Consider the following 54,755-nt stretch of genomic DNA (forward strand, 5'->3'; position numbering starts at 1 on the left):
GCGCGGCGGCGCTGAGTGCGCGCCTCCTACACTCGGGAGGGTCGGGAGAACGGGGGGCCGCCGGTGCTGAGCGAGAACGCGATCGCGCTGTACCTGCACGCGTCCGTGCGCGGAGACTGGTCGCTCGAGAGCGCGTCGGACGAGCTCGGCGTCACCGTCGACGGCCTCCGCGAGGCGCGTGACGAGCTGCTCGGGCTCCGGCTGCTCGCTCCGCTGCACGCGGGCGCGGAGTCGCTCGCCACGGCCGCGCCGGACATCGCCCTGGCCGAGCTGATCGCCGACGACGAGCGGCGCCTCCTCGAGCTGCAGACCGGGATCACCCGCCGCCGCAGCGAGCTGATGGCCCTCGTCCCCGCCTACCGGAGCGCCCGCAGCGCCCTCGCCGCCGCGGAGCAGGTGGAGGTGATCGAGGACCCGGCGACCGTCCTCCGGCTGCTCCTCGACCTGCAGCGCGGAGCCTCGGAGGAGGTGCTGATCGCCGCTCCCGGCACCAGCAGCGTGGAGCGGCACGAGGCGAGCGACGCCGTCGACCGCGAGCTGCTCGGGCGCGGTATCGCGAGACGGACGCTGTACCACGACCGCCGCCGCGACAACGCGGCCCTCCGGCGCTCGGTCGCGGAGCTCGAGCCGCTGGGCGCGCGGTTCCGGACCCTCCCGGCGCTGCCCTTCCGGCTGGTGGTCTTCGACCGCTCCCTCGCGATCGTCGCCCGCTCCCGCGACGAGGACGACCGCGCCGCCCTGGTCGTCCGCTCCCCCGAGCTCGCGGCGACCCTGGCGCGCGTGTTCGACGCGGCGTGGGAGTTCGCAGCGCCCCTGCACGCGGCAGGTGCCGAGGAGGAGCCCTCCCTCTCCGCGGTGCAGCGGTCGATCCTGCAGGGCCTCGCCGCCGGGCTCACCGACGAGGCGCTCGCGGCACGGCTGGACCTCAGCGTGCGCACCTGCCGTCGGCACATCGCCGGTCTCTTCGAGCTGCTCGGCGCCGAGAGCCGCTTCCAGGCGGGCGTGCTCGCGGCCCGGCGGGGCTGGCTGCCGGTCCGACCGCGCTGAAGCCGGCCGTCGGCGAGCTCAGCGCCGCGGAGCTGCGGTGTCGGAACGGGGTGTCCGCTAGCGGACACGTCCTCTTCCGGCTCTTGTCCCGGCACTCTCCCAGGTCGAACATGGGGACCGTCGCCGACATCCCCGATGACGGGCGGCCTCCGCACCGCGACCCCGTACCCGACGGGACCGCGGCCCCGACGCCCGCGCCGTACCCGACGGACCGCGGCGCATCAGCGACCTGAGCCGAACGCGCGCACAGGCGCTCCTCCGGCGCGCCGTCCGGCACCCCCGACCGACGACGCTCCGGGCCCCCGCTTCCACCTACCCGAAGAGCTCACCCGTGAACCCCAGCACCCCCGCCCGCCCTGGTCCTCCCGCTCCACCCGAGATCCGCCCGCTCCTGACGCGCCAGCAACGCGTCGCCAGCCCCCGTGCCGTCACCAGCCGCGCCAAGCAGCAGTCGCCCTCGCTCATCATGATCGTGCTCCTCTCCGGCGCCGGCGCTCTGCTCTACGGCGCCTTCCTGCTCAACCCGCGCAACATCGGCGACCCCCTCCCGTTCGCCATCGTCATCATCTGCGAGCTGTACCTGATCGGCCAGGCCGCGCTCACGATGTGGACCGCCCTGTCGAGCACCTACGACCCGCGCGACTCCGCCTTCCACTCCGCTCGAGCGACGCTCTACGGGAGCCCGGTCGACGGCATCCCGATCGGCGAGGACCTCTACCTCGGCCGCCGCCGCATCACCGTCGACGTCTTCATCACGACCTACAGGGAGGACCCCGCGATCATCGAGGAGACGGCCCGTGCGGCCCGCGACATGCGCGGCACCCACGTGACGTGGCTCCTCGACGACGGGGACGACCCGCAGGTCGCCGCGATCGCCGAGCGCCTGGGCGTCCGCTACGTGGTGCGCGAGGACCGCGCGGGTGCCAAGGCCGGCAACGTGAACCACGCGCTCCGTCTGACCGACTCGGACTTCGCCGTGATGATCGACGCCGACTTCGTGACCGTGCCGGAGTTCCTGGAGGAGACTCTCCCCTTCTTCGCCCACGACGACGTCGCCTTCGTGCAGGCCCCGCAGGTCTACGGGAACGCGCACAACTTCATCTCGCGCGGCTCCGCCTACATGCAGATCGTCTTCTACGCCCTCACCCAGCCGGGCAAGAACAAGTACAACTCCGCCTTCTGCGTGGGCACCAACGCCGTCTTCCGCCGCAAGGCCCTCGACGACATCGGCGGGATGTACGAGGGCTCGCAGTCCGAGGACATCTGGACGTCGATCTTCGTGCACGAGCGCGGCTGGCGCTCGATCTTCGTGCCGATGACCCTCGCGGTCGGGCGCACGCCCGAGACGATCGAGGCCTTCGTCCGCCAGCAGGTCCGCTGGGCCGTCGGCGGGTTCGAGATCCTGCTCAAGCACAACCCGTTCTCGCCGAAGCGCCGGCTCACGACCGACCAGCGCGTGCAGTACTTCATGACCGTCACGTTCTACTTCACCGGGATCGTGCCGCTGGGCCTGATCGTGCTGCCCCCGCTGCAGATCTACCTGAACATCACGCCGGTCAGCCTGGAGGTGCCGCTCGTCGAGTGGATCCTCTTCTACTGCGGGTTCTACGTGCTGCAGATCGGGCTCGCGCTGTTCATCATCGGCTCGTTCCGGTGGGAGACGCTGCTGCTGTCGACCGTCACCTTCCCGATGTACACGAAGGCGTTCTTCCTCGCTCTCGCGGGCCGGAAGCCGGCCTGGACCTCGACGGGCGCGACCGGGCAGGCCGCCTCGCCCTTCAACTTCATCAAGGTGCAGATGGTCTTCCTGGTGTTCCTGGCCGCGACCTCCGTCGTCGGCTTCCTCAAGGCGGAGTGGACCGCGGAGTACTCGGTGGCGCTCGCCTGGAACGTCCTGAACACCCTCACGCTCGGAGCGTTCGCGGTGATCGCGGCGCGCGAGCACGTCCTCCTGAAGCGCGCCGCCCGGGCCGAGGTGGTCGCTCCGAGCGGCCCCGCCGCCGCGGGACGCCACGGACTCGCCGTGGGTGCGGCATGACCGCGCTGCGCTGGCTCGGCTTCCTCGCCTCGTGCGCCCTCGCGCTCGGCGTCGCCGCCGCCGGCCTGGTCTACGCGAACAACTCCTCGCTCACCGTGCGGGCGGCGAGCGCTCAGCTCGTCACCGACGAGTACTCGCTGGGGACGCCCTACGCGGGCACGATCCAGGACCTCACGATCTCCCGCGGCGACGCGGTGGAGAAGGGCGACGTGCTCTTCAGCCTGCAGAGCACCGTCCTCGAGTCCGACATGCAGACGAAGACGTTCACCAGCGCCGATGTCGGCTACCGGATCGAGGAGGGCGGCCTGATGGTCTTCACGGCGGCGCTGGACGGCGTGGTCACATCGGTCGACGCCGAGATCGGCTCCTTCGTCGAGGAGGACCAGATGATCGCGGTCGTCGCGATCTCGGACTCGATCCACCTCGAGAGCGAGTTCGTGCTCGGCGCCCGGGACTACTCGCGGGTCCCGATCGGCGGCACCGTCGCCGTGGCGATGCCGGACGGGACGACCGTCGACGCCGAGATCTACGACGTCGAGGTGGAGCGGTTCCACGAGGGGCGGGCGACGACCGTCATCCGCGCGCGCACCGACGAGATCACGACGCAGGACTACACCGTGGTCGGAGCTCCCGTCGCGGCGGAGGTGCGGCTCCGCGACGACGGCGACGGCTTCGGCGGCTGGCTGGTCGCCCAGCTCGGCAGGCTCTTCACGCCGGGCGGATTCGCGCGGTGAGGCGCGGGGCGGGGGCGGCCCTCGCTCTCGCTCTCGCCCTCGCGATCGCAGGCCTCACCGGATGCACGTCCGACGGCTCCGCGTCCGACTGGGCCGTGGCAGCGTCCGTGCACGCGCGGGAGCTGCCGCAGGTCCCCGGCCCCTACGCGGGGACGGCGCGGCTTGCCGAAGGGGTGCGGCCGCCGACGAACTCGTGGGTGTCCGGACCGGTGTTCGGGGAGGATCTCCCGCTCTACTCAGGGATCCTCACCGTCACGCCGCGCGCCGACGGCTTCACCGTGGGCCTCCCGATCGTGGAGGCGGCTCCGCGGACCGTCTACGCCCTCGCCCGGGACGATCTCACCGTGACGGTCCCCTCGAGCGCGGTGGCGCTCTCCGCGTTCGACGACCTCGTCGCGCACTGGAGCCTCGCGGGTGCCGGTGAGCTCCTCGCAGCCGAGGGCTGGCCCTACGCCTCCTACCGGACCGAGAGCGCCCAGACGGTGCTGATCGGAGGCGCCACCGCTCCCGAGCGCGCGGCCGGCGGCCTGCTCCTGGTCACCGCGGGCGGACAGCGGTACGGGCTGGTGGCGCCCGCCGCCGCCCTCGATACGTTCCCCCGGATGACGCTGGACGGCACGCTGCTCCTCTTCGCGGTGCCTCCGGGAGCGAGCAGGGCGCGGATCGACGAGCTTCGGCGTCGTGCAGTGCCCCTCGAGGGCGCGAGCGTCTCCCACGACGTCACGGCGAGCACCACCACCACGACCTACGCGCTGCGGACCGAGGGCGGCGCCGAGACGTTCTTCGGCCTCGGGGCCGAGGGGGCGATCGGCTACGACACGCTCTACGGCCGGGTGGGGCTCCGTGCGGGAACGTCGTTCTCCCGCGCCGCCCCCACTATCGTCGAGTCGGGGGCGCTCGATCTCGGCTCCCTCACGGCCGAGGAGAAGACGACGCTCCGGACGCAGGTGCCACTCGACGCCGCGGCCACCCGCTTCGCCGCGCCCGACACCTACGGAGCCGGCAAGGAGCTCTACCGCGCCGCTGCTCTGCACCGTCTCGCCGTCGACCTCGGCCTGGAGGAGGTGGCGGCCGACCTGCACGACCGGATCGCCGCCGAGCTCGACCAGTGGCTCGACCCGCGCGGCTGCGCACCGGGTGCCGTGAAGTGCGTCGTCTACGACCCCGTGCTCGGAGGCGTCGTCGGCTCCGCGCCGTCGTTCGGGTCCGACGCGTTCAACGACCACCACTTCCACTACGGCTACCTGCTCTCCGCCGTCGGGATGCTGGCCGCCGAGGACCCGTCCCTCCTCGAGCGGTACCGGACCGTCGCGGACCTGCTCGCCCTGGATCTCGCCTCTCCCGTCGACACCGCCGAGTTCCCGCGGCTGCGCGTGTTCGACGCGTACCGCGGCCACTCCTGGGCCTCGGGGCTCGCGCCGGCCCGGGACGGCAACGACCAGGAGTCGGTGTCCGAGGCGGTCAACGCCTGGAACGGCCTCGCCCTCTGGGCCGCCGCCTCCGGGAACGCGCCGCTGCTCGAGGAGGCGCGCTGGCTGCTCTCCCTCGAGACGCAGGCGGCCGCAGACCTCTGGCTGAGCCCGGAGACGCCGGTCGGCTTCGAAGCGCCGTTCCTCGCGATCAACTGGGGCGGCAAGCGCGACTACGCCACCTTCTTCGACGCGACACCCTCGGCGCTGCTGGGGATCGAGCTGATCCCGATGCCGCCGTCGACCGCGTTCCTCCCCGACCCCTCGCGGGTCGACGAGCTCGTGGCCGGAGCCCCAGGCGCGCCGCTCGCCGACTACGTGCTGATGCTGCAGGCGACCAGCGACCCGGCCGCGGCTCTCGCGCGGGCGGAGCGCCTGCCGGACTCCTCGATCGACAGCGCCGACTCGCGCAGCTACCTGGTGGCGTGGATCCTCACCCGCTGATCCCGCACAGCCCGCTCAGCCCGCGTGCGCTCCGAGGAACGCGAGCGCCCGCGGCCAGGCGTCGGTCGCCGCCTCGGCCTGGTAGGTCTGCTCGTTCGCGTCGTTGAAGAAGGCGTGGCCCGCTCCCGGGTAGACGACGACCTCGACGTCCTTGCCCTCGGTCGCCTCGCGGATGCGCGGCACCTGCTCGACGAGGGGAGCGTCCTGATCGCCCAGGAACGCCAGCACCGGCACCTGCAGCGCGCCGAGCTCCTCGGCGGACGCGGTGACGTGCCCGTAGAACGGCACGGCCGCCGCCAGCCGCGGCTCGGCCAGCGCGAGCGCCCACGAGAAGGTGCCGCCGTAGCAGAACCCGGTGACGGAGACGCTGGTCGCGCCCTCCTGGCGCAGGAGCCGCTCGACGAGGGCGCGGAGGATCGCGACGGTGCGCGTCGCGTGCTCCGGAGTGAAGACGGGGGCGAAGAAGGTGCGCAGCTCGACCTGGCGCGGCAGGCGCCGCACCGGGTGGTCGTAGTCGGCGCGCTGCTCCTCGTCGAGCTGCTCGAGCAGGCCGCTGTCGGCCAGGAGCTCGGGGGCGACGACGCTGTAGCCCTCGGCCGCGTAGCGGTCGGCGACCGAGCGGATGTGCCCGTCGACCCCCCAGACCTCGTGGATCAGGATCAGCGCGCGGCCGCCCTCACCGCTGCGGTACACCGGTACGTCGTGCTCGGCCAGGGTCCAGGTCTCATCGCTCGTGGGCATGCTCGCACCCTAGCCCCGGACCCCGGGAGCACGCGTCGTCAGAAGTCGTACTCGCAGTTGCGGAGGTTCGCCACGTCCTCGGTGAGCGTCGGCTCCCCGCCGAGCAGGAACGCGTAGTTCTTCGAGTTGGAGGCCAGGAAGCGCAGCGTCGAGTCGTGCACGCAGTCGCGCTCGGTCAGCAGCACGGACGAGCCCAGGGCCGCCGCCGTCGTCGCTCCCGAGAGGGCGTCGGCGAAGGAGGACCCCGCGGCGAGGAAGACGCTGTCCTGCAGCAGCGACTGGGGGTAGGCGCTGTTCAGCTCGACGCTGGTCTCGTAGCGGTCGCGGCCGGCGATCCTCGAGACCGAGGGGGCGAGGCCGCGACGCGCGAAGTCCGCCACGTACGCGTCCCGGATCGAGGGGTCGCCGCCGAGGAACTCCACGTGCTCCGGCGCCAGGGCGCGCACCGCGGTCGCGGTCGCGGAGTCGGCGCCCGAGGTCGCACCGTCGACCAGCAGCACGGGCTGCGCACGCCAGCCTGCGATCGGCGCGGCCGACAGTGCGTCAGGGAAGTTCGTGCCGGTCGCGACGAACATGTTCGAGTAGGGGCCGGTGCCGAAGGCGTCCGCGACGATCCGGCGGGAGGTGTCGTAGCGGTCCGTCCCGCCGATCCGCTCGGTGCCGCCGACGATCGAGCGGATCGCGGAGAGTACCCCGGGGCTCACGCTCAGCTCGCTGCCGACGACCACGACCCGCTCCGGGCGGAGGCGGCGGATCTCGTCGGAGACGACCCGAGGCAGGCGGTCGGGATCGGTGAGCAGGAGCGCGCCTCCGAGTGCGGCGGCGGCCGGGCCCGCGCTCAGCGCGTCCGGCCAGTTCGCCCCGCTCGCCACGTAGAGCACCGGGATGCCCGGGGAGAAGTAGCCCGTCGCCTCCACCGAGGTCGCGTAGCGGTCCGATCCGGCGAGGCGGCCGGTGTACTGCTGGTAGTCGCTGCTCAGCGAGAGGTCGATCCCGGTGGCCGATCCGCCGACCGGGACGCGCACGTCGCCCGCGTCGCCCGAGCGGAGGACGTGGTCCCAGTAGCTGTCGTCGATCACGTCGTCGCGGCTCGACGCCCGGACGAGGTAGTCGCCGGGGACGACCTGCTGGAACGAGTACGGGTTGTCGCCGCCCGTGATCAGGTCGAGCTCGCCGGTGCGGAAGTAGCCGTCGGTTCCCGGGTCGCGGTACCAGATGTCGACGCGCTGGTCGCCCGCGACGCCGCTCAGGCGTCCCTCGAGCGAGCCCAGCCGTGCGGTGCGCAGCTGCACGCCGGCCGCAGGGGCCTGGAGCGGCTCGGCGCTGCGGGCGACGGCGCTGCCGCCGGACCAGAGGTCGGCGTACAGGTCGGCGTCGTCCTTGATCAGCAGGTAGTAGGTCTGCCCGGCGGTGAGCCCGTCGATGCTGAAGGTGAGGTCGCCGGCGACGGAGTGGTTCCCGAGGAGCCCCGCCTCGCTCGACCAGACCTCGACGTTCAGGAGGGCGCCACGGGGGGTGGTGGTCGCGATCGAGCCGTCGGCCTCCTCGACCACGACACGGCCGCTGATCGACGCGGCAGCGCTCGCACGGGCGGCGCTCGGCGCCGCGTCCGGCACGGCGGGCAGGGGGGACTCGGCGCTGGGCTGCCAGAGCGGCTGCCCCTCGGGGAGCACGATCGAGCGGGGCGCGTCGGAGGCGGCGCCGAATGCGGCGACGGGGGCGGCCGACGGCGTGGCCGCCGATGCGGCGGAGGCGAGCGGGCTGGAGGTGATCGCCAGGGCGGCGACGAGGACCGCGGAGGCGGCGGACCTCAGAACGAGCGGGGACACGGCGGAGTGCCTGCTTCCAGGAGGAGGTCGCCCTGCGGCCGACCCGGCGGAGGGGATCGCGCTCATGCTAGCGGCGGCCCGCGCCCCGTCGTCCTCCCCGATCAGGGGTCAGGAGACAGGCGGCGCGACCAGGATGTCGTCCCACTCCAGAGCGCGCTCGAACCGGAAGCCGTGCCGCTCGTAGAGGCGGCGGGCGTCGCTGCGCTTCAGCACGTCGAGCCGGAAGGGCAGACCCGGCCGCGCCTCCTCCGCCATCACCCGGCGCAGGACGGCGCCGCCGACTCCGCGTCCCTGTGCGTGCGGCGCCAGGTAGAAGTGCTCGATCCAGACCGCGTCCGGCTCGACCCGCGCGGCGATGCTCCCGGCGAAGGCGCCGTCGAGCTCGATCACCCGGGTGAGCTCGGGCCGGTAGCCGTCGAGGAAGCGGTGCCGCACGCGGTGCTCGTCGTAGCGGTCGAGCGTCTCGAGCGACGGGCGCATGACGACCGCGCGCAGCTCGGCGATCGCCGCGGCGTCCTCCGCGGTGGCGGGGCGGAGCGACCAGTCAGCGTCGTCGGCCACGGTCAGCGGCCGCGGGGCTTGCGGGTGCGCCGCACCGTCGGCGCGGACGCCTTGGCGCGGGCCGGCTTCTTCTTGCCGCCGCCGGCCCTCTCCGCCTTCTCGCGCGCCTCCCGCGCCTTCGCCTTGGCGGCCTTCGCCCGCGACTCGACCTTCGGCGTCGCGGCGGTGCCGCGCGTGGTGTTCGCGCTGCGGCCGCGGACGACTCCGATGAAGTCCTCGACGTCGTCGCCCTTGTCGTCCGTCACCCAGGCGAGGCGGACGGAGGAGGGAGCGACGCCGGTCACCGGCACCGCGGTGACGTCCTTGCGGCTGTGCACGCGCGCCACCGACTGCGGCACGATCAGCACGCCCACGCCGGCCGCGACCTGCTCGACCGCGTCGTCGAGGCCGGCCATGCGCGGCAGCGGGCGCCGCGAGCCGTCCGCGAGCTCCTCGGCGACCGCGGCCCACTCCGGCACGTCCTCCGGGTCCTGGAGGAGGTGCTCGCCGGCCAGCTCGGCGACGTCGAGCTCCTCCGCGGCGGCCAGGACGTGCTCGCGGCCGACGACGGCGACGGGCTGCTCGTCGTAGAGGTGGATGGAGCTGAGGGCGGAGGAGGAGACGTCGCCGCGGACGAACGACAGCTGCGCGCGGCCGTCGAGCAGCGCCTGCTCCTGATCGCGCTCGGCGACGACGGTGATGCGCAGCGGGAGATCGGAGCGGCGCTGGCCCCAGACGCGGGTCCACTTGGTGGGGGTGACGCCGGGCACGAGGGCGACGGCGAGCACGGGGCCGGCGGGGACGGCGTCCTCGGCGTCGGAGTCGGCGGCGTCGGAGTCGGCGGCGTTGGAGTCGCTGTCCTCGGCGTCGAGATCGTCGGAGTCGAGGTCGTCGGAGTCGCCGTCCTCGGAGGCGCCGTCCGTGTCGTCCGACTCGGTTCCGGCTCCGGCGCCGTCCGCACCCGATCCGGCCGACGCGTCGTCCGCCGTCGCGTCCGCCCCGCCCTCCGGACGCCCCTCCGCCTCGGGAGCGGCCTGCGGGTCGACGGTCTCGGGCTGCTCGCTCATCCCCTCAGGGTAGGTGGTCCGCGCCGCGCCGGTAGGGTTGCCGCATGGCCAAGGCGACACAGACGATGAAGGCTGCGACCGCGGCGAAGAAGCTGCAGGTCTACCTGCCCGCGACCCCGGAGGAGTTCCAGGAGTCGGCGATCACGCGCGAGCAGTACGACGAGCTCGCCGCGAACCCGCCCGCCTGGCTCGTGCAGCTGCGCGAGGAGGGGCCGCACCCCCGCTCCGTCATCGCCTCCCGGCTGAACGTCTCCATCTCGGGGCTCGCCCGCGGCGGCGTCACCGAGGCGCTGACCACTCCCGAGATCCAGGCCCTGCTCGACGAGGTCCCCGAGTGGCTGCGCGTCGAGCAGAACCGCTACGCGGAGGTCCGCCGCGAGCAGGCCCGCATCAAGTCCGAGCGCGCCGCCAAGGCCGCCGACTGACCCCACCCCAGCCTGCAGGACCCCGATCCGGCGCGGGCGACGTGGCCTGCGGACCGGAACGGGATCCCGCCGAGGGGAGCCGCGCGGCTACTGGTTCGAGAACGCGGCGTCGAACGACGCGGTCGGGGTCCTCCAGAGCAGCGAGCGGATGAAGCCGACGGCCTCCTTCGCGCCGTGGAGGCGGTCCATCCCGGCGTCCTCCCACTCGATGGAGATCGGGCCGGAGTAGCCGATCGACTCCAGCGCCCGGAACGCGTCCTCCCACGGGACGTCGCCGTGCCCCGTCGAGACGAAGTCCCAGCCGCGGCGCGGGTCGCCCCAGGGCAGGTGCGAGCCGAGCACGCCGGCGCGGCCGTTCTTCGGGCGCAGGCGGGTGTCCTTGCAGTCGACGTGGTAGATCCGGTCCTTGAAGTCGACGATGAAGCCGACCGGGTCGATGTCCTGCCACATCATGTGCGACGGATCCCAGTTGAAGCCGAAGGCCGGGCGGTGCCCGATCGCCTCGAGGGTGCGCACGCTCGACCAGTAGTCGTAGGCGATCTCGGACGGGTGCACCTCGTGCGCGTAGACCACGCCGTTCGCGTCGAACTCGTCGAGGATCGGGTTCCAGCGCGTCGCGAAGTCCTCGTACCCCTCGTCGATGACGGAGGCCGGCACCGGCGGGAACTGCGCCACGTAGGGCCAGATCTTCGAGCCGGTGAAGCCGACGACCACGTTCACACCGAGCTTGCGGGCGACCCGCGCCGAGCGCTTCATGTCCTCGGCGGCGCGCTGCCGCACCCCCTCCGCGTCGCCGTCGCCCCAGGTGTAGTCGCGCACGAGTGCCTTGTGGCGGAAGTCGATCGGGTCGTCGCAGACGGCCTGGCCGGTGAGGTGGTTCGAGATGGCGAAGACCTCGAGGCCGTAGCGGTCGAGGATCTCCAGACGCGAGGCGGCGTAGGCGTCGTCCTCGTCCGCGCGCTTGAGGTCGAGATGGTCGCCCGAGGCCGCGATCTCGAGTCCGTCGTAGCCCCACTCGGCGGCGAGTCGGGCGACCTCCTCGAAGGGCAGATCGGCCCACTGGCCGGTGAACAGCGTCACGGGGTGGGTGGCGGGGTAGGTCTTCTCGTCGCTCATGCGGCGATCTCCGTCCGGTCGTCGGCGGCGGGCACGGTCACCCAGGCGCCTGTCTCGGCCGCGTCGAGCACGGCCTCGGTGATGCGCGCCGCGCGGAGGCCGTCGGCGAAGGTCGGCAGACCCTCCACGTCGGCGCCCGCCACGGCGGCGTAGGTGTCGCGGGCGAACGCCGTGAAGGCGTCCTGGTAGCCCATCGGATGGCCGCTCGGCACGATCGAGAGCCGGGCCGCATCGGGCGCGAGGATCGAGGCGTCGCGCGGCACCAGCAGGGCGCTGTCGCGCCGGCCGACCCACAGCGTCTCGGGGAGCTCCTGCTCGAAGCGCAGCGACTCCTCCAGCCCGGACACCTCGAGCACCAGCTCGTTGCGGTGGCCCGCGGTGACCTGCGAGACGAGGAGCGTGCCGACGGCGCCGCCCTCGAGCCGGACGATCAGGCCGGCCACGTCCTCGGTGCTCACCGGGCGGCCGCCGCGCTCGGCGTGGACGGTGCTCGTGATCGCGGCGAGCGAGTTGATCCGGTCGCCGGTGACGAACTCCAGCAGGTCGACCAGGTGCGAGCCGATGTCGCCGAAGGCGCGCGAGCGGCCGCCGGCGGCCGGGTCGACGCGCCAGTTGTCGTCGGAGGCGCCCAGCAGCCAGTCCTGGAGGTAGCTCCCGCGGACCGTGACCAGACGGCCGGTCTCGCCGGAGGCGACGCGGGCACGGGCCTCGCGCACCATCGGGTGGAAGCGGTAGGCGAACGGGACGGTCGCCACCACGCCGGCGGAGGACGCGGCCGCAGCGAGCGACTCCGCCTCCCGAAGCGTCGCGGCGAGCGGCTTCTCGCAGACCACGTGCTTGCCCGCCTCGATCGCCGCGAGCGCGAGTGCGGCGTGCGTGGCGTTCGGGGTGCAGACGTGCACGAGGTCGATGCTCTCGTCCTCGATCAGGGCCCGGGCGTCCGGGTAGGCGCGCTCGACGCCGAGCTCGGCCGCCGCCCGCTCGCCCTTCTCCGGGGTGGAGGAGGCGACTCCGGCGAGCACCGCTCCGGCGCTGCGGGCCGCGCGGCTGTGCACGGCCGCCATGAAGCCGCCGCCGAGCACGCCGACGCGCAGGGGCGCGGGCATCAGGAGAGGGTCGCTTCGGTCGGGTCCCAGCTCTCGGGCAGTGCGGGGCGGGGCGTCACGGAGCTGGTGACGAGGACCTTCTCGCCGGTCTCGGCGGCCTCGAGGAGCGAGAGCATCACGTCGGTGACGTGGTACGCGAGGTCTCCGGAGGCGGCCTCGGGGCGGTCGGCCCGGATCGCACGGGCGAGCTCGAGCACGCCGGTGCCGCGGGAGGCGGTCGAGCCGGTCGCCGCGATGACCTCCGGCTCGGCGGACCCGCGGCGGTGCAGGGTGATCTCTCCGTCGTGCTGGTTCGGGTCGGGGAGGACGAGGGTGCCCTCGGAGCCGTTGATCTCGACGAAGCCGGTGCGCGGCAGGCTCGACTCGAAGCTCCACACGCCCTGGGCCGAGGCCCCGGACTCGAAGCGGAGCAGCCCGCCGATGTGCGTCGGGATGGTCACCGGGAACTCGGTGCCCTCCTTCGGGCCGGAGCCCACGACGCGGGTGGCGCGGGCCTGGGACGAGACGGCGGTGACGCTCTCGACGGGGCCGAGGTTCTGCACGAGCGTGGTGATGTAGTACGGGCCCATGTCCAGCAGCGGTCCGCCGCCCTCGGCGAAGAAGAACTCCGGGTTCGGGTGCCACGACTCGGGGCCGGGGCCCTGGAAGAGGGTGAGGGCGGAGAGCGGCGTGCCGATGGCTCCGCTCTCGATCACGCGCTGCGCCGTCTGGAGGCCCGCGCCCAGGAAGGTGTCGGGAGCGGTCGCGACGCGCAGCCCCTTCTCCTTGGCCAGCGCGAGCAGCTCGATCCCGCTGTCGCGGTCGAGCGAGAAGGGCTTCTCGGTCCACACGTGCTTGCCCGCCTCGACCGCGCGGCGCGCGACCTCGACGTGCGCGGCCGGGATCGTGAGGTTCACGACGATCTCGATGCCCTCGTGCGCGAGGAGCTCCTCGACGGTGCCGGAGGCGGGGACGCCGAAGGCCTCGGCCTGGGTCCTCGCCCGCTCGAGGTCGATGTCGGCGACGAAGAGCACCTCGAGGTCGGGGAAGACGGTGAGGTTGGTCAGGTACTGGGTGCTGATGTTGCCGGCGCCGATGACGCCGACGCCCACGCGGCCGGTGCCGCTCATGCGCCGAGCCCCGAGACGTAGCGGTGGGCCGACTCCAGGCCCTCGAAGATGTCGCCGGCGTAGGCGTCGAACTCCAGCACGGGCAGGGCTTGCGGAGCGGCGGCGAGGATCGCCGGGACGTCCATCGCGCCCTCGCCCGCGGGCAGCTGCTCCTGGGTGTCGGCCGAGATCGGGCCGTCCTTCACGTGCAGGAAGCGCACCTGGTCGCCGAGGCGTCCGAGCACCTCGACCGGGTCGTCGCCGCCGACGGCCGCCCAGTAGGTGTCGAGCTCGAGGACCATGCGCGGGTCGAGGAGGCCCGCGAGGTGCTCGAAGGCGCTGCGGCCGTCGACGCGGTTCTCGAACTCGAAGGCGTGGTTGTGGTAGCCGAGCACCAGGCCGCGGGCGGCGGCGGAGTCGACCAGCGCGTTCAGCTCGTCGGCGATGCGGGCGACGTCGTCCGCGGTGGTCCAGCGGGTCGGGTCGACGAAGGGGTCGATCACGGTCTCGACGCCGAGCGAGGCGGCCGTGTCGAGGATCTCGTCGACGGTGGCGTCGCCCTGCGGGCCGAGGAGGCGCGCGTGGGCGCTGGGAGCGCGCAGTCCGCTGGCCGGGAGCGCCGCGCGGTAGGCGTCGGCCAGGTCGACGAACCCGAAGAGCTCGACCGTGGTGAAGCCGATCGCCGCGAGGCGGTCGAGGGTGGCGGGCAGATCGGCCGCGAGCGGCTCGCGCACCGAGTACAGCTGGACAGAGAGGTCTGGGGGTGTGGCCACCGGTGGGGCTCCTGATCGCATCGGAAGGTGTGCCTCGAACCCTACGCGGACTTTTGCTCACGGACAAGCAAAACTAGCCCTGCGCGCCCGCCAAGTCGGGCACCCGCCGCACAGAAGCACGGGCGCTGTGGTTGACTCTGGCCATGTCCCCGCGCCGCCGCATCACCGTCAGCGCGGTCGGCGAGCTCCTGCTCCTGCTGGCCGACGGGGCGCCCCGGACGCGGGCCGACGTGGTCGCCGAGACGGGCCTGCCGCGCGCGGCCGTCTCCGCCCAGCTCGACGTCCTCACCGCCTCCGGCCTGGTCGCCCGACAGGACGACGCCCCCTCCTCCGGCGGCCGTCCCGCCGCCCGCGTGGCCTTCGACCCCCGGGCGCGCAGCCTCCTCGCCGTCGACCTGGGCGCCGCGCACGCCGTCGTCGCCCTGACCGACCTCGACGGCACGGTCCTCGCCCGCCGCCGCGAGAGCATCGCCATCGCCGACGGCCCCCTCGCCGTCCTCGGCCACGCCCTCGACGTCGCCGCGACCCTGCTCGGCCGGACTCCGGCGGCCGGCCCGCTCGCGGGAGTCGGCGTCGGCGTCCCCGGACCCGTCGAGCACGCGACGGGCCGCCCGGTGAAGCCGCCGATCATGCCCGGCTGGGACCGCTTCGACATCCCGGAGTTCGTCGGCCGCCGCCTCCCCGTGCCCGTCCTCGTCGACAACGACGTGAACCTGCTGGCGCTCGGCGAGCACGCCGACCACTACGCCGACGTCGACGACCTCCTCTACGTGAAGGTCTCCACCGGCATCGGAGCCGGGATCGTCAGCGGCGGCGCCCTGCAGCGCGGAGCCCTCGGAGCCGCGGGCGACCTGGGCCACGTGCAGGTCCCCGGCGACCGCGGCGAGGCCGACCTCGAGGCGATCGCGAGCGGCTCGGCGATCGCCCGCCGGCTGACCGAGTCCGGGATCGACGCCGCCAGCACCTCCGACGTCGTCACCCTGCTGACCGGCGGGGACCCCACCACCGTCGAGCTCACGCGCGCCGCCGGCCGCGACATCGGCGAGGTGCTCGCCACCTGCGTGAACCTCTTGAACCCGTCCGTCATCGTCGTCGGCGGCAGCATCGCCCAGGCCAGCCACGAGGTCCTCGCCGGGGTCCGCGAGGTCGTCTACCGCCGCTCCCTCCCCCTGGCGACCCGCGCGCTCGACATCGTGCAGGCCGCGGCCCAGGGCGGAGGCGTCCGCGGTGCCGCCCTGATGGTCCGGCGCCACCTCCTCTCCCCCGCGCACGTCGACGCCTTCCTCGACGCCTGAGCCGCCGCCTCGGGCCGTCCCGCCCCGGTGAGAGGCCGCGGGTCGGCGTGCCGATTCGACCGGGCGCCGCAGGGGGCAGAGAATGAATCGGTGCCCGACCTGCAGCTCTCCTTCCCCTGGGAGACGCAGCCCGTCTTCACGGACGCCGAGCCCCCGCACCTCCGGAGGGTCGTCGCCGACTCCTCGGACCGCGTCGCCTGGCTCCGCGCCCGCTCGCGCGGCATCACGGCGACCGATGTCGCCCGCCTCTCCTCCCCCGCCGCGATCGGCAGGGCCGCACTCGACAAGCTCTACGGCACCGGCTTCGGCGGCAACGCCTTCACCGACCACGGCCGCGCCCGCGAGCCCGAGATCGCCGCCTGGGTGCGGAGCGAGCACGCGATCGAGCCCAGCAGCACCCTCTTCCACGCGAGCCAGGAGCGGCGCCACCTCGCCACGCCCGACGGCATCGGCCTCCGCGAGGACGGCCGGCTCGAGCTCTGCGAGATCAAGACCACGACCAAGCCGTGGCGGAGCATCCCGCGCCACTACCTGCGGCAGGTCTTCTGGCAGCAGTACGTCCTCGGCGCCGAGCGCACGCTCGTCGTCTGGGAGCAGCACCGCGACTTCGTGCCGATCGAGGGCGAGCCGAACTCCCGCTGGGTCGACCGCGACGAGGACGAGATCCACATCCTCGTCCGCCTGGCGGGGATGCTGATGGCCGAGCTGCACGAGCGGACGCGCGCCCGGTGACGGTCCTCCTCCTGCACGGCCTGGGCGGCGACCGCTCCCAGCCGCTGGGGCTGCTGCGCTCCGCCCTCCCCGCCGGCAGCGAGGTCATCGCTCCGGACGTCCGCGCCCACGGCGCCTCCGAGCTGCTCGGCGCGCCCGGCGACTTCGCCCTCGAGGCGCTCGCCGACGAGGTGACGGAGGAGGTCGTGCGCGCCGGAGCCGCGCACAAGCCGCTCACGGTGCTCGGCATCTCGATGGGCGCGGCGATCGCCCTGCGCCTCGCCGTCCGACGCGTGCTGCCGATCGACCGCGCCGTCTTCGTGCGCCCCGCCTTCACCGCCGAGCCGCTGCCCGAGAACCTCACCGTGTTCCCCGTCATCGCGCAGCTGCTGCACGACCACGGAGCGAAGCGCGGCGAGCGGATGTTCCGCGCCTCGAGCCTGTTCGCGCGCGCCGCCGAGGTGTCCCCCGCGTCGGCGGAGGCGCTGACGCTGCAGTTCCGCTCCCCGCGCGCGGCCGAGCGCGCCGTCCGGCTCGCCCAGATCCCGCGGAACGCCGCCTACCGCGACTCCGGAGAGCTGGGCGAGGTCATCGCGCGCACCCTGGTGATCGCGGCCGAGCGCGACCCCGTGCACCCGGTCGAGGTCGCGGAGGCGTGGGCTAGGGCTCTTCCGGATGCGGACTGCGAGCGGGTGCCGTCGCGGGACGAGGGCTTCGCCGCTCAGCAGGACCGGATCCGCGGGCACGTCCGCGGCTGGCTCGCTCAGCGCTGAGGTCCTCGAGCGCGAGCACCAGGCCGACGAACGCGAGCCAGAGCACTGCGATCGCCGTCGCCACGAACTCGAGCGTCCCGCCGAGCCGCAGCCACACGCGCAGGAGCGACAGGATCCCGCCCGTCCCGGCGACGACCGCCACCGAGATCCCGGCGGCGAGCGAGAGCCGCGCGACCGCCGGGCGCCCCCGCACGGTCGCCAGCTGGAGCATCGCGGCGCAGGCGGCCCCGAAGCCGAGCACGGCGGCCGAGGTGTGGATGAGGTCCTGCCAGCGGAAGGCCGGCCCGACCGGCAGCGGGCAGCCCGCCGTGCAGGTCACCTGCGAGGCGAGCGCGAAGCAGGCGGCCGCCAGGAGGATCGCGCCCGCCGGGCGGAGGGCGGGCAGCAGGCGGGCGCGCACCGGCCAGGCGCCCGCGGCGATCAGCGCGCCGCCGGCCGCCACGAGCAGAAGGGCGGCCTCGAAGGCGCCCGCCGTCGGCAGGTCCGGCGCGCCCATCTCGCTGACGTAGACCCAGCGGCTGGTGCCGATGCTGATCCGGGCGGCCAGGAGGACCACGAGCCCGGCCAGGACAAGGAGGGCACCGCCGACCAGCAGGGTACGTCGGCGTCGCATCCCCTCATCGTGCCAGACCGGGCGCCCGCGGCTCCGCGCGCCAATCTTCTCCCGAGGGTGACACCCCCGTAACAGCGCCGACTCATTGCCTCGATTGACTGGTCGCGGCGTCGGATGCGGGGATCGGGGGCGACGTCCTCGGCACGCTCCACCCGCACGCCTCAGCGACAGGAAAGGCGACGATGCACACCAGCGCGCTCGGGCACGGCCTCGCGATCGGCGAGATCCCGGAGGAGGTCGTCCTCCCCGACACGATGACGGCGGCGGTGATCGACGCGCCGGGCGACGCCTCCGCCCTGCACCTGGCGACCGTGCCGACCCCCTCCGCCATCAACGCCGAGTTCACCGTGAAGGTGGTCGCGGCCGGCGTGAACCCGCTCGACGCGAAGACGCGCGCGGGCCAGGGGGTCGCCTCGCAGATCGCCTCCTACCCGGCGGTCCTCGGCCACGACTTCTCGGGCGTCGTCGTCTCGAGCCCCTACCCGGCGCATCCGCTGCGGCCGGGCGACGAGGTCTACGGCTTCGTCATGGTGCCGCGCTACTCGGGCTCCTACGCGGAGTACGTCAGCGTGCCGAGCGTCTCCATCGCGCGGAAGCCGTCGACGCTCTCGCACGTGGAGGCGGCCGGCGTCCCGCTCGCGGCGCTCACCGCCTGGGGCATGGTCGTCGAGCTCGCCAAGGCGCACGAGGGCCAGCGGATCCTCATCCACGCCGGGTCGGGCGGAGTCGGCCACTTCGCGGTGCAGTTCGCCGCCTACTTCGGCGCCTCGGTTATCGCGACCGGCTCGACCCGCAACCTGCAGTGGCTGCACGAGCTCGGCGCCGCGCAGGTGATCGACCACACGGCCGAGCGCTTCGACGAGCTGCTGTCCGGCGTCGACGTGGTCATCGATCTGGTCGGCAACGTCCACGACGACACGGGCTCGCGCTCGCTGAGGGTCCTCCGCCCCGGGGGCCTGATCGTGAACGCGCCCACCGGGAGCTGGCCCGGGTTCTTCGAGGAGGCGGCCGCTGCGGGCGTGCGCGCCTCCACCTACCGCGTCGCTCCCGACGGGGCGACCCTCGGCGTGGTCTCGCGCCTTCTCGAGTCGGGCGACGTCCGCGTCTTCATCGACGGCATCTTCCCCCTCGCCCGCGCCTGCGAGGCGCACGAGCAGCTCGAGACGGGCCACACCCGCGGCAAGATCGTCCTCACCGTCTCCGAGGGCTGACCTCGGCGAGATGCCGCTCCGGTACGCCACGCGGAGCGTGTCGCGTACCCGGGCGGCGTCTCGCGGGGAGGGTCAGGAGAGAGAGCGCTCGAGGACGAAGTCGTCCTCCCAGCGGTCGCCGACGAGGAAGCGCTTGCGGCCGACGACCGCGAAGCCGTGCTTGGAGTAGAAGCGCTGAGCGCGCGCGTTCTCCTCGTTGACGCCGAGCCAGACGCCCGCGGCACCGTGAGCCCGCGCCTCCTCGAGGGTCGCGGCCATCAGCGCGGCCGCCGCTCCGGAGCCGTGCCGGCCGGGCAGGAGGTAGAACTTGCTGAGCTCGACGGTCGGACGCAGCCGGATCGCCGCGACGACGTCGGCGTCGGCGGGCTCCCCGCGCACGAGCATCGCGTAGCCGGTCAGCGCGCCGGAGTCGTCGTCGACCAGGAGCGAGCGGAGCGGATCGGCGAGGTGGTCGCGGAAGCGCTCGACCGAGAGCACGGTGCGCACGAACTCGGCCTTCGCCTCCGCGGTGGTGTGCGGCGGGCAGGCCAGCGGGAAGGTCGCGGCGGCCAGCTCGGCCAGGGCCTCGGCATCGGCGGCCGACGCGCGGCGGACGGTCACGGGAGGCGCGGCGGAGTGGAGCGGCGGATCACCGGTCCAGTATGCCGGGACGACGAAGGAGGGGGCCCGCCGAAGCGGACCCCCTCCTCACGTCAGTGCGTGCTCGGCTCAGGCCAGGACGTTGACGTCCAGCGGGATGCCGGGGCCGAAGGTCGTCGAGACGGCGGCCTTCTGGATGTAGCGGCCCTTCGAGGAGGACGGCTTGAGGCGGAGGATCTCGTCGAGCGCGGTCTTGAAGTTCTCCTGGAGCTGCTCCTCGGTGAACGCGGCCTTGCCCACGACGAGGTGCACGTTGGCGTGCTTGTCGACGCGGAACTCGATCTTTCCGCCCTTGATCTCGGTCACGGCCTTCGCCACGTCCGGGGTCACGGTGCCGGTCTTCGGGTTGGGCATGAGGCCGCGGGGGCCGAGCACCTTTCCGAGACGGCCGACCTGGCCCATGAGCTCCGGGGTCGAGACGGCGGAGTCGAACGAGGTGTACCCGCCCGCGACCTTCTCGATGAGCTCGGCGCCTCCGACCTCGTCGGCACCGGCGGCCAGCGCGGCCTCGGCGGCCGGACCGGTCGCGAACACGATGACGCGGGCGGTCTTGCCCGTGCCGTGGGGCAGGATGACCGTGCCGCGGACCATCTGGTCGGCCTTGCGGGGGTCGACACCGAGCTTGAGGGCGACCTCGACGGTGCTGTTGAACTTGGCGGAACCGGTCTCGCGGGCGAGCGCGACGGCCTCGTCGGCCGTGTAGAACTTGCCCTCTTCGAGCTTGGCCGCGGCGGCCCGGTAGGCCTTCGACTTCTGTGCCATGTTGTTTCTCCTTGAAACGAGAATGTGGTTCTAGAGCCTGGCGGGCTCTCCCACGGGGGTGATGGAGTTCTAGTGGTGCCGCGATCGCGGCCGTGACTGCTGCTCGCGGGAGGCGGAGAGGTCGTGCGGAGGCGTTTCCGGACCGGGCGTGCGACCCCGCTGAGGGGCCGCCGTCGGGTTCTCGAGGCTTCCGCGGTGGGTCCGCACCGGTGGGCGCGTCGCTCCCGCCGTCGAGCAGTGCGTCGCGCTACTCGACCGTGATGCCCATCGAGCGGGCGGTGCCGGCGATGATCTTCGCGGCGGCGTCGATGTCGTTGGCGTTCAGGTCGACCTGCTTCGCCTCGGCGATCTCGCGGACCTGCGCCTGGGTGAGCTTCGCGACCTTCACGGTGTGCGGGGTCGAAGAGCCCTTGGCGACGCCGGCGGCCTTCTTGATGAGCTCCGCCGCGGGCGGGGTCTTCAGCACGAAGGTGAACGAGCGGTCCTCGTAGACGGTGATCTCGACGGGGATGACGTTGCCGCGCTGCGACTCGGTCTGCGCGTTGTACGCCTTGCAGAACTCCATGATGTTGACGCCGTGCTGACCGAGCGCCGGACCGATCGGAGGCGCGGGGTTGGCCGCGCCGGCCTTGATCTGGAGCTTGATCAGGCCGGTGACCTTCTTCTTGGGGGCCATTCTGATTCCTTTTCTCAGGGTTCGAGCGGTCGGGGGCTCCCGGCCGCTCTCCCGCGCATCCGACGGTGCCGGATCGCGGTGGAGGAGGGTCGTCCGACGCGCACAGAGGCGGGCGCCGACACGAAAACCCGTACGAGCTTACACGAGCGGGGCCACCCCCGACAGGGCGGAGGAGGGGCCGACGCCCGGGTGCGCGTGGGGCGGCGTTGGAGGGGGCGCCGCCCGGAACGGCGAACGCCCCCTCCGACCTGCGGAGGAGGCGTTCATGCGGCGCGGAGGCGACGCGTCAGAGCTTGGTGACCTGGTCGAACGACAGCTCGACCGGGGTCTCGCGCTCGAAGAGCGAGACGAGCACGGTGAGCTTGCCGCTCTCGGGCTTGATCTCGCTGATCGAGCCGGGAAGACCCGCGAACGAGCCCTCCTTGATGGTGATGGTCTCGCCGATCTCGAAGTCGACCTCGGCGGGCAGCACGCGCTGGGCCTGCTTCTGGCCCTTGGCACCGGAGGTCTTCGAGGGGGCGACGTCCTTGATCTCGACGAGGCTCTTCAGCATCGTGAAGGCCTCCTCGAAGCGCAGCGGGGTCGGGTTGTGGGCGTTGCCCACGAAGCCGGTGACGCCCGGCGTGTGGCGGACGACCGACCACGAGTCCTCGTTGAGGTCCATGCGCACCAGCACGTAGCCGGGGATGCGCACGCGGGTGACCATCTTGCGCTGGCCGTTCTTGATCTCGACCACGTCCTCCATCGGGACCTGGACCTCGAAGATGTAGTCCTCGGCCTCGAGCGAGACCTTGCGGTTCTCGATGTTCGACTTCACGCGCTTCTCGAAGCCGGCGTAGGAGTGGATGACGTACCACTTGCCCGGCTTGCCGCGCAGCTCGGTGCGGAAGGCCTCGTACGGGTCGATGTCGGCGAGGTCCTCACCGGCGGCCTCGGCGTCCTCGGCGGCGACCTCGGCCTCGTCCTCGACGGCCTCGAGGGCCGCTTCGGCCTCCTCGACGGTGTCGATGTGCGCGGCCTCGTCGACCGCGGAGTCGGCCTCGGGGTCGTCGACGGAGCCGATGGCGTCCAGCGCTGCCTCGAGGTCGGAGGCGAGGTCGTCCTCGGACTCGTTCTCGTCGATGATGCTCAGCGCACCCTGCTCGGCGGGCTCGACGGCGTCCTCAGCCTGCGACTGGACGTCGCCCTCCTGCTCCTCCTCGACCTCCGACGACTGCTCGGCAGCCGTCGCCCAGTCGACGTCGTCGCGGTTTCTGTCAGACACTCGTCACAACTCTCTCTCGATCGATCGGTCGCGCCCCTCGGGGCGCGTCCCGCTGTCGCCGGCACCCTCCGCTCGCGCGGCCCGGATGCTCTCGGGTCAGGCGGCGGGTGTGCCGAACACGTACGTCACGGCCAGGGCGAACACCCAGTCGAGGAAGGACACCAGCGCCATCATGATGACGACGAAGATCAGCACGACCACGACGTAGTTGCCCAGCTCCTTGCGGGTGGGCGTCACGACCTTCTTCAGCTCGGCGATGACCTGCCGGATGAAGAGGGCGATGCGCGCGAACGGGTTGCGCCGCGCGGCTCGCTGCTGATTGGCGATCGCGACGACGTCCTCGCTCGGCTCGTCGACTGCTTTCCCGGCCACCTGCACGCACCTTTCCCGCACCGGAACCTCCGGTGTGGCCGACCGCCCGTCATGGGCGGCCCTGGACCGATGACCGCAGCGTCGCGGGGACCGCGTGCGACGGGCATCGATGTGCAGGGCGGACAGGGCTCGAACCTGCAACCTGCGGTTTTGGAGACCGCTGCTCTACCAATTGAGCCACCGCCCTATGGATGCCGTTGCGAGCATCCGAGGAGGAGACCGACCCGCCGCCCCACCGCCACGACCCTCGCGGGCGCTGTGGATGAGGGCAGAGATCGACTACCTCGGACGAGTGTACGTGGACCCGCTGGGCGTGTCCAGCCGAGCGGCGGGGGGCCTCGGAGCCCCGTGCGCGCGCAGGATACGCTGGCCGTCGTGTCCTCCACCACGCGCATCTCCGCCCGCATCGCCGCCATCGCCGAGTCCGCCACTCTGAAGGTCGACGCCAAGGCGAAGGCCCTCCAGGCCCAGGGCCGCCCGGTCGTGTCCTACGCCGCCGGCGAGCCCGACTTCCTCACTCCCGAGCACATCGTCGAGGCCGCCTCGGCCGCCGTGCTCGACCCGGGGAACTACCGCTACACCCCCGCGGCGGGCCTCCCCGACCTCCGCGCGGCCATCGCGGAGAAGACGGCGCGCGACTCCGGATGGGCCGTCGACCCCTCGCAGGTCGTGGTCACCAACGGCGGCAAGCAGGCCGTCTACCAGGCCTTCCAGACCCTCCTCGACGACGGCGACGAGGTGCTGGTGCCGACCCCGTACTGGACCACCTACCCCGAGGCGATCAAGCTCGCCGGCGGCGTGCAGGTGGACGTGTTCGCGGGCGCCGACCAGGGCTACCTGGTCACGGTCGAGCAGCTGGAGGCCGCGCGCACCGAGCGCACCAAGGTGCTCCTGTTCGTCTCCCCCTCCAACCCCACCGGCGCCGTCTACTCGGCCGAGCAGACCCGCGAGATCGGCGAGTGGGCCGAGGAGCACGGCCTCTGGATCATCGCCGACGAGATCTACCAGAACCTCGTCTACTCCACCGGCGACCAGGACGACGCGAGCCCGCTCGAGCACGCGACCTCGATCGTCGAGGCGGTGCCGGCCCTGCGCGACCGGACGATCCTCGTCAACGGCGTCGCGAAGACCTACGCGATGACCGGCTGGCGCGTCGGATGGATGGTCGGCCCGGCCGACGCGATCAAGGGCGCCTCGAACCTCCAGTCGCACCTCTCGAGCAACGTCTCGAACATCTCGCAGCGCGCCGCGATCGCCGCCCTCACCGGCCCGCAGGAGCCGGCCGAGGAGATGCGCCTGGCCTTCGACCGCCGCCGCCGCACCATCGTCGCCGAGCTGAACGCGATCGACGGGATCGAGTGCCCCACCCCCGGCGGCGCGTTCTACGTCTACCCCGACGTGAACGGGCTGCTGAACCGCGAGTGGAACGGCACCACCCCGACGACCTCCCTCGAGCTCGCCGACCTCATCCTCGAGCAGGCCGAGGTCGCCACCGTCCCCGGCGAGGCCTTCGGTCCGAGCGGCTACCTCCGCCTGTCCTACGCCCTCGGCGACGACGCGCTCCTCGAGGGCGTGCGCCGCTTGCAGCGGCTCTTCGGCACCGTTTAGCCCTCCTCCGCCTGCGCCGTCGATCGGCAGCGGCGGCTCGACGACAGGGGTGCGTCGCAGAGAGCGGGGTGCGCAGCGCGGACGACGATCCGTGACACGCGGATCGCCGATCGCCGCTCGACCGTGCCGCACGGTGACGGCGGGTACTGCGACGGGCCTGTCCGACAGGTGAGGGGTGCGTGGCATCTCGGGGCGGGGAGGGCAAGAGGGAGGCGGAAATCGGGAATCACTGTCGCCGGAGGGGTGCGACAGGGCACGCTGTGACGATGAGCGAAGACCACGCCGTCCGAGTCCGCGACCTGCGGAAGGACTACGGGGGCGCTCCGGCGGTCGCGGGAGTCTCCTTCGACATCCACCGGGGCGAGACCTTCGCGCTCCTCGGCCCGAACGGCGCCGGGAAGTCGACGACCATCGAGATCCTCGAGGGCTACCGCGACCGCTCCGGCGGCGAGGTGTCGGTGCTCGGGGTCGACCCGCGCCACGGCGACCTGGCGTGGAAGGCGCGTCTGGGGATCGTCCTGCAGTCCAGCGGCGAGTCCGGCAACGCGACGGTGCGCGAGCAGATCGCGCACTTCGCCAGCCTCTATCCGCGACCGCGCGACGTCGACGAGACCATCGAGGCCGTCGGGCTGACGTCCAAGGCCCGCTCGCGCATCGGGCGCCTCTCCGGCGGCCAGCGCCGCCGCGTCGACGTCGCCCTCGGCATCATCGGCCGTCCCGAGCTGGTGTTCCTCGACGAGCCCACCACGGGATTCGACCCCGAGGCCCGCCACTCCTTCTGGGACCTGATCGCTCTGCTCAAGAGCGAGGGCACGACCATCCTGCTCACCACCCACTACCTCGACGAGGCCGCCCGCCTCGGCGACCGCGCCGCCGTGATCTCCGGCGGGCGGCTCCTGGCCATCGGCCCGATGAGCGCGATCGGAGGGGACGAGGCGCGCGTCCCGATCGTGCAGTGGCGCGAGGACGGCGTGCTGCACCGGCTGCGCACCACCGAGCCCGCCCGGACCGTCGCCGAGCTGCACGCCCGGATCGGGGAGCCGACGGCGCTCGAGGTCGTCCGCCCCAGCCTCGAGGACATCTACCTCGACCTCATCCGCGAGGACCGCGACGCGGTCGACCTGATCGGAGAGCCCGCGTGACCGCCGTCGCCACCCGCCCCCGCACCCTCTCCACCGGCCCGGGACGCACCGTCCGCCTCGGACTCGCCCGCGCCCGCTACGAGATCCGCTCGTACTTCCGCGCTCCGGACCAGGTGTTCTTCACCTTCCTCTTCCCGGTGCTGCTCCTGACGATCTTCTCGGTCGCGTTCGGCGACACCGCGGTGATGCAGGCGAACCCGCAGGACCCGGGCATCCCGATGGCCGAGTACTACGTGCCGGGCCTCGCCGCGGCCGGGATCCTGCTCTCGGGCGTCCAGAACCTGGGCGTCGACATCGCGGTCGAGCGCGGCGACGGCACGCTCAAGCGCCTCGCGGGGGCACCGCTGCCGGTCTTCAGCTACTTCATCGGCAAGTTCGGCCAGGTGCTCGTGACGAGCCTCGCGCAGACGGCCCTGCTGCTCCTCGTCGCGGCGACGGTGTTCTCGGTCGAGCTGCCCACCGACAGCGGGCGCTGGGCGACCTTCGCCTGGGTCTACCTGGCAGGAGTCGCGACGTCGGCCATCCTCGGCATCGCCGTCTCCGCGCTGCCCCGCTCGGGCAAGAGCGCGACCGCCGTGATCGTGCCGCCGCTGCTCGTGCTGCAGTTCATCTCGGGGTCGTACCTGTCGTTCACGACGCTGCCGGACTGGCTGCAGAACACGGCGAGCGTCTTCCCGCTCAAGTGGATCGCGCAGGGCATGCGCGCCGTGTTCCTGCCGAGCGGGTTCGAGGAGGCGGAGGTGAACGGGTCGTGGGACCTCGGCGGCGTCGCGCTGGTGCTCGGTATCTGGCTCGTCGTGGGGCTCGTCGCCTGCCGCTTCGGCTTCCGCTGGATCCGCCGCGACAGCTGAGCCGGAGGAGGCCGCGGCCGGAGGGCGCGCGTCCCCGCGAGCGCGGGGCCTGCGCGCGCAGACCGCGCGGACTCAGACCGCGGTGCCGACCACGACGGGCTCGGGGTGCAGCAGCACGCCGAACTCCGCCAGGACGCGGCCCTGGACGTACCGGGCGAGCTCAGCGACCTGTTCGGCCGTCGCTCCTCCGCGGTTGGTCAGGGCGAGGGTGTGCTTGCTCGACACGGCGGCCCGCGAGCCGGGCAGGGCGAAACCGCGCGAGACGCCGGCGTGCTCGATCAGCCACGCGGCGCTGAGCTTCACCAGGCCGTCGGCGCGGGGAGGCACGGGCAGCCCGACGGGCGCTCCTGCCTCGACCGCGGCGAGCGGAGTGATGACGGGCGCTTCCGCCGTCGGCTCGACCGGCCAGCGCGGCGCCTCGGGCGGCAGGGAGTCGGCGAATGCGCTCGTGACGAGGGGGTTGGTGAAGAAGGAGCCGGCGCTCGCGGTGTCCGGGTCCTCCGGATCGAGGACCATGCCCTTGCCCGCGCGCAGCGCCAGCACGGTCTCGCGCACCCGCGCGAGCGGCACGCGGTCGCCGAGCGCGACTCCGAGCGCCGACGCCAGCTGACCGTAGGCGACGGGAGTGCCGTCGCCCTCGGCGCCGACCTCCTCGAGCGCGAACTCGACGGCCAGCACCGCGCCCCGGCGGCCCTGCTTGATCACGGAGGTGCGGTAGGCGAACTGCAGCTCCTCCGCCGTCAGCCGGACGGGCTCGCGGGCGCCCTCGTCGAGGAAGTCGACCGCGACCAGCGTGTCCGAGAGCTCCTGGCCGTAGGCGCCGATGTTCTGCACCGGCGACGCACCGACCGTGCCGGGGATGCCGCTGAGGGCCTCGAGGCCCGCCCAGCCGCGCTCCACGGTCGTCGCGACGAGGCCGTCCCACGACTCGCCCGCCTGGACCCGCAGGAGCACGCGCCCCGGCTCGTCGGAGGGGAGCCGCTCGACGCCGGTGGTGCGCACGCGCACGACCGTGCCCTCGACCCCGTCGTCGCCCACGAGGAGGTTGGAGCCGCCGCCGAGCAGCAGCCACGGCTCGTCGTCCGACCACAGGCCGACGAGCGTCTCGACCAGCTCCGCCTCGGTGGCGGGCTCGACGAGGCGCTCGGCGGGTCCGCCGACGCGGAGGGTGGTCAGGGCGGAGAGCAGCGGCGCGGAGGTCACGCGAGTCGGACCCGTGCCTGGGCCTTGCCGAGGACGGACTGGCCCTCGACCGAGACGGCGAGGTCGACGCGGACCCAGCCCTCCTCGGCGTTCACAGCACCGATCCTGGCGACCACGTCGATCGCGGCGCCGTCGCGCGGGTCCACCACGACGGGGCGGGTGAAGCGCACCTGGTAGTCGACCACGCGTCCGGGGTCGCCGACCCAGTCGACGACGACATGCACCGCGGTGCCCATCGTGAGCATGCCGTGCGCGAGCACGCCGGGCAGGCCGACCTCGGCGGCGACGTCGTCGCGGTAGTGGATGGGGTTGAAGTCGCCCGAGGCGCCCGCGTAGCGCACCAGGGTGCCGCGGTCGATCGGGAAGCGGCTCTCGGCGACGACCTGGCCGACGCTCAGCTCGGCGAGGGCGGGCAGTGCGGTGCTCATTCGTCTCCCCTGACCACGAGGGTCGAGATCGCGGTGACGACGTGCTCGCCGCTCGCGTCGACCATGCGGGACTCGGTGGTGACCATCGAGTGGGCGCCGAGCTTCTTGATGGCGGCGACCGAGAGGGTCGCGGTCAGCTCGTCGCCGGCGACGACCGGACGGGACAGCACGAAGCGCTGGTCTCCGTGCACGACGCGGCTGAAGTCGATCCCGCCGTCGGGCTCGGCGAGCAGCTGCTGGAGCGTGAACTCCTGCACGACGACGGCGAAGGTGGGCGGAGCGACGAGGTCGGGGTGCCCGGCGGCGCGGGCGGCTTCGACGTCGTGGTGCAGGGGGGAGGTCGCGGAGACGGCGCGGGCGAACTCGCGCACCTTCTCGCGCCCCACCTGATAGGGCTCCGTGGGCGCGAAGACGCGCCCGACGAGTTCGGGGTTCACTGGCACCCGGCCATACTAGGCGCTGCCGTCGCGGGGCCCTCGGGGCTCCGGAGGCGCCGCCGGTGGTCACCCGGGTATGACCACCGGGAATTTCCCATCCGTGTATGGCTGACCCGCGGCCGAACTTCTCCGAAGCTGGCGGGCATGTCGACACCCACTCCCGAGCGCGACTGGGCGACCTACGCCCGCGAGCTCGGCACCAACATGCACCGGGCCCGCATCGCCAAGGGCGCCAGCCAGGAGCGGATCGCCCACGCGGCCGGGCTCGCGGGCTACACCTACCAGAAGTTCGAGAAGGGCGAGTCGAAGCCCGGCTCGCCCGCGAACCCCACGCTGCACACCCTCCTCGCGCTCTGCGAGGCGCTCGAGATCGAGCTGACGGACCTCCTGCCGCCCGACCCGCCGCGCACCTCACGAGGCGCCGAGTAGCCGGAGCACCGCGCCGGCCAGCCGCGACCCCGAGCTGAGATCGAGGTCGACCTCGCCGAGCCCGTCGGCCTCCAGGCGGAGCCTGTCCTCCCCCGACTCCCCCGGGCGGCACAGGGAGACGTGCACCGTCGCGCCCGCGGCCCCGTCTCCACGCGCCCAGAGCACCACCGGGACCGAGCTCGCCGCGGAGCGGTGCAGCCGCTCCGCCGCTGCGACCAGCTCGTCGTGCTCACCCGCGCACCAGCGCGGGCACCCCTCGTCGTTCCTGCCGTCCATCCGCTCCTCCACGTTCCGCACCCCTCGGTCGAGGAGACCAGCCCACCAGGCGGTACCGACACCGAGGGCCCGCCGCGCCCCGATCCCGACCGGGGTGTGGACAGGAGACGGTCGTCCGCCCGTTGTGGAGGAGCGAGGACCAGGGTCCCATACGCAGGTGGTGCCGCCAGGGGTCCGGCACGAAGCACCGGCGCGGTGTCAGCGGTGGACGATCAGCCAGGTCGCGATCGCCGTGGTCGAGCCCGTGTTGACCATGCGGTGCGGCCGCTCGCACGGGAACGTGATGGCGTCGCCCGGCCCGAGGACGACCGACTCGTCCTCGAACTCGACCGTCAGCTCTCCGAGCGTCACCGTCCCCATCTCGAACCCGTCGTGGCGGAGCAGCTGCCGGTGCGCCGTCGAGGTCGAGCCCGGCGGGTAGGTCGACTCGAAGAAGTCGACGGCGTCCAGCGGACGCGGCGCCAGACGGCGGAACAGCACTCCGCCCTCGAGCGCCACGGGCGCCGACTCGCGCGCCCGGACGACCGCGGTCTCGACCGGCGCCGACGCGCCCTGGTCGAACACGGCGGACAGCGGGACCCCCAGCGCGTCCACGAGGGCGATCAGCCGGCCGACCGAGGGCTGCATGGCTCCGCGCTCGATCTGCGAGACGGCGCTCACGGAGATGCCGAGCCGCCCGGCGAGTGCCTTCAGCGACAGGCCCGCCGAGAGCCGCAGCTCCCGCAGCCGGGCGCCGAGTCCGGCCCCGTCCACGATCGCCCGGGCGGCCGCCTCGTCGGGCGCGGTGTCGTCGGAGGGCATGGCCCGTCCCCTCTCGCGGATCGTCACACAGCCGTAACGGAGCCGAAACGAGCGGCGGCCTCCCGACTCGTAGCGTGGCCCGCGTGAAGTGATCACTTCACTCGGAACGCTCTCCGCGACGCCCCGCCTCCTCGGCCGGACGTCCCGACCACCCTGACACATCCGCTCCGTGCCGCTCTGCGCACGACCGCCCGAGAGGTGGATCCACCCATGTCCGACCGAGTCACCGCACCCCGAGTCACCGCACCCCCCGTCGATCCGGATCCCGCCGCCGCGGCGAGCGCCGGCTACGACGACCGCCTCTCCAACGAGGACCTCGCCCCGCTCCGAAAGCAGCGCTGGTCGAGCTACAACATCTTCGCGTTCTGGATGTCGGACGTGCACAGCGTCGGCGGGTACGTGACCGCGGGCTCGCTCTTCGCACTGGGCCTGGCCGGCTGGCAGGTGCTCGTCGCCCTGGTGGTGGGCATCGTGATCGTGCAGGTCTTCTGCAACCTCGTCGCCAAGCCCAGCCAGGTCACCGGCGTGCCCTACCCCGTCATCAACCGCGCGATCTTCGGCATCCGCGGCGCGAACATCCCGGCGATCATCCGCGGACTGATCGCGATCGCCTGGTACGGCGTGCAGACCTACCTGGCGGCGCAGTCGCTGAACATCGTCTTCCTCAAGTTCTTCCCGGGCATGGCCGCCCTGAACACGCCCGAGGCGTCGTTCCTCGGCCTCTCGGCCCTGGGCTACCTCTCCTACGCGATCCTCTGGGTCGCGCAGGCCGCGCTGTTCTGGCGGGGCATGGAGTCGATCCGCCGCTTCATCGACTGGGCGGGACCGGCGGTCTACGTGGTGATGCTCGTGCTGGCCGTCTACCTGGTGTCGCAGGCGGGCTGGGAGAACATCTCGCTCACCCTCGGCTCCGGCGAGCCGCTCGACCTCGCCGCCGCTGTGCCGGTGATGATCTCGGCCGTCGCCCTGGTCGTCTCCTACTTCTCGGGCCCGATGCTCAACTTCGGCGACTTCTCCCGGTACGCCCGCAGCTACGGCGCCGTGAAGCGCGGCAACCTGCTCGGCCTCCCGATCAACTTCCTCTTCTTCTCCCTCCTCACCGTGATCACCGCCTCGGCGACCGTGCCGGTCTTCGGCGAGCTGATCACCGACCCGATCGAGACCGTCGAGCGGATCGACACCTGGTTCGCCGTGCTCCTCGGCGGGCTCACCTTCGTCATCGCGACGATCGGCATCAACATCGTCGCCAACTTCATCTCCCCCGCGTTCGACTTCTCGAACGTCAACCCGAAGAAGATCAGCTGGCGGATGGGCGGCATGATCGCCGCCGTCGGCTCGGTGCTGCTCACCCCGTGGAACTGGTACTCGAACGACACCGCCATCCACTACACGCTCGGCATCCTCGGCGCGCTGATCGGACCGCTGTTCGGCGTCCTCATCGCGGGCTACTACCTGATCAGCCGCCAGCGCGTCTGGGTGGACGACCTCTACACGATGAGCGAGAAGGGCCGCTACTGGTTCTCGCGCGGCTTCAACCCCAACGCCGTCTGGGCGACCGTGATCGGCGGAGTCCCCTCCGTCGCCTCGGTGCTCGTGCCGCGCTGGATCGCGGAGGCGGGAGGCGCGGAGTTCACCTGGCTCGGCGACTACAGCTGGTTCCTCGGCTGCGGGCTCGGATTCGTCGCGATGGCCGTGCTCGAGCGGCGCGCGCCGCGGATCGGGCGCCTCGACGAGGACCTCGAGCACGTCAGCGACGGCTCGACCGTCTGATCCGGCCGGCACGGAGGAGGGATCCGCTCCGGCTGCTCCGCATCCCGCGGACCGGCCGTCGGGCGGGTCCCTCTCCCTCCCGGCACCCGAACCGAGGAACCACCATGCGCATCACCGTCGTCAACCCGAACACCAGCACCGCGATGACCGCGGCGATCGGCCGGGCCGCCCGCTCCGTCGCCTCGCTCGGCACCGAGATCACGGCCGTCACCCCGCCGATGGGTCCGGCGTCGATCGAGAGCCACTACGACGAGGCGCTCGCCGTGCCCGGCGTCCTGCACGAGATCGCCCGGGCGGAGGCGGCCGGCTGCGACGGCGCGGTCATCGCGTGCTTCGGCGACCCGGGCGTCGACGCCGCGCGCGAGATCGCGAGCGGCCCGGTCGTGGGGATCGCCGAGGCCGCCATGCACATGGCCGCGCTCGTCGGCCGGGGCTTCAGCGTGGTCACCACGCTCTCGCGCACGAGCGGCCGCGCCTGGGACATCGCCCGCCGCGCCGGGTTCGGCGACGCCTGCCGTCAGGTGCGCGCCTGCGACATCCCCGTGCTCGAACTCGACGACCCCCGCTCCGACGCCCGCCGCGCGATCCTGGCGGAGTGCGCCGAAGCGCTGGCCGTCGACGGGTCCGACTCGATCGTTCTGGGCTGCGCGGGCATGGCCGACCTGTGCCGCGACCTCTCACGGGAGCTGGGCGTGCCCGTGATCGACGGCGTCGCCTCGGCGGTGCGCCTGGTGGAGGGGCTCGTCGCGATGGGCGTCAGCACCTCGCGGCGCGACGAGTACGCCGCGCCGCGGACGAAGGCGATGGCGGGGCTGCTCGCTCCGTTCGAGCGGGTCTGAGGTTCCACGTCCCGTGCAGTCGGGCGTTCTGCCGGACCCCCGACCCGGACCCACCTGCGAGGATCGGGGGATGAGCGTCCTCCGCGATCTCGGCCTCGGTGCCCGGCTCTTCCTCCGCGGCTTCCGCACCTGGGTCCGCTCGCCGCGGGCGATGCTCCTCGGCGCGATCCCGCCCCTGATCGTCGGTCTGGTCTTCGTCGGCGTGCTGGTCCTGGTGCTCACGCGGGTGCAGGACGCGGTGACCGCGCTCACCCCGTTCGCCGGCGGCTGGGACGAGGGCACGGCCGCCACCGTCCGCCTGGTGCTCTCGATCGCGGTGGTCGGCGCCGTGCTCGCCCTCGGCGTGGTCCTCTTCGCCGCGGTGACCCTGCTGGTCGGCGACCCCTTCTACGAGCGGATCTGGCGGCGGGTCGAGGACGACCTCGGCGGCGTGCCCGACGAGCGCGAGACCACCTTCTGGCAGGGGGTCGGCCGCGGCCTCCGCGACTCCGCCGTGCTGGTCGCCACCTCCCTCGGGATCGGCGTGGTCCTGGTGCTGCTGGGCCTGGTGCCGCTGGTCGGCTCGATCGTCGGCCTCGTCGCGGGCGCCCTGGTCGGCGGGAGGGCCCTCGCGCTCGAGCTGACCGGGTTCGCGGGCGACGCCCGGGGGCTCTCCCTCCGCGACCGCCGCCGCCTCCTCGGCGAGCACCGCGCGGTCTCGCTCGGCTTCGGCATCGCCGTCTACCTGGCGTTCCTCGTCCCCGGGGGCGCGGTCGTCGCCACCCCCGCCGCGACGGCCGGCGCGACCCTCCTGCTCCGGACCCTGCGGGGCGAGCCGACCGAGCGGCCGGCCGCCTGACACCGCTTGGCCGCCGCCCGGCTCTCCCCTAGACTCGCCGCGTGCGCACGTCGATCCGAAGCCCCTGGTGGCCCGCCTCCTAGGCGGACCGACGCGCAGACCCCTCGCACGCGACCGCCTCCTCCGGGCGGTCGTTCTGCATGTCAGGGCCCGGGTGGGGCACGACCCGATTCAAGGACCACGATGACTTCGCTCCTCTCCCGCATCCTCGCCTCCGACGGGACGCTGCCGTTCGCAGTGGTCCTCCGCCAGGGCCGCGACGCCGTCGACGTGTTCACGGGCGACGTGCTCGACGTCGAGGGCCTGGCCGACATCCCGCTCGACGGCGACGACGTGCTGACCCTCGTGCCCTACCGGCAGGTGCGCGAGCGCGGCTTCGCGGCGAAGGACGACGGAGCCCCGCTGCGCAACCTCGTGGTGCGCGAGCGCGAGAGCGTCCCCCTGGCCGAGGTGCTGCGGCTGCTGCCCGAGCGGGAGATCCCGGTCGAGGAGCGCGGCTTCGACGTGCCGGACGACGAGTACGCCGACATCGTCCGCCGGGTGATCGAGGACGAGATCGGCCGCGGCGAGGGCGCCAACTTCGTCATCAACCGCGCCTTCGTCGCGCAGACCGACGCGCCGCCCGTCGAGGCGGTCCTGGCCTGGTTCCGCCGCCTGCTCACCGACGAGTCCGGCGCGTACTGGACCTTCGCGATCCACACCCCCGGCGTCGACGGCGCGCAGACGGTCACCGCCGTCGGCGCGACCCCCGAGCGCCACGTCTCGGTGCGCGACGGCGTCGCCATGATGAACCCGATCAGCGGCACCTTCCGCCACCCCGCGGCCGGACCCACCGGGGAGGAGGTGCTCGCGTTCCTCGCCGACGTCAAGGAGAGCGAGGAGCTCTTCATGGTCGTGGACGAGGAGATGAAGATGATGAGCGCGGTCTGCCCGGACGGCGGCCGCATCCTCGGGCCGTTCCTCAAGCAGATGTCGCGACTCAGCCACACCGAGTACCTGCTCGAGGGCCGCACCGGACTCGACGTGCGCGAGGTCCTGCGGCTGACGATGTTCGCGCCCACGGTCACCGGCTCGCCGATGGAGAACGCGTGCGCCGTGATCGCCGAGTACGAGAAGGAGCCGCGCGGCTACTACTCCGGCGTGCTCGCCCTCTTCGAGCCGGAGGAGCACGGCTACACGGTCGACGCCCCCATCCTCATCCGCACCGCCTACCTCCGCGCGGACGGCCGCCTCACCGTGCCGGCCGGCGCGACGCTCGTGCGCCACTCCACCCCCGAGGGCGAGGTCGCCGAGACGCGGGCGAAGGCGTCGGGCGTCCTCTCCGCCCTGGGCCTGCTGCCGCACCGCGAGGTGCCGCCGGCCATCGACCTGAACGCGCAGCCGGGCGTGCAGGAGGCGCTCGAGGCGCGCAACGAGCGGCTCGCCTCGTTCTGGCTCCGACCCCAGGCGCCCGAGCACATCGCCGGCCTCGCCGGGCACACCGCGCTGATCGTCGACAACGAGGACCAGTTCACGACGATGCTCGCCCACCAGCTGCGCCACCTCGGGATGGACGCCCGGGTCGAGCGCTGGTCGGAGGTCGCCGACGTGCTGAGCGACGACCTCGTCGTCTTCGGCCCGGGCCCGGGCGACCCCCGCGACGACTCCGAGCCGCGGATCGCGCACCTGCGCTCGCTGATGACCGCGCGGCTCGAGGCCGAGCGGCCGATGCTCGCCGTCTGCCTCAGCCACCAGATGCTGTCGCTGCTGGCGGGCCTCCCGGTCGAGCCGCTTCCCGCGCCCCGCCAGGGCGTGCGCCTGGCGGTGGACGTGTTCGGCGAGGACGCCGCGATCGGCTTCTACAACACCTTCTCCTCCGTCGCCCCCGGCGTCGCGCGCACGCCCCGGCTGGGGCTCGAGGTGTCGGTCGACCCGGAGACGGGAGTGGTCAACGCCCTCCGCGGCGAGCACGTCGCGTCGGTGCAGGGGCACCTGGAGTCGGTGCTCTCCTCCGACGGCCTGCGCACCCTGGAGCGGCTGGTCCGCACCGCGACCGCTCAGCCCGCGCGCGCATGAGCGGCCTGCGGCTGATCGCGTCGCCCGCCTACCCGGCCGAGCTGCAGGAGGCGGTGGCCGCCGCCGTGCGCGCGGCGGCCGAGGCGGCGCGCGGCTGGTACGGGCGCGGCGACAAGATCGCGGCGGACGAGGCGTCGGTCGCGGCGATGCGCGCCGTGCTGGCCGACGCTCCGTTCGACGGCGTCGTCGTGATCGGCGAGGGCGAGAAGGACGAGGCCCCGATGCTCGCGAACGGCGAGCGCCTCGGCCGCGCCTCCGCTCCCTCCTGCGACGTGGCGGTCGATCCGCTCGACGGCACCCGGCTCACGGCGGAGGGGCTCCCCGGCTCGGTGAGCGTGATCGCGCTCGCCCCGCGCGGCACGCTGTTCGACCCGCGCGACGTGTTCTACATGGACAAGCTGGTCTGCTCTGCAGCGGGCCGGGGCGCCGTCTCGCTCGACCTCCCTCCCGCCGAGAACGCCGCACGGCTGGCGGCGGCGCTCGGGAAGCCCGTCGCGGAGCTGGTCGTCGTCGTGCTCGACAAGCCGCGTCACTCCGGGCTCATCGCGGCTCTGCGCGCGGCCGGGGTCGCGCTCGAGCTGCGCGGCGAGGGCGACGTGTCGGTCGCGATCGAGGCGGCCGATCCCGCGGGCCGCGTCGACCTCGTCCTCGGCATCGGCGGCACCCCGGAGGGAGTGGTCGCCGCGTGCGCCGTCCGCGCCCTCGGCGGGGTGATGGAGGGGCGCCTCGCCCCCCGGACCGCACCGGAGCGCGCCAACGCCCTGGCCGCCGGCCACGACCTCGACCGCCTGCTGACCCTGGAGGACCTGGTCTCCTCGGACGACGTGCTCTTCGCGGGCTGCGCGGTCTGAGACCTCGCCCGGCAGAGGGCGCGGCCCGCCCCGCTCCGGAGCCGGAGCGGGGGTGACGGATGTCACGGCACCTCGGTGACAGAGGAGCGAGGCACTGCGGCGACCCTCTCGACAGGCTGAGGGCATGACCTCGACCGACCTCGCCGTGCAGGCGACCGCCCTCACCAAGAGCTTCGGCTCCGTCGCCGCCGTCGCCGGAGTGGACCTCACCGTCCGGCCCGGCGAGATCGTCGCCTTCCTCGGTCCCAACGGCGCGGGCAAGACCACGACCCTCGACATGCTCCTGGGCCTCTCGGCCCCTGACACCGGCGAGGTCACGGTGTTCGGACGCTCGCCGCGCACGGCGATCGCGCACGGGCTCGTCTCGGCCGTCCTGCAGACCGGCGGCCTGCTGAAGGACCTCAGCGTCCACGAGACACTGGAGCTGACCGCGAGCCTCTTCGCGGACACCCGGCCGATCGACGAGGTGCTGGAGCGCGCGGGGATCGCCGACCTCGCCTCCCGCCGCGTGGGACTGTGCTCCGGCGGTCAGCAGCAGCGGCTCCGGTTCGCGATGGCGGTGCTGTCGGACCCCGGCCTGCTCCTGCTCGACGAGCCGACCACCGGCATGGACGTCGAGGGGCGCCGCGCGTTCTGGCAGGCCATCCGCACCGACGCGGCGCGCGGGCGCACCGTCCTCTTCGCCACGCACTACCTCGAGGAGGCGGACGAGTACGCCGACCGCATCGTCCTGATGAGCCGAGGCCGGATCGTCGCCGACGGGACCACGAGCAGCATCAAGAACCTCGTCTCCGGCCGGATCGTCCACGCGACCCTGCCCGGCGCCGACCTCGCCGCCCTCGCCGCGCTCCCCCGGGTCTCCAGCGTCGAGGCCCAGGGCGACCGGATCACGGTGCACACCGACGACTCCGACGCCCTCGCCCGCCACCTGCTCACCCGCACCGGTGCCCGCGACGTCGAGATCACCGCCCAGAACCTCGAGAGCGTCTTCCTCGCCCTCACCTCCGAAGGAGCCTCCGCATGACCGCCACGACCCCCGCCGCCGACCGCGTCCGCCTCGACCGCCGCTCGCCGGCGCTCGGCGGCTTCACCACGACCTACCTGCGCATCGAGATCCTGCGGCGGCTGCGGAACCGGCGGACCCTCTTCTTCACCCTCCTCTTCCCGGTCCTGATGTTCTTCATCGTCGGGTACCCGCTCCGCGACGAGCCGCTGACCGCGACTCCGATCGCGGCGGGCGGCGTCTCGATCGCGGCCTTCATCATGGTGTCGATGGCGATGTACGGAGCGATGATGTCGGCCACGCAGACCGGGGCGGCCGTCGCCGTGGAGCGCGCGCAGGGCTGGAGCCGGCAGCTGCGGCTCACCCCGCTGAACCCCGTGGTCAACGTTCTGATCAAGATGATCGCCGGGATGGCGCTGGGCCTGCTCGCCGTCGTCGCCACCTATGCGGTCGGCGCCGCCAGCGGCATCGAGCTCTCGGCGGTGCAGTGGGTCGCGACCGGACTGACGGGCTGGCTGCTCGCGAGCGCCGTCTTCACGACGCTCGGCCTCATGGTGGGCTACATGGTGCCGGGCGAGAACGCGGCACAGATCACGAGCCTGGTCATCGTGGTCCTCGCGTTCCTGGGCGGCCTCTTCTACCCGGTGAGCAGCATGCCCGGATTCCTGCAGAGCATCGCCGCCCTGACGCCGGTCTACGGGATCAGCGAGCTCGCGCGAGCGCCGCTGACCGGCGAGGGGTTCGACCTCGGCGCTCTGGTCGACGCACTCGTGTGGCTCGGTCTGCTCCTCGGCGGGACGGTGTTCTTCTTCCGCCGCGACACGAAGCGGGTGTGACGGATGCGCCACCGCGGTCGGCTCCGTCCTAGGGTGAGCGCGTGAGCAGCACCACCGCCTCCGGGCACGGCGAGACAGGGTGGCCGATCCGCCCGGCCGCGGCGGGCGCCGACCCGGGAGCGACCCTGCGCACGGCTCTCTGGACCCCGCGTGCGCTGCGCTGGTACGCGGGAGCGGTCTTCTCGCTCTTCTGGGTGTACTCGACCGTGCCGTCGGTCCTCGACGATCCGGAGTGGCCCCGCCGCGTCGTCGGCGTCGCCCTCATCGCCGCTTTCAGCGCCGGATTCCTCGTCGCACCGCCGCTCGCCTGGACCCTCGCGACGCGGGGCCGGCTGCTGATCTGCCTCGGACTGCTCGCCTTCTCCTTCACCCTCCTCCCCTGGCTCGGGCGGGACGTGACGGGGCTCTGGACCTACGTCGGAGTCCTGGTCGGCATGTGCGTGTTCACCTGGCGCCTCACGGCCACCCTGATCGGAGCCCTCGCCTCCGTGACGCTCGCCGTCCGCCTCGAGAGCGACGGCGTCACCGAGACCGCCTTCGTGGTGCCGGTGATCATCCTCTCCATCTCCCTGATGATGGCCACCTTCGCGCGCACGATCGCCACCGTCAACCAGCTCCGCGACACCCGCGCCGAGCTGGAGGTCCTGACGGCCGAGCGCGAGCGGAGCCGGGTCGCCCGCGACATCCACGACATCCTGGGCCATTCGCTGACGGTGATCACCGTGAAGTCGGAGCTGGCCGGGCGCCTCCTCGACGCCGACCCGGAGCGGGCGCGGGCCGAGATCGCGGACGTGGAGTCGCTCGCGCGGGGCGCTCTCGCCGACGTCCGCGCGACCGTGTCCGGCTTCCGGGCCACGACCGCGAGCGGAGCGCTGGCCGCCGCGCGCGGCGCTCTCGCCGCGGCGGGGATCTCCGCCGACCTGCCCTCCTCCACCGACACCGTGCTCCCGCAGCATCGCGAGCTGGTGGGGTGGGTGATCCGCGAAGGAGCGACGAACGTCGTCCGCCATTCGAGCGCCTCGCGCTGCCGGATCCGCCTCACCGCCTGCGAGGTCGAGATCGCGGACGACGGAGTGGGTCCGCAGCCGGGAGCAGCGGGTTCGACCGGACTGGCCGGGCTCCGCGAGCGGGTCGAGGCAGCGGGCGGCCGGCTCTCGGTCGGGACGAGCGAGCTCGGGGGCTTCCGCCTGGCGGCTACCCTCCCCGGAGGCGGACGGTGAGCGCTCTGCGCCTCCTGATCGCCGACGACCAGGCGCTGGTGCGGGGCGCACTCGCCGCCCTGCTCTCGCTGGAGTCCGACATCGACGTGGTGGCGGAGGTCGGCCGCGGGGACGAGGTGGTCGCCGCGGCGCTCGCCTCGACGCCGGACGTCGCGCTGCTGGACATCGAGATGCCGGGGCTGGACGGGATCGCCGCCGCCGCGCTCCTCCGCGAGGCGCTGCCGGCCTGCCGCGTGCTGATCGTGACGACCTTCGGCCGTCCCGGCTACCTCAGCCGCGCGATGCAGGCGGGGGCGTCGGGCTTCGTGGTCAAGGACACGCCCTCGGCTCAGCTGGCGGACGCCGTGCGGAGGGTCGGGCAGGGGCTGCGCGTGGTCGATCCCGCGCTCGCTGCGGAGTCGCTGGCGCAGGGAGGCACGCCCCTGACCGACCGGGAGGCCGACGTGCTCGCCGCCGCGCGCACCGGAGGCTCGATCGCCGATCTCGCCCGGATGCTGCACCTCTCGCCGGGGACCGTGCGGAACCACCTCTCGGCGGTGATCGGCAAGACGGGCGCCCGCAACCGGGCCGACGCCCTCCGGATCGCGGAGCGCAACGGCTGGCTCTGAGAGTCCGGCCCGGCGGCACGATCACGGCGCTCCGCTCCGGAGCCGACCGCAGCGGAGCGCGACAGGAACGCCGAAGGCCCCGGTTCGACGCGCGAACCGGGGCCTTCTCGCTGTAGCGGGAGCGGGACTTGAACCCGCGACACCACGATTATGAGCCGTGTGCTCTAACCACCTGAGCTACCCCGCCGCGCGTTCTTCGCAGGTCTGGCCTGCGGGGAACGGAGCCCCCTGTGGGAATCGGACCCACTACCTCTTCCTTACCAAGGAAGTGCTCTACCAATGAGCTAAGGGGGCGCACCTGCGGGTCTGACAGCCCCTCTCGGGGCGTGCCCGCGATTTGGCACCGTTAGACGATAGCACCTCCGCGGAGCGTCGATGACCGCGGGGGACGCGCCCCCGCGGCCGCCCGTCTGCGGCTACGCCCGGCTCGCCTCGTCGAGCGCGGCGAGCTCCTCGGCGCTCAGCTCGAGGGAGGCCGAGGCGATCAGCGCCGGCAGCTGCTCCATCACGCGGGCGCTGGCGATCGGCGCGACCACTCCGGACTGCGAGCGGAGCCACGCGAGCGCCACCGTCGCCACCTCGGCGCCGTGCGCCTCCGCCGCCGCGTCGAGCGCCGCCAGCACCCGGCGGCCGCGGCCGTCGAGGTAGCGGGAGGCGCCGTCGGCGCGCGGACCCTCGGGCGTCGATCCGTCGCGGTACTTGCCGGTCAGGAATCCTGACGCCAGGGCGGAGTAGGGGACGACGGCCAGCCCCGCCTCGCGGGCGAGGGGCAGCAGGTCGGCCTCGATCCCGCGCTCCACGAGGTTGTAGTGCGGCTGCAGCGCGACGGGCGCGTGCAGGCCCTCCTCGCCCGCGATGCGCAGCCACTCCGCGACGCGCTCGGCGCTGAAGTTCGACACTCCGATCGCGCGGACCAGGCCCTGGTCCACGAGCTCCGAGAACACGGCGGCGATGTCGGCCATCGGCACGGCCTCGTCGTCGAAGTGGGCGTAGTAGAGGTCGATCCGGTCGGTCGCGAGGCGCTCGAGGGAGGCGCGGGCGGCCGCGCGCACGGTGTCGGGCGCGAGGCCGGTGAACTCCGGGTGGCGGCCCGCCTTCGTCGCGATCACCACGTCGTCCCGGTCCCCCGAGCGCTGCGCGAGCCACTCGCCGATGATCGTCTCGGACTCGCCGCCCGTGTTGCCCGGGACCCAGGCGGAGTAGGCGTCGGCGGTGTCGATGAAGTCGCCGCCCGCGGCCGTGTAGCCGTCGAGGACGTCGAAGGAGGTCTGCCGGCCCGCGGTCCAGCCGAAGACGTTGCCGCCGAGCGAGAGCGGGAAGACGTCGATGCCGGAGTCGCCGAGCGGCGAGCGGGTGACGGAGGAGGATGCTGCGCTGTCGATGCTCATCCCCCGATTCAAGACCCGCTCCCCGCCGTGATCGATCCCCCTCCCGCGCATGCGCGGCAAGGACTCAGGCTCTCAGCGCCGCGGGTAGTCGGCGTAGGCGAAGCGCGTCGAGTCCGGCGCCCAGCCGGAGACGTTGATCGTCCCCTGCCCGCCGTGGAGGCGCTCCAGCACGCGGCCGGGCTCGAGCGTCGCGCGCCCGGGGAGGTCGAGCAGCCGCAGCTCGACGTCGACGTTCTCGGGGTGCCCGGCTGTCCCCTCCAGATAGGCGAGGTAGAGCAGGTGCGCGCCGTCGGGCGACTCGTGCGGGAACCAGTCGACCGTGTCCGACTCGACCAGGCGGGAGAGCGCGGAGCCGTCGAGACCGATGCGGAACAGCTGCGCCCCGCCTCCGGCCCGCTCGGAGTTGAAGACGAGGGTGCGGCCGTCGGCCGAGACGTCGACGCCGTCGTCGGCCGGCTCGTCGTCGGTCAGGGCGGTGAGCGCGCCTCCTCCGGCTGGCATCGTGTAGACGTCGGTCCCCCACCGCCCGGAGGCGTCGCCGCCGCCGATCAGCGCGAGGGTCGCGCCGTCGGGCGAGACGCCGTGCAGGTAGTGCTTGAAGCGCGCGCCCTCGCGCTCGGCGGTCAGGCGGCGGGCGGGGGCGGAGCCGTCGAGCTCGACCGCGTACAGGTGCCCGTCGCGCGCCGAGACGTAGGCGAGCCCGCCGGACGGGGCGAGCACGTGGTCGTTGTTGAGCTCGGCCGGCACCCCGTCGAGCGGGATCGGCTCGAGCACGGGCGTCCCCTCGAGCGGCAGTCGGAAGAGGCCGCCGTCGCCGTTCACGATCAGGGCGGAGCCGTCCGGAGTCCAGTTCGGCGCCTCCACGAGGACGGAGTCGGACTCGAAGACGGTCGTCGACTCCCCCGTCGCGAGGTCGTGGACGCGGAGTCGGCAGAGCTGGTCGGGGAGGAGCGAGCGGGCCATGCTCCCCACGGTAGGGCCCTGGCGGATCACGACGGGGCCGTCAAGCCTCCGCGCACTCAGGTTCCGCGGGAGGGCGCTCCGATATTCTTGACCGACTTATGCGCTGGGTACACCTTGGGAGGAACATGTGATGCTCCTCATCCTCGTGATCTCGTTCGCGATCGCTGTGGTGACCCCCTGGCTGGTGGACCGGTTCGGGCCGAAGACGTTCTACGCGCTGGCGCTGATCCCGGCCGCGAGCTTCGTCGGCACCGCGACCGCCCTGCCGACGATCCTCGACGGCGGCGAGATCCGCGAGTCCGTGCCGTGGATCCCCGCGCTCGACATCGCCCTCTCCTTCCGCCTGGACGCGCTCTCGATCGTCCTCGCCCTCGTGGTCAGCGGAGTCGGCGCCCTGGTCCTCGCCTACTGCGCGACGTACTTCAGCCGCGACGAGCCCTCGCTGGGCCGGTTCGCAGCGCTCCTGTCCGCGTTCGCCGGAGTGATGTACGGGCTGGTCACGGCCGACGACGTGATCATCCTCTTCGTCTTCTGGGAGGCGACGAGCGTCCTCTCCTACCTTCTCATCGGCCACTACAGCGGGCGCAAGGAGAGCCGGGGTGCCGGGCTCCAGGCGCTCCTGGTCACGACTCTCGGCGGGCTGGCGATGCTGGTCGGGATCATCGTCCTGATCGTGCAGGCCGGTACCACCAGCCTCTCCGGGATCGTCGCCGCCGCCCCCTCCGGCCCGATCGTGTCGACGGCGCTGGTGCTCGTACTGCTCGGCGCGTTCTCGAAGTCCGCCCTGGTGCCGTTCCACTTCTGGCTGCCGGCCGCGATGGCCGCTCCCACGCCGGTCAGCGCCTACCTGCACGCCGCCGCGATGGTGAAGGCGGGCATCTACCTCGTCGCGCGCCTCGCGCCGGGCTTCGCCGACGACTCCGTCTGGCTGCCCGTGGTGGTGAGCGTCGGAGTCTGGACCATGCTCGTCGGCGGCTGGCGCTCGCTCCGGCAGTACGACCTCAAGCTCGTGCTGGCCTACGGCACCGTCAGCCAGCTCGGCTTCCTGACCGTCGCCGTCGGCTTCGGCTCGCGCGACGCCGCGCTGGCCGGACTGACCCTGCTCGTCGCCCACGCCCTCTTCAAGGCGCTGCTCTTCCTCACCGTCGGCATCGTCGACCACCGCGCCGGCACGCGCGACCTCCGCAAGCTCAGCGGCCTGGGACGGCAGGCGCCGGTGCTCGCGGGCGCCGCCCTCGTCGGCGTGCTGTCGATGGCGGGCATCCCGCCGCTGCTGGGCTTCGTCGCCAAGGAGGCCGTGTTCACGAGCCTGATCTCGGCGATCGAGCAGGGCTCGTTCTGGGCCTGGGTCGCGCTGGTCGGCCTCGTCCTCGGCTCGATCCTCACCGTGGCCTACTCCGCGCGCTTCTTCTGGGGCGCCTTCGCCCGGAAGAAGGGGCTCGAGGACACGCACCTGCACGCCGAGCCGTGGACCTTCACCGCCGCCCCGGTGCTGCTGGCCGCCGCCAGCGTGATCGGCGGGATCGCCGCCTCCGTGCTCGACCCGCTCGTCGCCGTCTACGCGGACACCCTCCCCTACGCCGCCCCGGACGCCGACCCGGAGCTCGCCGCCGCCGCGGAGGCCTCCGACCACGGCGGCTACCACCTCGCGCTCTGGCACGGCTTCGAGCCCGCGCTGGCACTCAGCGCCCTCGTGATCGCCGTCGGACTCCTGCTCTTCGCCAAGCGCGTCGCCGTCGCGCGCGCCCAGTCGATGCTGCCCAACCGGATCGACTCCGCCGAGGGCTACTGGGCCACCGTCCGCTGGCTCGACCGTGTCGCCAGCACGGTCACCGAGTCCGTCCAGCGCGGCTCGCTCCCCCGCTACCTGACGGTGATCTTCGCGGTCTTCGTCCTCGGCGTCGGCGGTGCGGCCGCCCTCAACCGCACCTGGCCGGGCGATCTCGTCTTCTGGGACAGCCCGGGCCAGCTCGCGGTCGCGGCCGTGATGATCCTCGCGGCGGTGCTGTGCGCGATCGCCCGCAACCGCGTCGCCGCCGTGCTGCTGGCCGGCGCCACCGGCTACGGGATGGTGGCCCTCTTCGCCCTGCAGGGTGCACCAGACCTCGCCCTCACCCAGGCGCTCATCGAGACGGTGACCCTCGTGGTCTTCGTCCTGGTGCTGCGCCGCCTCCCGACCCGCATCGCCGCGAAGCACCAGCCGATGCGCAAGCGCCTGCGCGCCGTCATCGGCATCGCGGTCGGAGCGGTCATGGCCCTCGCCGCCACCATCGCCCTCGGCGCCCGGACCGCGACGCCGATCTCGGCCGAGCTGCCCCGCCTCGCCTACGAGGAGGGCAAGGGCCGCAACATCGTCAACGTCCTGCTCGTCGACATCCGCGCCTGGGACACGATGGGCGAGATCTCGGTCCTCGTCGTGGTCGCCACCGGCGTCGCGAGCCTGATCTTCCTCTCCAGCCGGGCCGGAGGCGCTCCCCGCCTCGAGTCGCAGAGCGCCGACGACCGCCGCGAGCGCGCGATGGACCTGACCACCTCCTCCGCCGACGCCGAGCGCGACGGCGACCGCGGCTCCTGGCTCGTCGCCGGGCGCACGCTCCGGCCGGAGAACCGCTCGATCGTGCTCGAGGTGCTGGTGCGCCTGCTCTTCCACCCCGCGATGATCGTGTCGGTCTACCTGCTCTTCACCGGACACAACACCCCGGGCGGAGGCTTCGCGGGCGGCCTGCTCGCCGGTCTCGCCCTCGTCGCGCGCTACCTCGCCGGCGGCCGCTTCGAGCTCGGCGAGGCCGCGCCGATCGACGCGGGCAAGGTCCTCGGACTCGGCCTCTTCTTCGCCGTCGGCACGGCCGTCTCCTCCCTCGCCTTCGGCCTCGAGGTCCTCGAGTCGAGCTGGCTCGACCTCGAGGTGCCGGTGCTGGGCGAGCTCCACCTGGGCACGTCCACCCTCTTCGACATCGGGGTGTACCTGATCGTGATCGGCCTCGCCCTCGACATCCTCCGCAGCCTCGGCGGCGAGGTCGACCGCCACGGCGAGGAGGCCGAGCAGGGCTCCCCCTCGGGCGACGGCGTCACGCACTCGACCGACAGCACCCCCGGCCCCGGCCAGGGCACGGTCGACGGGCTCGAGACCTCGCTCCCCACCGGCTCCACGGTCGTCGGCGGACCGGGCAGGGGGGACGGCGCATGAGCATCACCCTCGTCCTCGTCGTCGTGATGGCGGTGATGTACGCGGCGGGCGTCTACCAGATGCTCGAGCGCAGCCTCACCCGCATCCTGATCGGGTTCCTGCTCGTCGGGAACGCGACCAACATCCTCATCCTGCTGATGGCCGGCCGCTCGGGCATCGCGCCGTTCGTCACCGACGACGGGCGCTCCTATGAGCAGATCGCCGCCGAGATGGCCGACCCGCTGCCGCAGGCGCTGATCCTCACCGCGATCGTGATCACCTTCGGGGTGTCCGCCTTCCTCCTCGCGATGATCTACCGGCGCTGGCGCCTCGCCAACGCCGACCAGGTGGAGGACGACGAGACCGACGCCTCCGTCCGCGAGGACGCGGCGGGCATCTCGGCCCAGACCACCGCCGACGACCGGGCGCTCGACGTCCTGCTCGAGTCCAGCGACGAGGGCACCGCCGCCAAGCACGGGGAGAGCGCCATGACCGACGACAGGAAGGAGGACCGATGAACGCCCTGATCCCGCTCGTCGTCACCCTCCCCCTCCTGGGAGCGGCCGTCGCGCTGATCCTCGGACGCCACCGGCGCGCGCAGATCACCGTGAACATCGTGACGCTGTCGAGCGTTCTGGTGATCTCCTCGGTGATGCTCGTGCTGGTCCTCACCGGCGACGGAGGCGGCAGCGCCGTCTACGTGGGCGGCTGGGAGCCGCCGTGGGGCATCGTGCTGGTCGTCGATCCGCTCGCCGCGCTGATGCTCGTGATCACCTCGATCACCCTGCTGGGCGTCCTGCTGTTCTCGGTCGGCCAGGGCCTCGTCGACGGCAACCGCGAGACGCCGGTCACGATCTTCCACCCGACCTACCTGATCCTCTCGGCGGGCATCCTCAACGCCTTCGTCGCGGGCGACCTCTTCAACCTCTACGTCGGCTTCGAGATCCTGCTGGCCGCGAGCTACGTGCTGATCACCCTGGGCGGCACCGCGCCGCGGATCCGCGCCGGCACGACCTACGTGGTCGTCAGCCTGGTCTCGAGCGTGTTCTTCCTCTCGGCCATCGGCCTGCTCTACGGCGCCACCGGCACGGTCAACATGGCGCAGCTCTCGATCCGCATCGCCGAGCTCCCCGCCGACGTGCAGCTGGTGCTCCACGTGGTGCTGCTGCTCGGCTTCGGGATCAAGGCGGCCGTGTTCCCCCTGTCGTTCTGGCTCCCGGACTCGTACCCCACGGCTCCGGCGCCGGTCACCGCCGTCTTCGCCGGACTCCTCACCAAGGTCGGCGTGTACGCGCTGATCCGCACCGAGACCCTGCTCTTCCCCGGCGGGAGGCTGAGCGAGGTGCTGCTGGTGGTGGCGCTGCTGACGCTGATCGTCGGCATCCTCGGCGCCGTCGCGCAGGCCGACATCAAGCGGATGCTGTCCTTCACGCTGGTCTCGCACATCGGCTACATGGTCTTCGGGATCGCCGTGGGCACCCCGGCCGGCTACGCGGCGACGATCTTCTACGTCATCCACCACATCACGGTGCAGACGACGCTCTTCCTCGCGACCGGCCTGATCGAGCGCGTCGGCGGCACCACCTCGATCCTGCGCCTCGGCGGGCTGCTCAAGGCCTCGCCGCTGCTGGCGTTGCTCTACTTCATCCCCGCGATGAACCTCGGCGGGATCCCGCCGTTCACCGGCTTCCTCGGCAAGGTGGGGCTCTTCGTCGCCGGCACGGAGACGGCCGTCGACCAGCCGTCGTGGCTGATCTGGGCCGTCATCGCCGCCGGAGCCGTCACCTCGCTCCTGACCCTCTACGCCGTCGCGCGCGTCTGGAACATGGTCTTCTGGCGGCGGCAGGAGGAGGTGCCCGGCTACGAGTCGCCCCTGATCGACCAGCTGCAGGAGGACCCCGACGACACGGGCAGCATCCGCACCCGCCACTCGCCGCCCATGATGGTGCTCGCCACCGCGGGGATGGTCGTCGTCGGCGTCGTGCTGACCGTCGGCGCCGGTCCCCTCTACGACGCGAGCGAGCGAGCGGCGAGCGCCGTCGCCGACCCCGCGACCTACATCGCGACCGTCTACCGCGACTCGTCCTTCGGAGAGGAGGGGCCGCGATGAGCCCCCGCCGCCGCGTCGACATCTGGAACCGCGTCGCGATGTTCGTGACCCTCGTCGGGATCTGGGTGCTGCTCTGGGACGACGTCTCGGTGCTGTCGATCGTCACCGGCTTCCTGGTCGCCCTGCTGATCACCCGGGTGTTCTACCTGCCGCCGGTCGAGTTCTCGAACCGCATCAACCCGTGGTTCGTGCTCCTCTTCCTCCTGCGCCTGCTGGCCGACATCGCGGTGGCCTCGGTGCGGGTGTCCTGGCAGATCCTGACCCTGCCCGTCCCGGTGCACAACGCCATCGTCGCCGTGCACCTGCGCAGCCGCTCCGAGGGGATGCTCGTCTGGACGACGGAGGCCGTCTCGCTCGTCCCCGGCTCCCTGGTGATCGACGTGGACCCGCAGCTGAACGTCCTCTACCTGCACGTGCTCGGCGTGACCCACGACGAGGGCGAGCGGATCGACGAGGTGCGCCGGACGGTCCTCCGGACGGAAGCGCGCATCGTCCGGGCCATCGGCTCCCGCGAGGACGTGCAGCGCGTGAATCGGCCGATCGAGGCCGGATCGGGGGTGGTCCGGTGATCGACTGGCTGATCTGGATCCTGGTGCCGGTCTTCGGCGCCGCCTGCCTGCTCGCGCTCGTGCGGATCCTCAGAGGTCCGTCCGTGCTCGACCGGGTCGTCGCGGCCGACGTGCTCGTCGCGACGATCATCTGCGGGATCGGCGCCGAGATGGCGGTCAACCACCACGCGCGGACCCTGCCCGTCGCGCTCGGGCTCGCGCTGTTCGCCGTCTTCGGATCGATCAGCGTCGCCAAGTTCATGGCCAACCGCGAGGAGGACTGACATGGACCTGTTCTTCGACGTGCTCACCGCTGTGCTGCTGCTGGTCGGCGCCCTGCTCTCGCTGCTGGCCGCGATCGGCCTGATGCGGTTCGACGACCTGCTCTCCCGGATGCACGCGGGCACGAAGCCGCAGGTGCTCGGACTGATCTGCGTGATGCTCGCGGTCGCCATCCGGAACCCCGGCTTCGCCGCCGCGGGGACCATCGTGCTGGTGATCGGCTTCCAGCTGCTGACCGTGCCCGTCTCGGCGCACATGGTCGGCCGGGCGGCCTACCGGGCCGAGGCCGTCTCTCCCGGGTACCTCGTCGCCGACGAGCTCGCGGAGGCGGTCACCCGCGCCGACGAGCAGGCCCGCGCGACCGGGCCCGAGACCGCGCACGCGTCCGAGGAGCGGGCGCGCACCTCCTCCGCGCCCCCGCCCGAGGACGAGGACGGCCCGGCCGCAACCGCCTAGGCGACGAGGACGAGCTGCACGGCGGAGGCGCCGGTCATGCTGCGCAGCGCGAATCCGCCGATCGCGAGGGTGACGGCGACCAGGCCGCCGACCAGCAGTACCAGCAGCGGCACCACCCACAGCAGCGCCCGTCGGCGTCGGGCTCGGGCCTCGTCCGGCGTCTCATCGATCACCCGTCGACTGTACGGGACGGCGGAGGGCGTGCCCCCGGCGCCCCTGAGCCGCCCGATAAACTCGACCCCATGACCCTGGACTCCGCTCTCTCCGGCGCGCCCGAGAACTCCCCCGGCCCCGACTCCGAGGCCGAGCACCGCCGGGCAGCCGAGTGGTGGCGCACCGCCGTCATCTACCAGATCTACCCGCGCTCCTTCGCGGACGCGGACGGCGACGGCATCGGCGACCTGCCCGGCATCGCCTCGCGCCTCGAGAGCCTCGCCGAGCTCGGCGTCGACGCGATCTGGCTCTCGCCCTTCATGACCTCGCCGCAGAAGGACGCGGGCTACGACGTCGCCGACTACTGCGACGTCGATCCGCTCTTCGGCACCCTCGCCGACTTCGACGCGATGCTCGCCCGCGCTCACGCCCTGGGCATCCGGATCATCGTCGACCTCGTCCCCAACCACTCCTCCAGCGCCCACCGCTGGTTCCAGGAGGCGCTCGCCGCTCCCGCGGGCAGCGCCGAGCGGGCGCGCTACCTGTTCCGCGACGGCCGGGGCGAGTCGGGCGAGCTGCCCCCGAACAACTGGGAGTCGGTCTTCGGCGGCCCCGCGTGGACCCGCGTCATGGAGCCCGACGGCTCGGCCGGCCAGTGGTACCTGCACCTCTTCGACACCTCGCAGCCCGACTTCGACTGGACGAACGAGTGGGTGCGCGAGCGCTTCCGGGAGGTCCTCCGCTTCTGGCTCGACCGCGGCGTCGACGGCTTCCGCGTCGACGTCGCGCACGGGATGATCAAGGCCGAGGGGCTGCCCGACTACACGCCGCCCGCCGACAGCGGGTCGATGGGCGGAGTCGCTCCCGCCGACGGCGCGGAGCCCGCCACCGCCCCCTACTGGGCGCAGGACGGCGTCCACGAGATCTACCGCGACTGGCACTCCCTGCTCGCCGAGTACCCGGACGACCGCGTGCTCTGCGCCGAGGCGTGGGTGCAGCCCCTCTCCAAGCTCGCCCGCTGGGTCCGCCCCGACGAGATGCACCAGGCCTTCAACTTCGCCTACCTCGAGACCCCGTGGAGCGCACCCGCCCTCCGCGACATCATCGACTCCTCCGTCGAGGCCTTCGCCGCCGTCGGCGCCCCGTCGACGTGGGTGCTGTCGAACCACGACGTCGTGCGCCACGCGAGCCGCCTGGCCCTGACGTCCGACAACCCGCAGGGCTACGGCATCGGCCCGCGCACCCCCGGACTCCCCGACCCCGTCCTGGGGCTGCGCCGCGCTCGTTCCGCGACCGCCCTCATGCTCGCGCTCCCCGGCTCCGCCTACGTCTACCAGGGCGAGGAGCTCGGGCTCCCCGAGGCGATCGACCTGCCGGACTCGGCGCGTCAGGACCCGACCTGGTTCCGCACGGGCGGCGAGCGCTACGGCCGCGACGGCTGCCGGGTGCCGATCCCGTGGGAGGCGGACGCGCCCGCGTACGGCTTCAGCGGCACCGGCGACTCCTGGCTGCCGCAGCCCGGCGACTGGGCGCCGCTCGCCCGCGACCGCCAGCGCGGTGTCGAGGGCTCGACGCTCGAGCTGTACCGGTCCCTGCTCGCGGTGCGCCGCGCCGAGGACCTGGGCTCCGGCGCCGTCGAGTGGCTCGAGGGGTACCCGGAGGACGTCGTGGCGTTCCGCAACGGAACAGTCACGGTGATCGCGAACCTCGGCGAGGCTCCGGTCGAGCTGCCCGTCGGCTCCGTGGTGCTGTCCTCGGAGGAGCTGCACGAGCCGGCGCTGCCCGCCGACACCACGGTCTGGCTGCGCGCGGAGTAGCGGGCCGCGGGGTCCGCCCGGCGGCGCCCGCGTCCCGCCGCCGGTTCAGCGCCCGGCGTTGGCCTTGAGCCAGAGGTAGGAGTCGACCTTCGTCACGCCGTCGAGGCGGATCTCGAAGTGCAGGTGCGGGCCGGTCGACATGCCGGTCGTGCCCACCAGGCCGAGGAGCTGACCGACCTTCACCGGGTCGCCCTCGGACACGGCCGCCGAGCCGTGCTGCATGTGCGCGTACACGCTCGAGACGAGCTGCCCGTCGATCTCGTGGTCGACGATCACGTGCACGCCGAGCGAGCCCTCGCCGTCGATGACCGTGCGCACGACGCCGTCGGCGATCGCCTGGATGGGCGAGCCGTCGCCCGGGTTGAAGTCGGTGCCGCCGTGGTTCACCGAGCAGCCCGCGCAGTTGCGGTAGCCGAAGCGGTCGCCCACCGGCACGCCGACGGCGAAGGGCCACTGGATGGACGCGTTCGGGTCGTTCGTGAAACCGGTGTCGGAGGTGCGGACGATGTCGGCGACGTTGGTCTGCGTCTTGCGCTCCTGCACGCCGAACCCGTCGCGGGCGACCGTCTCGGCGCTGACCTCGCCGGCGACGAACGACTGCGCGCCGCGGCGGGCGTCGGCGCCGAAGGGGGTCGAGAGGCTCTGCGCCTGCACGTCCTCCGCGGTCAGGAGCGATGTGGCCGGCAGAGAGGTCGCCGCCACGATGGCCGCGACGAAGGAGAGGGCGACGAGTCCGCCGACCCGGGCCCGGCGCACGGGCCGGAGCGGCGTCGCGCGCGGTGCGGGGACGGGGGCCGGGGCGCTGCGGATCGAGGCGACGCGGCGCTCCGCTTCGCGCAGCTGCTCCGCCGTCGGAGCCGCGAGGAGGTCGTCGGAGCCGCTCGCCAGCGAGACGTCGGAGGCGAGGGCCAGAGCGCGCTCGCGCTCGCGGAGCTCGCGACGGGAGAGGGGTGGAGTCGATTCGCCGGGGGTCGATGCAGGGGCAGCGGGGGCGGGCGAATCGGGGCTCACGAAATCGATGTCTTCCGTCGGGGGCAGGGGACGAGCGGGCCTCCAGGGAGAGGCACCGCTCGGCTCCGTGAGCGCAGCCTGTGCGAACATCACGAATTCATAAAGGATAACCACGGCCGGCGGGATCCGGCCAGAGGCCGCCGCGCACAGGCGCGATCGGGGCACGACGCGCGGCGAGCCCCGGCGGGATCCTGCGCCGATCCGCCTCTCGGCGCACGGAATCCGTGTCGGCTCGGCCTGGGAGAGCGGTTACACCTCGTCCGCGCGCAGGCGGCGCAGCAGATCCTCCAGCTCGGCGAAGAGAGGATCCGGTGCCGCGATGAGCAGCCCGGAGCCGAAGGGTGCGCCGTCGAGTCCCGCGACCCGCGCACCCGCCTCCTCGGCGATGAGGGCGCCCGCAGCGAGGTCCCACGGGTTCAGGCCCCGCTCGTAGTACGCGTTCAGCTGCCCGGTGGCCACCGAGCACAGGTCGAGCGCCGCCGAGCCGATGCGGCGGATGTCGCGGACCGAGCCCAGGAGCTCCTGCACCACGGCGCCCTGACGCATCCGGCGGCCCGCGTCGTAGCCGAAGCCGGTGCCCACCAGCGCGAGCGAGAGGGAGGAGGGAGCCGAGACCTGCAGCACGACTCCGTCCCGCTCGGCTCCCCCGCCTCGGCTGGCCGTGGTCACCTCGCCCGTCGCTCCGTTCACGACCGCGCCGGCGAGCGCGGTCCAGGTCGCGGGATCCGGCTCCCCCTCCACCACAGCGATGCTGACCGCGTAGGAGGGGATGCCGTAGAGGTAGTTGACGGTCCCGTCGATCGGATCGACGACCCAGGTCAGCCCGCTCGTGCCGCCCCCCGACCCCGACTCCTCGCCGAGGAAGCCGTCGTCCGGACGCGCCTCGGCCAGGCGCCGGCGGATCAGCTCCTCGACCTCCCGGTCCGCGGCCGTCACCACGTCCTCCGGGGACGACTTCGACGCGGCGATCTCGACACCGTCCTGCCGCCGCTGGCGGGCGAGATGCGCCGCCTCGACGGCGATCGAGCGGGCGATGGCGAGGAGGGGGGCGTTGTCGCTCATGGCCCCAGCCTAGGGATCGGGCCCATCATGAGGGGATGAGCACCCCTATCGCCCTCACGGGAGCCACCGGAGCCGTGGGCGGTCGCGTCGCGCGCGAGCTCGCCGACGCCGGTCACGCCCTCCGCCTGCTGGTCCGCGACCCGTCCCGCGCGCCCGAGCTCCCCGGGGCCGAGGTGGTGCGCTCCTCCTTCGCCGACGCGGGCGACTCGCTCGAGGGCGTGCGCCTCCTCCTGATGGTCTCCGCCTCCGAGAACGAGGAGCGCCGCGCCGAGCACCTCGCGTTCGTCGACGCAGCCGCCGCCGCGGGTGTCGAGCACGTCGTCTACACCTCCTTCGCCGGAGCCGCACCCGACGCGGTCTTCACCCTCGCCCGAGACCACGCGGCCACCGAGGACGCGATCCGCCGCTCCGGCATGGGCTGGACGTTCCTCCGCGACAACCTCTACCTCGACTTCCTGCCCGCGATGCTCGGCGAGGACGGCGCGATCCGCGGACCCGCGGGAACGGGCCGGGCCGCCGTCGTCGCGCGCGAGGATGTGGCCCGCGCCGCCGCCGCGGTCCTCCGCTCCCCCTCCGAACACCGCGGAGCCGCCTACGAGCTGACCGGGCCCGAGGCCCTCACCCTCGACGAGGTCGCCGCGACACTGACGGCGGCGGGCCGCCCCGCCGTGTACGTCGACGAGACCCTCGAGGAGGCGTACGCGTCACGCCGCCGCTGGAACGCACAGGACTGGCAGCTGGACGCCTGGGTCAGCACCTACTCCGCGATCGCCGCCGGACAGCTGGAGCACGTCTCGGGCGACGTCGAGCGGCTGACCGGACGGCCGCCGCTCTCCCTCGCGGGGTTCCTGGAGCAGGAGGCGCGGGGCTGAGGCGACGGCGCGGGCCGGGCCGACAGCGCGGGCCGGGCGACCGCGGAAGCCGGGCCGACGGCGTGCGGGGTGCGACGGGACGAAGACGCCGGGCCCGGCGATCCGCCGGACCGGTGCTCCCCCGGAAAGGCACTCCGCCGGAACGGCGATCCCCCGATATGCGGAACGCCCCGTGCATCTCGTGATGTCGGGGCGTCTGCTGGGTGTTCCTGCTCGGTGGCGAGTGAGGGATTCGAACCCCCGAAGGCTACGCCGTCTGATTTACAGTCAGATCCCTTTGGCCGCTAGGGTAACTCGCCGTGGCGCACCCGACCGCGTGTTCACAACCGGAGGCGCTCAGCAAGGATACCCACGCGACCGGCGGATCGGAAATCGGTGCCGCGAGGCCTCAGTCCGCCTCCGCCGCGTAGCGGGACGCCGCCTCCGCGACCTTCCCCGCGTAGCTCCCGGCCGGGTTGTAGGCCGCGATCGCCGCCCGCCATCCCGACTCCGTCGAGAGGTCGCCGCCGGCGTCGCAGAGGTACCGGGCGGCGGTCACCGCCTGCTGGTCCACGTTCTGCGGATCCCATCCGCTCGACGCCCACGCCATCCACGTCGCGGGGATGATCTGCAGCGGACCCATCGCCCGGTCGACCTCGGCGTCGCCGTCCAGAGCCCCGCCGTCGTTGTCGGGGACCCGGTCGAAGCGCGTTCCGTCCAGGCGCGGACCGTAGATCGGCTCCGTCGGCCGCCCGTCCTCGCCCAGCTCGCCGCCGTCGATCGTGCCGTGCCTGCTCTCGACGTAGCCGATGCCGGCCAGGGTCGCCCAGTCCAACCGGCAGTCGGGGTCGACCGACGCCGTGAGGAGGGCCGTGCCCGCGTAGGCGGTGAGCGCGCGCAGCGGGATGCCGCTCCCCTCGGACGCCGTGCCCAGCCACGCCTCGTCGGCGAGCAGGCGCACCGGCGTCGCCGCGGCCTGCTCGGGATCCTCCAGCACGACGGGGTCGGCCGCGACGGGAG

The 54,755-nt window shown here is 73.0% G+C and carries 55 protein-coding genes and 4 tRNA genes (1 of these 59 running past the window's edge); 30 read left to right on the forward strand and 29 right to left on the reverse strand.

Going from position 1 to position 54,755, the window contains the following annotated elements:
• The first annotated feature begins 63 nt into the window (after window positions 1-63).
• The 4 genes from C5B95_RS17775 to C5B95_RS02170 all read left to right on the forward strand — a co-directional run bounded on the left by C5B95_RS17775 (window position 64) and on the right by C5B95_RS02170 (window position 5,732).
• Window positions 64-1,047, forward strand: a complete 984-nt coding sequence (locus C5B95_RS17775) for a LuxR C-terminal-related transcriptional regulator (protein ID WP_104348382.1) — start codon at window positions 64-66, stop codon at window positions 1,045-1,047.
• A gap of 331 nt (window positions 1,048-1,378) precedes the next feature.
• Window positions 1,379-3,085, forward strand: a complete 1,707-nt coding sequence (locus C5B95_RS02160) for a glycosyltransferase family 2 protein (RefSeq protein WP_104247767.1) — start codon at window positions 1,379-1,381, stop codon at window positions 3,083-3,085.
• On the forward strand, window positions 3,082-3,819 hold the full coding sequence (locus tag C5B95_RS17310) for a biotin/lipoyl-binding protein (protein ID WP_104247768.1): 738 nt from the start codon (window positions 3,082-3,084) through the stop codon (window positions 3,817-3,819). Before C5B95_RS02160 ends, C5B95_RS17310 begins: the two co-directional genes overlap by 4 nt.
• Complete coding sequence (locus C5B95_RS02170) at window positions 3,816-5,732, forward strand: glycosyl hydrolase (protein WP_104348383.1); 1,917 nt, start codon at window positions 3,816-3,818, stop codon at window positions 5,730-5,732. The genes C5B95_RS17310 and C5B95_RS02170 overlap by 4 nt, the downstream gene beginning before the upstream one ends.
• A gap of 15 nt (window positions 5,733-5,747) precedes the next feature.
• Here the strand turns inward: C5B95_RS02170 and C5B95_RS02175 are convergent, their stop codons facing one another.
• The 4 genes from C5B95_RS02175 to C5B95_RS02190 form a co-directional block, all read right to left on the reverse strand.
• Window positions 5,748-6,473, reverse strand: coding sequence for a dienelactone hydrolase family protein (locus tag C5B95_RS02175; RefSeq protein ID WP_104223644.1), 726 nt, complete (start codon window positions 6,471-6,473; stop codon window positions 5,748-5,750).
• A 38-nt stretch (window positions 6,474-6,511) separates the two neighbouring features.
• A complete protein-coding gene (locus C5B95_RS02180; protein WP_104348384.1) occupies window positions 6,512-8,302 on the reverse strand; it encodes a cell wall-binding repeat-containing protein in 1,791 nt (596 codons plus the stop codon).
• Between the two features lie 108 nt (window positions 8,303-8,410).
• On the reverse strand, window positions 8,411-8,863 hold the full coding sequence (locus C5B95_RS02185) for a GNAT family N-acetyltransferase (protein ID WP_258059499.1): 453 nt from the start codon (window positions 8,861-8,863) through the stop codon (window positions 8,411-8,413).
• A 2-nt stretch (window positions 8,864-8,865) separates the two neighbouring features.
• A complete protein-coding gene (locus C5B95_RS02190) occupies window positions 8,866-9,909 on the reverse strand; it encodes a LysR substrate-binding domain-containing protein (protein WP_104348385.1) in 1,044 nt (347 codons plus the stop codon).
• 44 nt (window positions 9,910-9,953) lie between these two features.
• Between C5B95_RS02190 and C5B95_RS02195 the strand changes: the two genes are divergently transcribed.
• Window positions 9,954-10,334: a DUF5997 family protein gene (locus C5B95_RS02195; protein WP_104223641.1), complete on the forward strand. Its 381-nt coding sequence runs from the start codon at window positions 9,954-9,956 to the stop codon at window positions 10,332-10,334.
• Window positions 10,335-10,421: 87 nt separating this feature from the next.
• On the opposite strand, the gene C5B95_RS02200 is transcribed toward C5B95_RS02195, so the two are convergent.
• The 4 genes from C5B95_RS02200 to C5B95_RS02215 are packed head-to-tail and all read right to left on the reverse strand — an operon-like array spanning window position 10,422 to window position 14,417.
• A complete protein-coding gene (locus C5B95_RS02200; RefSeq protein ID WP_181067971.1) occupies window positions 10,422-11,450 on the reverse strand; it encodes a sugar phosphate isomerase/epimerase in 1,029 nt (342 codons plus the stop codon).
• Window positions 11,447-12,556: a Gfo/Idh/MocA family protein gene (locus C5B95_RS02205; RefSeq protein WP_104348386.1), complete on the reverse strand. Its 1,110-nt coding sequence runs from the start codon at window positions 12,554-12,556 to the stop codon at window positions 11,447-11,449. Before C5B95_RS02205 ends, C5B95_RS02200 begins: the two co-directional genes overlap by 4 nt.
• Complete coding sequence (locus tag C5B95_RS02210) at window positions 12,556-13,665, reverse strand: Gfo/Idh/MocA family protein (protein ID WP_104234231.1); 1,110 nt, start codon at window positions 13,663-13,665, stop codon at window positions 12,556-12,558. Before C5B95_RS02210 ends, C5B95_RS02205 begins: the two co-directional genes overlap by 1 nt.
• Entirely contained in the window at window positions 13,662-14,417 is a 756-nt protein-coding gene (locus tag C5B95_RS02215; RefSeq protein ID WP_258059739.1) for a sugar phosphate isomerase/epimerase, read from the reverse strand. Before C5B95_RS02215 ends, C5B95_RS02210 begins: the two co-directional genes overlap by 4 nt.
• Window positions 14,418-14,560: 143 nt before the next feature.
• Here C5B95_RS02215 and C5B95_RS02220 point away from each other — a divergent pair, with 143 nt between their 5' ends.
• The 3 genes from C5B95_RS02220 (at window position 14,561) to C5B95_RS02225 (ending at window position 17,196) form a co-directional block, all read left to right on the forward strand.
• Window positions 14,561-15,712, forward strand: coding sequence for an ROK family transcriptional regulator (locus C5B95_RS02220; protein WP_104348387.1), 1,152 nt, complete (start codon window positions 14,561-14,563; stop codon window positions 15,710-15,712).
• A 99-nt stretch (window positions 15,713-15,811) separates the two neighbouring features.
• A complete protein-coding gene (locus C5B95_RS17035) occupies window positions 15,812-16,444 on the forward strand; it encodes a YqaJ viral recombinase family protein (protein WP_104238303.1) in 633 nt (210 codons plus the stop codon).
• On the forward strand, window positions 16,441-17,196 hold the full coding sequence (locus C5B95_RS02225; RefSeq protein ID WP_181067972.1) for an alpha/beta fold hydrolase: 756 nt from the start codon (window positions 16,441-16,443) through the stop codon (window positions 17,194-17,196). Before C5B95_RS17035 ends, C5B95_RS02225 begins: the two co-directional genes overlap by 4 nt.
• Here the strand turns inward: C5B95_RS02225 and C5B95_RS02230 are convergent.
• Entirely contained in the window at window positions 17,084-17,809 is a 726-nt protein-coding gene (locus tag C5B95_RS02230; protein WP_104223635.1) for a DUF998 domain-containing protein, read from the reverse strand. The genes C5B95_RS02225 and C5B95_RS02230 overlap by 113 nt on opposite strands.
• 182 nt (window positions 17,810-17,991) lie before the next feature.
• On the opposite strand from C5B95_RS02230, the gene C5B95_RS02235 reads away from it, so the two are divergent.
• Window positions 17,992-19,020 carry an NADP-dependent oxidoreductase gene (locus C5B95_RS02235; protein WP_374952914.1) on the forward strand — a complete coding sequence of 343 codons (1,029 nt, stop codon included), beginning with the start codon at window positions 17,992-17,994 and terminating at the stop codon, window positions 19,018-19,020.
• 72 nt (window positions 19,021-19,092) lie between these two features.
• Here the strand turns inward: C5B95_RS02235 and C5B95_RS02240 are convergent, their stop codons facing one another.
• From C5B95_RS02240 to C5B95_RS02265, 6 genes are all read right to left on the reverse strand, one after another.
• Entirely contained in the window at window positions 19,093-19,620 is a 528-nt protein-coding gene (locus tag C5B95_RS02240) for a GNAT family N-acetyltransferase (protein WP_104292415.1), read from the reverse strand.
• 108 nt (window positions 19,621-19,728) lie between these two features.
• Window positions 19,729-20,421: a 50S ribosomal protein L1 gene (gene rplA / locus C5B95_RS02245; RefSeq protein ID WP_104223633.1), complete on the reverse strand. Its 693-nt coding sequence runs from the start codon at window positions 20,419-20,421 to the stop codon at window positions 19,729-19,731.
• A gap of 247 nt (window positions 20,422-20,668) precedes the next feature.
• The gene (gene rplK, locus C5B95_RS02250) at window positions 20,669-21,097 is read right to left on the reverse strand and encodes a 50S ribosomal protein L11 (RefSeq protein ID WP_104223632.1); all 429 of its coding nucleotides are present in this window, start codon (window positions 21,095-21,097) and stop codon (window positions 20,669-20,671) included.
• 286 nt (window positions 21,098-21,383) lie between these two features.
• Window positions 21,384-22,361, reverse strand: coding sequence for a transcription termination/antitermination protein NusG (gene nusG / locus C5B95_RS02255; RefSeq protein ID WP_104234235.1), 978 nt, complete (start codon window positions 22,359-22,361; stop codon window positions 21,384-21,386).
• A gap of 96 nt (window positions 22,362-22,457) precedes the next feature.
• The gene (gene secE / locus C5B95_RS02260) at window positions 22,458-22,733 is read right to left on the reverse strand and encodes a preprotein translocase subunit SecE (RefSeq protein WP_068208793.1); all 276 of its coding nucleotides are present in this window, start codon (window positions 22,731-22,733) and stop codon (window positions 22,458-22,460) included.
• Window positions 22,734-22,847: 114 nt separating this feature from the next.
• Window positions 22,848-22,920, reverse strand: a tRNA-Trp gene (locus tag C5B95_RS02265).
• Between the two features lie 179 nt (window positions 22,921-23,099).
• Here C5B95_RS02265 and C5B95_RS02270 point away from each other — a divergent pair.
• From C5B95_RS02270 to C5B95_RS02280, 3 genes are all read left to right on the forward strand, one after another.
• A complete protein-coding gene (locus C5B95_RS02270; RefSeq protein ID WP_374953262.1) occupies window positions 23,100-24,341 on the forward strand; it encodes a pyridoxal phosphate-dependent aminotransferase in 1,242 nt (413 codons plus the stop codon).
• 266 nt (window positions 24,342-24,607) lie between these two features.
• Window positions 24,608-25,483: an ABC transporter ATP-binding protein gene (locus tag C5B95_RS02275; protein ID WP_104223630.1), complete on the forward strand. Its 876-nt coding sequence runs from the start codon at window positions 24,608-24,610 to the stop codon at window positions 25,481-25,483.
• Window positions 25,480-26,334, forward strand: coding sequence for an ABC transporter permease (locus C5B95_RS02280; protein WP_104223629.1), 855 nt, complete (start codon window positions 25,480-25,482; stop codon window positions 26,332-26,334). Before C5B95_RS02275 ends, C5B95_RS02280 begins: the two co-directional genes overlap by 4 nt.
• Window positions 26,335-26,406: 72 nt before the next feature.
• Here C5B95_RS02280 and C5B95_RS02285 read toward each other — a convergent pair whose 3' ends face one another.
• From C5B95_RS02285 to C5B95_RS02295, 3 genes are read right to left on the reverse strand one after another with little or no spacing between them, the layout of a single operon-like run.
• A complete protein-coding gene (locus tag C5B95_RS02285) occupies window positions 26,407-27,537 on the reverse strand; it encodes a UDP-N-acetylmuramate dehydrogenase (protein WP_104223628.1) in 1,131 nt (376 codons plus the stop codon).
• Window positions 27,534-27,965, reverse strand: coding sequence for a MaoC/PaaZ C-terminal domain-containing protein (locus C5B95_RS02290; RefSeq protein WP_104348389.1), 432 nt, complete (start codon window positions 27,963-27,965; stop codon window positions 27,534-27,536). Before C5B95_RS02290 ends, C5B95_RS02285 begins: the two co-directional genes overlap by 4 nt.
• Entirely contained in the window at window positions 27,962-28,408 is a 447-nt protein-coding gene (locus tag C5B95_RS02295; RefSeq protein WP_104227045.1) for a MaoC family dehydratase N-terminal domain-containing protein, read from the reverse strand. The genes C5B95_RS02290 and C5B95_RS02295 overlap by 4 nt, the downstream gene beginning before the upstream one ends.
• A gap of 138 nt (window positions 28,409-28,546) precedes the next feature.
• Here C5B95_RS02295 and C5B95_RS02300 point away from each other — a divergent pair, with 138 nt between their 5' ends.
• Window positions 28,547-28,831: a helix-turn-helix domain-containing protein gene (locus tag C5B95_RS02300; protein WP_104223625.1), complete on the forward strand. Its 285-nt coding sequence runs from the start codon at window positions 28,547-28,549 to the stop codon at window positions 28,829-28,831.
• Here the strand turns inward: C5B95_RS02300 and C5B95_RS02305 are convergent.
• Together C5B95_RS02305 and C5B95_RS02310 are read right to left on the reverse strand one after the other, a co-directional pair.
• Window positions 28,814-29,107 carry a DUF6907 domain-containing protein gene (locus tag C5B95_RS02305; RefSeq protein WP_104295588.1) on the reverse strand — a complete coding sequence of 98 codons (294 nt, stop codon included), beginning with the start codon at window positions 29,105-29,107 and terminating at the stop codon, window positions 28,814-28,816. The genes C5B95_RS02300 and C5B95_RS02305 overlap by 18 nt on opposite strands.
• Window positions 29,108-29,305: 198 nt before the next feature.
• Window positions 29,306-29,908 carry a helix-turn-helix domain-containing protein gene (locus C5B95_RS02310; protein ID WP_104348390.1) on the reverse strand — a complete coding sequence of 201 codons (603 nt, stop codon included), beginning with the start codon at window positions 29,906-29,908 and terminating at the stop codon, window positions 29,306-29,308.
• Between the two features lie 210 nt (window positions 29,909-30,118).
• On the opposite strand from C5B95_RS02310, the gene C5B95_RS02315 reads away from it, so the two are divergent.
• From C5B95_RS02315 to C5B95_RS02355, 9 genes are all read left to right on the forward strand, one after another.
• On the forward strand, window positions 30,119-31,678 hold the full coding sequence (locus C5B95_RS02315) for an NCS1 family nucleobase:cation symporter-1 (RefSeq protein WP_104227042.1): 1,560 nt from the start codon (window positions 30,119-30,121) through the stop codon (window positions 31,676-31,678).
• Between the two features lie 104 nt (window positions 31,679-31,782).
• Entirely contained in the window at window positions 31,783-32,517 is a 735-nt protein-coding gene (locus tag C5B95_RS02320; RefSeq protein WP_104234239.1) for an aspartate/glutamate racemase family protein, read from the forward strand.
• Window positions 32,518-32,587: 70 nt separating this feature from the next.
• Window positions 32,588-33,355, forward strand: a complete 768-nt coding sequence (locus C5B95_RS02325) for an EI24 domain-containing protein (RefSeq protein WP_104326167.1) — start codon at window positions 32,588-32,590, stop codon at window positions 33,353-33,355.
• A 183-nt stretch (window positions 33,356-33,538) separates the two neighbouring features.
• Complete coding sequence (locus tag C5B95_RS02330; protein WP_104348391.1) at window positions 33,539-35,410, forward strand: anthranilate synthase family protein; 1,872 nt, start codon at window positions 33,539-33,541, stop codon at window positions 35,408-35,410.
• On the forward strand, window positions 35,407-36,261 hold the full coding sequence (locus tag C5B95_RS02335; protein WP_104249795.1) for a fructose-bisphosphatase class II family protein: 855 nt from the start codon (window positions 35,407-35,409) through the stop codon (window positions 36,259-36,261). The genes C5B95_RS02330 and C5B95_RS02335 overlap by 4 nt, the downstream gene beginning before the upstream one ends.
• 124 nt (window positions 36,262-36,385) lie before the next feature.
• The gene (locus C5B95_RS02340) at window positions 36,386-37,285 is read left to right on the forward strand and encodes an ABC transporter ATP-binding protein (protein WP_104348392.1); all 900 of its coding nucleotides are present in this window, start codon (window positions 36,386-36,388) and stop codon (window positions 37,283-37,285) included.
• A complete protein-coding gene (locus tag C5B95_RS02345; protein ID WP_104238293.1) occupies window positions 37,282-38,100 on the forward strand; it encodes an ABC transporter permease in 819 nt (272 codons plus the stop codon). The genes C5B95_RS02340 and C5B95_RS02345 overlap by 4 nt, the downstream gene beginning before the upstream one ends.
• 41 nt (window positions 38,101-38,141) lie before the next feature.
• A complete protein-coding gene (locus C5B95_RS02350; RefSeq protein WP_258059741.1) occupies window positions 38,142-39,320 on the forward strand; it encodes a sensor histidine kinase in 1,179 nt (392 codons plus the stop codon).
• A complete protein-coding gene (locus C5B95_RS02355; protein ID WP_181067973.1) occupies window positions 39,317-39,928 on the forward strand; it encodes a response regulator in 612 nt (203 codons plus the stop codon). The genes C5B95_RS02350 and C5B95_RS02355 overlap by 4 nt, the downstream gene beginning before the upstream one ends.
• Before the next feature lie 113 nt (window positions 39,929-40,041).
• On the opposite strand, the gene C5B95_RS02360 is transcribed toward C5B95_RS02355, so the two are convergent.
• From C5B95_RS02360 to C5B95_RS02375, 4 genes are all read right to left on the reverse strand, one after another.
• Window positions 40,042-40,115, reverse strand: a tRNA-Met gene (locus tag C5B95_RS02360).
• A gap of 35 nt (window positions 40,116-40,150) precedes the next feature.
• Window positions 40,151-40,222 (reverse strand) — tRNA-Thr (locus tag C5B95_RS02365).
• Window positions 40,223-40,344: 122 nt separating this feature from the next.
• Window positions 40,345-41,316, reverse strand: a complete 972-nt coding sequence (locus C5B95_RS02370; RefSeq protein WP_104348393.1) for an aldo/keto reductase — start codon at window positions 41,314-41,316, stop codon at window positions 40,345-40,347.
• Between the two features lie 72 nt (window positions 41,317-41,388).
• Window positions 41,389-42,279 (reverse strand): PD40 domain-containing protein, encoded by an 891-nt coding sequence (locus tag C5B95_RS02375; protein WP_104348394.1) that lies wholly within the window; start codon window positions 42,277-42,279, stop codon window positions 41,389-41,391.
• 130 nt (window positions 42,280-42,409) lie between these two features.
• Between C5B95_RS02375 and C5B95_RS02380 the strand changes: the two genes are divergently transcribed.
• The 6 genes from C5B95_RS02380 to mnhG are packed head-to-tail and all read left to right on the forward strand — an operon-like array spanning window position 42,410 to window position 48,841.
• Window positions 42,410-45,466, forward strand: a complete 3,057-nt coding sequence (locus C5B95_RS02380; RefSeq protein WP_104348395.1) for a Na+/H+ antiporter subunit A — start codon at window positions 42,410-42,412, stop codon at window positions 45,464-45,466.
• A complete protein-coding gene (locus tag C5B95_RS02385) occupies window positions 45,463-45,963 on the forward strand; it encodes a Na(+)/H(+) antiporter subunit C (RefSeq protein ID WP_104223614.1) in 501 nt (166 codons plus the stop codon). Before C5B95_RS02380 ends, C5B95_RS02385 begins: the two co-directional genes overlap by 4 nt.
• Complete coding sequence (locus tag C5B95_RS02390) at window positions 45,960-47,555, forward strand: Na+/H+ antiporter subunit D (RefSeq protein ID WP_104348396.1); 1,596 nt, start codon at window positions 45,960-45,962, stop codon at window positions 47,553-47,555. The genes C5B95_RS02385 and C5B95_RS02390 overlap by 4 nt, the downstream gene beginning before the upstream one ends.
• Window positions 47,552-48,124 (forward strand): Na+/H+ antiporter subunit E, encoded by a 573-nt coding sequence (locus C5B95_RS02395; protein ID WP_104234245.1) that lies wholly within the window; start codon window positions 47,552-47,554, stop codon window positions 48,122-48,124. The genes C5B95_RS02390 and C5B95_RS02395 overlap by 4 nt, the downstream gene beginning before the upstream one ends.
• Window positions 48,121-48,387, forward strand: coding sequence for a monovalent cation/H+ antiporter complex subunit F (locus tag C5B95_RS02400; RefSeq protein WP_308470711.1), 267 nt, complete (start codon window positions 48,121-48,123; stop codon window positions 48,385-48,387). Before C5B95_RS02395 ends, C5B95_RS02400 begins: the two co-directional genes overlap by 4 nt.
• A gap of 1 nt (window position 48,388) precedes the next feature.
• Window positions 48,389-48,841 carry a monovalent cation/H(+) antiporter subunit G gene (gene mnhG / locus C5B95_RS02405; protein WP_244229587.1) on the forward strand — a complete coding sequence of 151 codons (453 nt, stop codon included), beginning with the start codon at window positions 48,389-48,391 and terminating at the stop codon, window positions 48,839-48,841.
• Here the strand turns inward: mnhG and C5B95_RS17315 are convergent.
• Window positions 48,838-49,014, reverse strand: coding sequence for a hypothetical protein (locus C5B95_RS17315; RefSeq protein WP_159939698.1), 177 nt, complete (start codon window positions 49,012-49,014; stop codon window positions 48,838-48,840). The two genes, mnhG and C5B95_RS17315, sit on opposite strands and share 4 nt — an antisense overlap.
• A 69-nt stretch (window positions 49,015-49,083) precedes the next feature.
• Between C5B95_RS17315 and C5B95_RS02410 the strand changes: the two genes are divergently transcribed.
• A complete protein-coding gene (locus tag C5B95_RS02410; RefSeq protein ID WP_104348397.1) occupies window positions 49,084-50,811 on the forward strand; it encodes a glycoside hydrolase family 13 protein in 1,728 nt (575 codons plus the stop codon).
• A gap of 45 nt (window positions 50,812-50,856) precedes the next feature.
• On the opposite strand, the gene C5B95_RS02415 is transcribed toward C5B95_RS02410, so the two are convergent.
• Together C5B95_RS02415 and C5B95_RS02420 are read right to left on the reverse strand one after the other, a co-directional pair.
• Window positions 50,857-51,822: a M23 family metallopeptidase gene (locus C5B95_RS02415; RefSeq protein ID WP_181067974.1), complete on the reverse strand. Its 966-nt coding sequence runs from the start codon at window positions 51,820-51,822 to the stop codon at window positions 50,857-50,859.
• Window positions 51,823-52,071: 249 nt separating this feature from the next.
• A complete protein-coding gene (locus C5B95_RS02420) occupies window positions 52,072-52,884 on the reverse strand; it encodes an inositol monophosphatase family protein (RefSeq protein WP_104247938.1) in 813 nt (270 codons plus the stop codon).
• Between the two features lie 35 nt (window positions 52,885-52,919).
• Between C5B95_RS02420 and C5B95_RS02425 the strand changes: the two genes are divergently transcribed.
• The gene (locus C5B95_RS02425) at window positions 52,920-53,756 is read left to right on the forward strand and encodes an SDR family oxidoreductase (RefSeq protein ID WP_104348398.1); all 837 of its coding nucleotides are present in this window, start codon (window positions 52,920-52,922) and stop codon (window positions 53,754-53,756) included.
• Between the two features lie 217 nt (window positions 53,757-53,973).
• Here the strand turns inward: C5B95_RS02425 and C5B95_RS02430 are convergent.
• Window positions 53,974-54,055 (reverse strand) — tRNA-Tyr (locus tag C5B95_RS02430).
• An 89-nt stretch (window positions 54,056-54,144) separates the two neighbouring features.
• Window positions 54,145-54,755 carry the 3' portion of a hypothetical protein gene (locus C5B95_RS02435; RefSeq protein ID WP_104348399.1) on the reverse strand. It continues 124 nt past the right edge of the window, so 611 of the gene's 735 nt are visible here — the last part of the coding sequence; the start codon falls outside the window, past its right edge; it ends in the stop codon at window positions 54,145-54,147.

It is taken from the genome of Rathayibacter sp. AY1A7 (assembly GCF_002930845.1).
Taxonomy (GTDB): Bacteria; Actinomycetota; Actinomycetes; order Actinomycetales; family Microbacteriaceae; genus Rathayibacter.

What these genes read in the sequence shown, in the direction of transcription:
- C5B95_RS17310 (WP_104247768.1), top strand. Translation starts at nt 3,082, where the DNA reads ATGACCGCGCTGCGCTGGCTCGGCTTCCTCGCCTCGTGCGCCCTCGCG.
- C5B95_RS02175 (WP_104223644.1), bottom strand. Translation starts at nt 6,473, where the DNA reads ATGCCCACGAGCGATGAGACCTGGACCCTGGCCGAGCACGACGTACCG.
- C5B95_RS02190 (WP_104348385.1), bottom strand. Translation starts at nt 9,909, where the DNA reads ATGAGCGAGCAGCCCGAGACCGTCGACCCGCAGGCCGCTCCCGAGGCG.
- C5B95_RS02195 (WP_104223641.1), top strand. Translation starts at nt 9,954, where the DNA reads ATGGCCAAGGCGACACAGACGATGAAGGCTGCGACCGCGGCGAAGAAG.
- C5B95_RS02200 (WP_181067971.1), bottom strand. Translation starts at nt 11,450, where the DNA reads ATGAGCGACGAGAAGACCTACCCCGCCACCCACCCCGTGACGCTGTTC.
- C5B95_RS02205 (WP_104348386.1), bottom strand. Translation starts at nt 12,556, where the DNA reads ATGCCCGCGCCCCTGCGCGTCGGCGTGCTCGGCGGCGGCTTCATGGCG.
- C5B95_RS02210 (WP_104234231.1), bottom strand. Translation starts at nt 13,665, where the DNA reads ATGAGCGGCACCGGCCGCGTGGGCGTCGGCGTCATCGGCGCCGGCAAC.
- C5B95_RS02220 (WP_104348387.1), top strand. Translation starts at nt 14,561, where the DNA reads ATGTCCCCGCGCCGCCGCATCACCGTCAGCGCGGTCGGCGAGCTCCTG.
- C5B95_RS02230 (WP_104223635.1), bottom strand. Translation starts at nt 17,809, where the DNA reads ATGCGACGCCGACGTACCCTGCTGGTCGGCGGTGCCCTCCTTGTCCTG.
- C5B95_RS02235 (WP_374952914.1), top strand. Translation starts at nt 17,992, where the DNA reads ATGCACACCAGCGCGCTCGGGCACGGCCTCGCGATCGGCGAGATCCCG.
- rplA (WP_104223633.1), bottom strand. Translation starts at nt 20,421, where the DNA reads ATGGCACAGAAGTCGAAGGCCTACCGGGCCGCCGCGGCCAAGCTCGAA.
- rplK (WP_104223632.1), bottom strand. Translation starts at nt 21,097, where the DNA reads ATGGCCCCCAAGAAGAAGGTCACCGGCCTGATCAAGCTCCAGATCAAG.
- C5B95_RS02275 (WP_104223630.1), top strand. Translation starts at nt 24,608, where the DNA reads ATGAGCGAAGACCACGCCGTCCGAGTCCGCGACCTGCGGAAGGACTAC.
- C5B95_RS02290 (WP_104348389.1), bottom strand. Translation starts at nt 27,965, where the DNA reads ATGAGCACCGCACTGCCCGCCCTCGCCGAGCTGAGCGTCGGCCAGGTC.
- C5B95_RS02300 (WP_104223625.1), top strand. Translation starts at nt 28,547, where the DNA reads ATGTCGACACCCACTCCCGAGCGCGACTGGGCGACCTACGCCCGCGAG.
- C5B95_RS02305 (WP_104295588.1), bottom strand. Translation starts at nt 29,107, where the DNA reads ATGGACGGCAGGAACGACGAGGGGTGCCCGCGCTGGTGCGCGGGTGAG.
- C5B95_RS02310 (WP_104348390.1), bottom strand. Translation starts at nt 29,908, where the DNA reads ATGCCCTCCGACGACACCGCGCCCGACGAGGCGGCCGCCCGGGCGATC.
- C5B95_RS02315 (WP_104227042.1), top strand. Translation starts at nt 30,119, where the DNA reads ATGTCCGACCGAGTCACCGCACCCCGAGTCACCGCACCCCCCGTCGAT.
- C5B95_RS02320 (WP_104234239.1), top strand. Translation starts at nt 31,783, where the DNA reads ATGCGCATCACCGTCGTCAACCCGAACACCAGCACCGCGATGACCGCG.
- C5B95_RS02325 (WP_104326167.1), top strand. Translation starts at nt 32,588, where the DNA reads ATGAGCGTCCTCCGCGATCTCGGCCTCGGTGCCCGGCTCTTCCTCCGC.
- C5B95_RS02330 (WP_104348391.1), top strand. Translation starts at nt 33,539, where the DNA reads ATGACTTCGCTCCTCTCCCGCATCCTCGCCTCCGACGGGACGCTGCCG.
- C5B95_RS02335 (WP_104249795.1), top strand. Translation starts at nt 35,407, where the DNA reads ATGAGCGGCCTGCGGCTGATCGCGTCGCCCGCCTACCCGGCCGAGCTG.
- C5B95_RS02340 (WP_104348392.1), top strand. Translation starts at nt 36,386, where the DNA reads ATGACCTCGACCGACCTCGCCGTGCAGGCGACCGCCCTCACCAAGAGC.
- C5B95_RS02345 (WP_104238293.1), top strand. Translation starts at nt 37,282, where the DNA reads ATGACCGCCACGACCCCCGCCGCCGACCGCGTCCGCCTCGACCGCCGC.
- C5B95_RS02370 (WP_104348393.1), bottom strand. Translation starts at nt 41,316, where the DNA reads ATGAGCATCGACAGCGCAGCATCCTCCTCCGTCACCCGCTCGCCGCTC.
- C5B95_RS02375 (WP_104348394.1), bottom strand. Translation starts at nt 42,279, where the DNA reads ATGGCCCGCTCGCTCCTCCCCGACCAGCTCTGCCGACTCCGCGTCCAC.
- C5B95_RS02380 (WP_104348395.1), top strand. Translation starts at nt 42,410, where the DNA reads ATGCTCCTCATCCTCGTGATCTCGTTCGCGATCGCTGTGGTGACCCCC.
- C5B95_RS02385 (WP_104223614.1), top strand. Translation starts at nt 45,463, where the DNA reads ATGAGCATCACCCTCGTCCTCGTCGTCGTGATGGCGGTGATGTACGCG.
- C5B95_RS02390 (WP_104348396.1), top strand. Translation starts at nt 45,960, where the DNA reads ATGAACGCCCTGATCCCGCTCGTCGTCACCCTCCCCCTCCTGGGAGCG.
- C5B95_RS02395 (WP_104234245.1), top strand. Translation starts at nt 47,552, where the DNA reads ATGAGCCCCCGCCGCCGCGTCGACATCTGGAACCGCGTCGCGATGTTC.
- mnhG (WP_244229587.1), top strand. Translation starts at nt 48,389, where the DNA reads ATGGACCTGTTCTTCGACGTGCTCACCGCTGTGCTGCTGCTGGTCGGC.
- C5B95_RS02410 (WP_104348397.1), top strand. Translation starts at nt 49,084, where the DNA reads ATGACCCTGGACTCCGCTCTCTCCGGCGCGCCCGAGAACTCCCCCGGC.
- C5B95_RS02420 (WP_104247938.1), bottom strand. Translation starts at nt 52,884, where the DNA reads ATGAGCGACAACGCCCCCCTCCTCGCCATCGCCCGCTCGATCGCCGTC.
- C5B95_RS02425 (WP_104348398.1), top strand. Translation starts at nt 52,920, where the DNA reads ATGAGCACCCCTATCGCCCTCACGGGAGCCACCGGAGCCGTGGGCGGT.